Genomic DNA, 47,288 nt, shown 5'->3' on the forward strand with positions numbered 1-47,288 from the left:
CGCCATGCAGGGCAACTATGCGTGGCGCGTCCGCTGGTACATCTACGCCCTGCTGGTGTTTTCATTTGATTCGGGCCGGCAGACGGTGCTCAACCTCTGGCATGACGGCACGCTGTTCAAGCCCGGCACCTGGTGGGGTGCGCTGAAATACTTCTGGGGCCGCAACGGCGCCATCTGGCATGTGACCGGGCCCTTGCTGGCCTACTTCAGGCGCGACTTTCATCCGGACCAGGAGGCCTATACGGCGCCTGAACAGCAAACCCGGGGAATTGCCCAGCGCTGGCTGAAGGACAACGAAAAAAGCTTTCGCGTGGTGCGCTGAGGCTGCTCTGTTTTTCTCCCTCTCCCCCTGGGAGAGGGTTGGGGTGAGGGCTCAGCGGCGGATCAACATTCCGCCGCTCCATGCACAGGCCGCGACCCTCACCCCTGCCCTCTCCCAGAGGGCGAGGGAGCAAGAGATTTTTAGCGACTCTTACTCGACGATCTTGCGCATCCAGTCCGGCAAGGGCCTGGATTTCTGCGCCGGAAAGTCCACCCAGATGGTGGTGGCGCCGCCCGCAGCGCAGATCACGCCGGGCGCATCCACCCGCTCCATGGTCGCCCAGCTCTCAAAGGTGCTGCGGCCCGGGTCGCTCACATACATCTTCATCAGCACATCACCCGGGTATTCAAGCTGCTTGTAGAAGTTGCAAAAGGCGTTGACGATGACGGGGCCTTCGCCCTTGGGGTCGGGTTTGCAGCCGATGGCATACATCCAGTCGATGCGTATGGTTTCGAGGTAACGGAAGTAGCTGCCGTTGTTGAGATGACCCATGGCGTCCATGTCGCCCCAGCGGATGGGGATCACCATCTCGCGGACCAGCTTTTTCTTTTCGGGAATTTCGATTTTCATAATGAATGAATTACTTAGCGATGCGCCCTGATGGAAGCCAGAATGCCCAGCGTGAACAACACACAGGCGGTAAGTTGCACCAGCGTCGGCCAGCGGCCGTCCCAGGCAAAAGAATAGAGCAAGGCAAAAATCGTCTCGCTCACGATGAGCTGCCCGCACAGGCTGGCGCTGAGGCGCTGGCTGGCCATGTTCCACAAAATGGTGGCCAGCCAGGTGGAACCCACACCCGCGATCACGCAGAGCAGCACAAACATCCAGCGGTCCTCGCGCACGGCCAACACGTTGATGTCCGAGCCGGCCACCAGACACATCAGCAGCGCGCCCAGGCCGGTGGCCACGCCCAGCCAGTTGGCCCAATCGGTGGCATTGACTTCGGGGTGACGCTTGAGCCAGGCGGAGTTGACGATGGCAAACGCCGTCCAGCACACCAACGAAGCCGACACGAAGAGCATGCCGCGCCAGAAATGCGTGGCAGCGCCCTGCCCTGCCTCGTGCGTGGAGCCCATCATCAGCGCCAGCCCCGCCAGCGTGAGCGCCAGCCCCGGCAATAACGCGGCCCAGCGCAAACCCTGTGGCTTGCCCAGCAGCATCACCCAGATCGGGATGGTGCCAATCACCAATGAAGGCACTTCGGTGCCCGCATCGCGTATGGCCAGCACCAGCAGCAGGTAGTAGCCGCTAAAGCCCAGCACACTCATCACCAACGCGGCCCAGGCCTGGCGCAGCGTAGGCAGGCGGCGGCTGCGCATGCCGACCAGCATCACCAGCGCAGCCAGCACGCCGTATACGGCAAAGCGCCCCGCCGTGAGGTCAATCGACGAATAAGCACCCGGGCCCATCTCGACCATGCGCGGCGCAACAAACACCAGGCCCCACAGCGCTCCCGCCGCGAGGCCGGCCAGAATGCCCGTCAGCATGCGTCAGGCAACGTGCGCAGTGGCAACCAGGCGCAGGCCAAGCAAGCCCATGGCGCCCGCGGCCACGCGGTCGACCAGGGCCTTGCTGCGCAGATAGGCCGCGCGCGGCACGGTGGATGACAACACCAGCGCCACCACAGCGTACCAGCCCGTCTCCATCACCAGCACACCCGCCAGCACCAGCAGCGCGGCCGGCAGCGGAAACTGCGCAGGCAGCAAGGCCGCAAACACGCTGCTGTAGACCACCACAATTTTTGGGTTGCTCAGCTGCGTGACCAGGCCCAGGCGAAACGACTGCCACACCGTCTGGCGTGAAACACCCTCACCGGCAGCGCCCATCTCCAGCGGCTGGCGCGCACCGCGCCAGATATTGAAGGCCATCCACATCAGGTAAAGGCCGCCCACAATCTTCAAGGCCATGTAGACGCCAGGCAAAGCAGCCAGCAGCGCCTGCAAGCCAGCCAGCGCCAGCATGGCAAACACCAACGCGCCCAGGCCCATGCCGACCGCAGCAGCCAGACCATCTGCGCGCGAACGCGAGACGGCAATACGCGCCACCTGCACAAAACTGGGGCCAGGACTCACAACACCCGCAAGCAGCGCCAGAAGAATCAGGCCTATCGGGCCGAGGTAAGGCAATACAGACTCCAACATGTTCAAGTCTCCGAAATCAGGAAAGTAAAAACGGGAATGCGGGAAAGACGCGAAAAACGCGAAGAGCTAACTTTGCCACGCGCCGGCGTTTTCTGCAGGCCGCTGAATTGGCTCAGGCGCCGAAGCCGTCGTCGGCCGCAATCACGGCGCCATTGACAAAATGGCTCTCACCGCTGGCCAGCATGATGAGCAGGGCATCCAGGTCTTCCGGTTTGCCTACGCGCTTGCGCGGCAGCATCTGCACCAGCTTCTTGCCCTGCTCGGTTTCCCAGTGGTGGTGGTTGATCTCGGTGTCGATATAACCGGGGCAAATCGCATTGACGTTGATGCCGAACTTGCCCCACTCCAGCGCCATCGCCTTGGTCATCTGCACCACGGCGGCTTTGCTCATGCAATACACGCCGATTTGCGGCAACACGCGCAGCCCCGCCATCGATGCGATATTGATGATGCGCCCGCCGGCATAGCTGCCCGGCGCGGCGCCGCGTGAGCGGGCCAGCATGCGCTTGCCGACTTCCTGCGCCACAAAGAAGGCTCCCTTGACGTTGGTATTGAAGATGAAGTCGTAGTCTTCTTCGCCCACATCCTGAATGCGCTGCGTGGTGCTCACGCCCGAGTTATTGACGAGGATGTCGATGGGCCCGACTTCGGTTTCGGCATGCGCCACCCCGGCCTTGATGCTGGCGTGGTCGGTCACGTCGAGCTCCACCACATGCGCGTCGCCGCCTGCCGCTTCAATCTGCGCGCGCAGATCCTTGAGCTTGTCCAGCCGGCGGCTGGCCAGCACCACGGCCGCGCCTGCCTGGCTCAGCGTTTTGGCAAACTGCGCACCGAGCCCGCCCGATGCACCGGTCACGAGGGCGACACGCCCCGAGAGATCCAAGCTGTAAGCCATTAGAGGCTCCTCTCAATTAAAGCTGCACAAAAGAGAACGACCGTTCGCATCACTGCATTCGCGGCATAAAATCCAACGCGAGGCAGCAATCCTTCCTGAAAATCATTATCAGCGAGTCCCCCGATGAATACCCAAGAAATTCTGGCCCAGTTCGGCCCCCGCGAAGCGATGGAATATGACGTGGTCGTGGTGGGCGGAGGCCCGGGCGGCCTGGCCACCGCGATCCGCCTGAAACAACTCGCCGCCGAAAAGGGCACCGACATTTCTGTGGTGGCGCTTGAAAAAGGCTCCGAACCCGGCGCGCACATTCTCTCGGGCGCGGTGATGGACCCGAAGGCGCTGACTGAACTTATCCCCGACTGGAAAGCCCAGGGCGCGCCATTGAACCAGCCCGTCACCGCCGACGAAGTGCTTTTCCTGACCGAGAAGGGCACCATCAAGACCCCGGACTTTTTTGTGCCCGATTGCTTTCACAACGAAGGCAACTACGTCATCAGCCTGGGCAATGTGGTGCGCTGGCTGGCGCAGCAGGCCGAGGGCCTGGGCGTTGAAATCTTCCCGGGCTTTGCCGCGGCTGAAGTGCTCTACAACGACGACGGCTCCGTCAAAGGCGTGGCCACCGGCAACCTTGGCATCGGCAAAGACGGCCAGCCTACCGACAACTTCCAGCTCGGCATGGAGCTGCATGGCAAGTACACCGTGTTTGCCGAAGGCGCGCGCGGCCACTTGGGCCGCCAGCTGATCAACCGCTTCAAGCTCGACCAGGGTCGCGACCCGCAAGGCTACGCGCTGGGTGTGAAAGAGCTCTGGGAAATCGACCCGGCCAAACACAAGCCCGGCCTTGTCATCCACACCGCCGGCTGGCCCATGGACAGCCAGACCTACGGCGGCGGTTTTATGTACCACCTCGAGGACAACAAGGTCACGCTGGGCATGGTCACCGGCCTGGACTACAGCAACCCTTACCTCAGCCCCTTTGAAGAAATGCAGCGCTGGAAGACCCACCCCAGCATCAAGGCCTACCTTGAAGGCGGCAAGCGCCTGAGCTATGGCGCGCGCGCCATCACCGCCGGCGGCGCACTGAGCCTGCCCAAAACCGTGTTCCCGGGCGGCGCGCTGATCGGCTGCGAAGCCGGTTACCTCAATGCCGCCCGCATCAAAGGCAGCCATGCCGCCATCAAGAGCGGCATGCTGGCCGCCGAGGCCGCGTATGAGGCCGTCACCGCCGGCCGCCAGCACGACGAGCTGGCCGCCTACCCCGAGGCCTATGCCAAGAGCTGGCTTGCAGCAGAGCTCAACCAGTCGCGCAACTTCAAGTCCTGGTTCAAGAAAGGCCTCTACGTCGGCGCCTTCATGACCGGTATCGAGCACTGGCTGCTGCCCAAGCTGGGCATCAAGAGCCCGCCCTGGACGATTCACAACAGCACGCCCGATTACGCCAAGCTCAAGCCGGCTGCCGAATGCACGCCCATCGTGTACCCCAAGCCCGACAACAAGATCACCTTTGACCGCCTGAGCTCGGTGTTTGTCTCCAACACCAACCACGAAGAGCACCAGCCCGCGCACCTGACGCTGAAAGACGCGAGCGTGCCGGTCAACATCAACCTGGCCAAGTACGCCGGCCCTGAAAGCCGCTATTGCCCCGCCGGCGTGTATGAGTTCGTGAAGAACGCCGACAACACCGACCGCCTGCAGATCAACGCGCAGAACTGCGTGCACTGCAAGACCTGCGACATCAAGGACCCGACGCAAAACATCGTGTGGGTCACACCTGAAGGCGGCGGCGGGCCTAACTACGCAGGCATGTAAGCGCCGCCACCCAAAAAAACCAGCCCGGTTTTCGCCGGGCTTTTTTATGGCCGCAAAAGCCTTGCAAGGTGCAATGACGCGCGCCCGAGTCAGGGCGGTCTGCAGTCGCGCAAGCGCCACAACACACAAGCCTTACATCCTCACAAGGCTTCGCAACCTTTGTGACTTTCTGTCCGCACGTGCACGGCCAACGCGCACGGCACATGCGCTGCATACGCACGCCAGCAGGCGATTGCAGGTGATTAGCGCATCTCATTCACAAGTGCTTACCGAACGATTCGACACGCTTTAAGCCCTGTCTGACGCCATCCGACGCACGCATGCGGCTTACGCTGACATGCCCTTGCCGTGTGTCAAAAGACACTGCAATCAATCCTGGCAAACGGCGTTGTGCTTTGCACGCAGTCTTTCAGCAGCGGCCGCACCGGCCCTGCGGTGTCTGCTTCATCAACCGCTGCATGGCAGCTTTCTTCGCGACTAATTCATGACAAAAAACACCCCCAGCGTGCTGCTGACCGGCGGCGCAGGTTACATCGGCAGCCACACATTTGTGGCCTTGGTGGAGGCCGGCTACCAGCCGGTCATCCTCGACGATTTTTCCAACAGCCACCCTGCGGTGCTGCAGCGGCTTGAACAACTGACGGGCCGGCGCGTGCCTTGCGAAAAAGGCAATGTGCTGGACACCGCCTTTGTCGCCGATGTGCTGCGGCGCCACAGCTGCGTCGCCGCCGTGCACTTTGCCGGCTTCAAGGCGGTTGGCGAAAGCGTGCAGCAGCCGCTCATGTACTACCGCAACAATGTGAGCGGCCTGCTGAGCCTGCTGGAGGCCATGGCCACCACAGAGGCGTGCCGCTCGGTGGTGTTCTCTTCAAGCGCCACGGTGTACGGCGACCCCGCCAGCGTGCCGATTGACGAGCGCTTTCCCTGCGCGCCTGAAAGCCCCTATGCCCACAGCAAGCTGGTGTGCGAAGACATCCTGGCCTCGCTGCGCGCATCAAACCCGGCCTGGCGGACCGGCGTGCTGCGTTACTTCAACCCGGTGGGCGCGCACCCCAGCGGCCTGATCGGCGAGGACCCCAACGGCATTCCCAACAACCTGATGCCGTTTGTCACCCAGGTGGCCGTAGGCAAACGCGCGCGCCTGCAGGTCTTCGGCAGCGACTACACCACGCCCGACGGCACCGGCGTGCGCGATTATCTGCATGTGGTCGACCTGGCCGCGGGCCATGTGGCCGCGGTGCACGCCCTGCTGGGCAAGGGGCAAAGCTTTACCGTCAACCTGGGCACCGGCGCAGGCACCAGTGTGTTGGGCGTGGTGCGCGCTTTTGAGCGCGCGAGCGGGCGGCCCGTACCGTTTGAGTTCGCGCCCCGGCGGGCCGGCGACGTGGCGCAGTATTTCGCCGACGTCTCGCTGGCCGGCAGCCTGCTCGGCTGGCGCGCCACGCACACCATCGACGATATGTGCCGCGACGCCTGGCACTGGCAGCAACGCAACCCCGACGGCTACCGCACCGTTGCTTCGACCGCCCCCGCAATACACGCCCCGGCGCCTGTGCGCAATAGCCCGAACGGCCCCATCCGGCCGGCCGTCAGCGTGTGATTCAACTTGCAATACAAGCAGCGCAGCATGGCCACAAAAACACATTTGCTTTCGCAGCACAAAGCGGGCCATGAGCCGTTTGGACTATTGCCGATTGCTGCACCGCACAACAAACTCATCTCCTAGCTTTGACAGAGGAGAAATTCATGCTTAAACCCTTGCCTAAAGCCCTGTTTTCAGCCGCCCTGCTGGCCTCTTTGGCTTGCATGCCGGCCTCTTACGCACAAGCCCCTTCAACTCCCGCCGTGAAGGCCGCGGCAGCCGACAACACCACACGCATGAAGCTGGAGCCCGGCGCCGACACCGTCAAGGTGCGGGCGGTCTACAGCCCCAATGTGCGCCCCAACCCGCCCTCCGCCGATGAGTTTGATTCCAGCGAATCCGGCTGGCGCTCATACGGCATGCTGCTGGCCACGCTGGTGCTCATGGGCGTGATCGCCGTGCGGCGCTACAAGGCGGAAAGGCACTGAGCGTGAGCGGACTCGGCCGGCCTGGCGTTGCGGCGGTCAAATGGAGTGCGGCTTCCACGGCCGCGCGCTTTGCGCTGCAACTGATGGCCCAGGTCGTGCTGGCCCGCACGCTGGGGCCGGATATTTTTGGTGTCTTTGCCATCGGCATGGTGGTGCTGACCTTTGCGACCTTTGTCTCGGGTTTCGGTTTCAGCTGGAGCCTGCTGCAGCGCCAGACCCTGCATGACGACGACGTGCGCTTTGCCTGGACCTGGCAGCTCATCGTGGGCCTGGCCACCATGCTGGCGGTGTACCTGCTGGCGCCTTTGCTGGCCGTTTATTTTCGTGAGCCGCGGGCAGAGGCCGTCATTCAATGGCTCTCACTCGCCTGCCTGCTGAGCGCGGCTGCCGCGCCCGCCACCTATTTGCTGCAACGCGACCTCAACTTCCGCGCGGTCGGGCTGGTGCAGGTGGGCAGCTATGCCGCGGGTTATATCGCCGTCGGCCTGCCGATGGCGTTGATGGGCCAGGGCGAAGCCTCGCTGGTCGCGGCCTGGCTGGTCCAGGCAGCTGTGCAGCTGGCGGCCAGCTACGCGCTCAAACCGCATGCGGTGCGCCCGCTCTTTTGGTATGCCGATGCACGCTCGGCCGTCGGCACCGGGCATACCGTGTTCTTCACCAACATCGTCAACTGGTTGCTCAACAACCTGGACCGCGTGCTGATCGGCCGCCTGCTCAATGCACAGGCGCTGGGCCTTTACAACGTGGCCTACAACCTGGCCACCATGCCCAATACCTTGCTGCTGGGCGCGCTGCAACCGGCTTTCCTGGCGGCGGGCGCCCGCCTGCAAGACGACCTGCCCCGGCTGGGCCGCGCCTATTTGCAGATGCTGGCCACCATCGTGGTGCTGGGCCTGCCGGCCTTTGTGACGCTGGCCTTTGTTTCGCGCGACATCGTGCGCGTGCTGTACGGGCCGGCCTGGGCCGACGCGGCCTGGGTGCTGGGCACGCTGTTCCTCTGCATGCCGGCCTATGTCATCTGGGGTTTGTCGACGCCGGTGCTGTGGAACACCGGGCGCAAACATTACGAGTTCCTGTTGCAACTGCCGCTGGTCGTTGTGGGCGCGGCCGCTTTTTACCTGCTGGCGGGCAAAGGCATTCATGTGGCTGCGGCCGTCGCCGGTGGGCTGCTGGTGCTGCGCGCGGCCGTTATCGCTATCGCAGCCTTCCGTGCGCTGAACCTTCGCGCGATGGCCCTGCTGCCGGACGCCCTGCGCGGGCTGCTGCTGAGTGCGCTCTGCGTCGCGGGCGTTGTGGCTGCGCAGCATGCGACGGCGCGCTTTGACATGCCCCTGCTATCGCTGGCAACCAGTTCAATGGCAGCCGTGTTGCTGCCGGGCCTGTTGCTGATCCTGCGGCCGCAACTGCTGGGACAGGATGCGTCCGACATGGCGATCCGCTTTGTGCCCGGCCTGGCAAAGTTCCTGCGCCGCCCCGCTGCGCCTTCTACTGCACTCGCCGCCTCGCTGGGCGAACAACGCCCTTAAGGCCCTCACCATGGAGCAAACCGTCGTCATTTCAGTCCTGGTCGCCGGCGCCATTCTGGCGGCGCTCACGGCGGCGCTGGGCATGGCCGGTGCGGTGCATGTCACCTCACGCCGCGCACAGGGCTATATGCACCTGATCTTCTACGCCATCCTGCTGATGGTGGCCATGGCCAACTTCCTGTCGGGCCGCGACCTTTCCAGCAGCAACACCAATTTCGACGAAGTGGTGGTGCTGGTGCGCCATCCGCTGGTGTCCCTGATGCAGCCGCTGGCTTCATTGCTGCTGCTCACACTGGCCGGCGAGCGCCTCATCACGCACTGGATACGCCGCGACAAGAGCGCGCACGCGCCATCCGCACTGCTGGTGGTTTTTATCCTTTTCTGGGGTGGCACGGTGGCAGCCCCCGCCCTGCTGGGCGCGCACCCACACCTGTCGCACGACTATGTGTACCCGCTGGTGATTGGCTTTGCCGCCGTGCTGGCCACCGCCTCCGAGCGCGACCTGGCCTTTGGCGCGACACGCAATGCCCTGCTGCTCTTCATGCTGGCAGGCTTGCTGCTCGTTCCCTTCAAGCCCAGCCTGGTGCTGGACGCCTCCTACACCCAGGGCTTGCTGCCGGGCGTGCCGCGCCTGGCGGGCCTGGCGCCGCACGCCGTGTCGCTGGGCATGCTGGCGCAGCTGGGTTTGCTGTGCCTGCTGGCGCGGCCCTTCCAGCGCGTGTGGCTGAACCGCCTGGCCTGGGCTGTGGGCTTGCTGGTGCTGTTCCTTGCGCAGTCCAAAACGGCGTGGATTTCGTTCGCACTGTGCTCCGCCTGCATTCTTGTCGTGCGCCAGGGGCCCGGCTTTATGCGCCGTGTGGGTGACCCGGTGCGGCCGGAGTTCGGCATCGTCACGCTGCTGGTCTTTATGGCGGCCGTTGCAGGCTTTGCCGCCTTGCTGATGTTCGGCGAGATCGATGCGCGCCTGAGCAGCTTCTTCGACAGCGCCCAGGGCGCGCAGCTCGCGTCCATGACGGGGCGCGACCAGATCTGGGCGATTGCCTACGACGAATGGCAGCGCAACCCGGTGTTCGGCTACGGGCCGACCTTGTGGGACGCGAGCTTTCGCGAAGCCATCGGCATGCCCAACGCCACCCATGCGCACAACCAGTTCATGGACACGCTCTCGCGTTCGGGAACCGTGGGCGCCGCGGCCCTGGTGCTGTATGCGCTGGTGTTGCTGGTGCTGTCCCTGCGCTATGCCCGCGCCAGCGGCGGCCTTTCGCTGGCGCTGTTTGTGGCGCTCACGCTGCGCGCCATCAGCGAAGTACCGCTGCTGCTCTTCGGCTACGGCCCTGAACTCATCGCCCACGTGTTGCTGCTGATGACGCTGGCCGCCGCTGCGCGTGAAGCCCGCGCGCGCAAACGCCTGCCGGACCCCGTACCGCCGGCCCACCGCACCGAGCCCACCTTTAGCAGAGACCCTCAACCTCCCCTGGCCACCGCCCGGGTCAGCCCATGAAGTTTTCCATCGTCATTCCGCTTTACAACAAGGCGCCTTACATCAGCGGCACCATCAACTCCGTGCTGGCGCAGACCTGGACGGACTTCGAGATCATCGTGGTGGACGACGGCTCCACCGACGGCGGCGCCGAACTGGTGGACCTGATGACCGACCCGCGCCTGCGCCTGGTGCGCCAGGCCAATGCCGGCGTCTCTGCCGCGCGCAACCACGGCATTGCACTGGCACGCGGCGAGTGGGTGGCCTTTCTGGATGCCGACGACTGGCATCACCCCAACTACCTGGCCACGCTGGCATGGGCGCAGATACGCTACCCCGAAGCCGACACCGTGGCCACCGACTACCTGCCGGTGCCCGACACACCGGCAATGTGGCCGCCAAGCTGGCCGGAGATGCCGGCAGGCCCCGAGATTGAACTGGTCACCGACCTGCCGCGGCGCTGGATGGCCTCACCCACCCTGTGCACCAGCGCCGTGTCGGTGCGCACGGCGCGGCTGCGCCGGATGCAGCCCTGCTTTCCACCCGGCGAGTCGCACGGCGAAGACCTGGACCTGTGGTTTCGCCTGGCGGAGCAGGCGCCGGTGGCGCTGGCCCACACACCGCTGATGGCTTACCGGCTCGCGGTGGAAGGCAGCCTCACTAGCGGCCATGCCGCGCGGGCCATGCCGCCCTTTCTGGAACGCATGCGGCGGCGTGCGCTGGCGGGCGCCATGCCGTCCCTGCAACGCAGCTCGGCGCTGTGGCTGGTGGCCCAGCACCAGATCACACTCGCACGCCTGGCGCTGGCCGCAGGCGCGCGCGGCGAGGGCTGGGCCTGGCTGATGAAAGCGCGCCGCGCGGCCATTGGAAAACGCTGGTGGATGACGGCCGCCATGGCGCTCCTGATGCCGGGCCCGCTGGTCAGGAACTGGCAGGCGTGGCGTCTGCGCCGCACTACGCCCGCCGCCAGCGTCAGCACCAGCCCCGCCGAGGCAAGATAAAAATGAACCCGATACCGTTTGGCAAAACACTCCCCCCCTTCGAGCCTGCGCGACCGTCCTTGCCGGCCGCGTCTGCCTGCCGCGTCTCCGTGATCATCAAGGCGCTCAATGAAGAGCAGCGCATAGCGTCCACGGTAGAAAGCGCGCTGCGAGCCGTCGCCGGCGTTGGCGGCGAAGTGATCCTCGCGGACTCCTGCTCCAGCGACCGCACGGTCGAGCTCGCCACCGCCTACCCGATACGCATCGTCCAGCTGGCCCATCCGGAAGAGCGCTGCTGCGGCGCCGGCCCCCAGCTGGGCTACCAGCATTCGCGCGGCGACTTTGTCTACATCCTCGACGGCGACATGCAGATGCAGCCAGGCTTTCTGGAGCAGGCGCTGGCCTTTCTGGACACGCACGCCGACGTCGCCGGCGTGGGCGGCCGCGTGGTGGAGCAAAACACCGAGAGCCTGGAATACATGGCCCGCGGTGAACGCGCCTCACCGCACCTGCGGCCCGGCAACGTCGACAGGCTGGACGGCGGCGGGCTGTACCGGCGCAGCGCCATCGAGGCGGCTGGCTACTTCTCGGACCGCAACCTGCACAGCTATGAAGAGTTCGACCTGGCGATACGCCTGCGCGCGCTGGGCTGGCGCCTGTGGCGCCTGCCGGTCGACGCGGCCAACCATTTCGGCCACGATGCGCCGCCCTACCGTCTGCTGGTGCGGCGCTGGCGCACGCGCTACATCTGCGGCCTAGGCGAGCTGGTGCGCGCCGCGGCGGGCCAGCCGCGCCTGCCGCTGGCGCTGCAAGGCCTGCGTGAGCTGCGCATTTACCTGGCCGTGCTGCTTTGGTGGGTGGTGCTGGCCAGCGTTGCGCTGTGGCCGGTCGCGGCATCCTGGCGGCTGGCTTTTTTCTGCGCCATCGCCAGCGCGCCCGTGCTGCTGATGACCTGGCGCAAGCGCTCCATCACCAAGGCGCTGTATGCCGTGGTGTCCTGGTGCTTTAACGCCGCCGGCCTGCTGCGCGGCCTGCTGCACCGCCAGCGCCCCGCGCGAGAGGCCATCGCCAGCAAAGTCATCCAGGAGCCGGCCGGCGCACTGCTTCAGCCGGCGCTTCAACCGGCGCAGGAGGCTATCCATTGAAGGGCGCGACGCAGCAATTCACCGGTGTGCAGATCCTGCGCTTTGCCGCGGCCATGCTGGTGGTGGTGATGCACATCACCCAGGCCATCTCCATGCACATCAGCGGCACAGGGCCCAGCCACTACTGGGCGAACGGCTCCGCCGGCGTGGACATCTTTTTTGTGATCAGCGGCTTTGTGATGGCCATGTCGACCGCCTCGCTGCCCTTGGGCGGGCCGGCGCGCCCCTCGCTGCTCAATGCCGCCTGGGTCTTCATGCGCAGGCGCCTCATCAGGATCGCGCCGCTTTACTGGTTCTACACCCTGCTCAAGGTGGCCCTGCTGCTGGCCATGCCGGCGCTGGCCGCGCGCTCGTCGGTGGAGCCGGGGCATCTTGCCGCATCGCTGCTTTTTATCCCCGCCATGAGCCCCTGGGGCCTGGTGCAACCCACGCTGCCGGTCGGCTGGACGCTGAATTTTGAAATGCTGTTTTATGCGGTGTTCGCCGTGGCGATTGCATTGGGAGCACCGCGCATCCGCTTTTGCCTGGCCGCCTTCGCGCTGGTGTTCCTGGGCAGCTTCCTGTTCCCGGACCCAGTGGCGCTGAATTTTTACGCGCAGACCATCGTGTTCGAGTTCATCCTGGGTGTCTGCATTGCCCATGCTTTTTTGCGCTACCGGCATGCATCGCCGCTGGTGGGCCTGGCCGTGATGGCGGCAGGCGCCATATTTATGTTCGCGCCCGACTGGGGGCATACGGCCGACCGCTTCGCCACCTGGGGTTGCGGCGCCGCGCTGGTGGTGCTGGGTGCGGTCTGGATGGAACCCTGGACGCTGCGCGCACCGCTGGCTTCGCGCCTGTCCTTCCTGGGCGACGCGTCGTATTCGATTTACCTGTCGCACACCTTTGTGGTGCCGGCCGGCGTGATGGCGCTCAAGCGCCTGGGCGTGCAGGACAGCCTGGCCATTGTGCTGGCCGTGGGCCTGGCCGTGGTGGTGGCGGGTTGCCTGTCTTATGTGTGGCTGGAGCGGCCCATGACCACCTTCTTCAAGCGCGCCTTCTCCGGCGCGCCCAAGCTCTCTTACCAAAATCCGGGAAAGTAAACATGCGAAGTGAATCGCTGCCACGCAGCGCCATCCGCGAAAGCGAAGGCCGCTATATCTACATGGCCTGCCCATGGACGCCCCTGGGCGGCGGCATGTTCAAGGTGGCTGACTATCTGATCCAGGCGCAAGCCTCCACGTCCGCCATCGCCTCCGCCGACGCGGCCGAACTCCGCCCGCTGGATACACGCGGCGGCGCCAACGCCCTCTATTCCTTCTGGGTCCTTGCCACCGCGCTGGCCCGCATCGCACGCGGCAGGCTCAGCGGCCGGCTGGCCGGCGTGCATGTGAACATGGCCGAGCGGCTCAGCCTCTTTCGCAAGGGCGCCGTCATCGCGGCCTGCCGCGCGCTGGGCGTGCCGGTGGTGCTGCACCTGCATGCCGCGCAGCTGCACCACTTTTACCGTTCGCTGCCGCGCCCGTTGCAGGCCATGACGCGCTGGGTGTTCTCCCTGCCGGCCAGCTGCATGGTGCTGGGTACGGCCGCGCGGCAATTTGTCATCGAAGAGCTGGGCGTTGCGCCGGATCGTGTGGACATCGTCATCAACGGCGTGCCCGAGCCCACCCATGCGCGCCGCATCGCAGGCGACTCCGCCACGCAGCGTGTGCTCTTTGTGGGCAATCTGTCGGAGCGCAAAGGCGTGACCGACCTGCTCCAGGCGCTGGCCCTGCCCGGCCTGGACACCACCAAGCTGGAAGTGACGCTGGCCGGCGGCGGCGACGTCAAGGCGTATGAGGCCAAGGCCAAAGAGCTGGGCATCGCCGGTTTTGTGCGTTTTGCCGGCTGGTCGGACCAGCAGCAGGTGGCCCGGCTGATGGCGCGCACCGATGTGCTGGTTTTGCCGTCTTATGACGAGGGCCTGCCGCTGGTGATCCTGGAGGCGCTGGCCAACGGCGTCGCGGTGGTTTGCACCCCGGTGGGCGAAATACCGTCGGTGCTGCAAGACGGCATCAACGCCTGCTTTGTGCAGCCCGGCGACGTGCCCGGCATCGCGGCGGCCCTGCAGCAGGTCTTGCAGGACGACGGGCTGCGCGACTCGCTGGAGCGCAATGGCCGTGCGCTGTATGAACGGAGCTTTTCCATCGCCCGTTTCTTCTCCAGCGTGGCGCATATCCACCAGCGTGATTTCGGCGTGGCCGGCCGGGCGCTGCGTGCACCCACTGCGCCACAGGAAGGCGCCGCATGATCCGCGACGCCAACAGCATCCCCAACGGCAGCCGGCTGGAAGCGGATGTCTGCGTGGTCGGCGGCGGCCCGGCGGGCATTGCGCTGGCGCTCTCGCTGGCCGACGAAGGGCATTCGGTGTTGTTGCTGGAATCGGGCCAGTTGCAGGAACACGCGCCCACACAAGACCTGTATGAAGGCGAAGTGGCCGACGAACAGTTGCACAGCCCGCCCGGCAAATACCGCCAGCGGCGGCTGGGCGGCTCATCGGCGATCTGGGGCGGGCGCTGCATGCCTTTTGACCCGGTGGACTTTGAAACCCGCGCGCACATTCCGCACAGCGGCTGGCCGCTGTCGTATGAAGACCTGCTGCCCTGGTACCCGCGCGCCAATGCGCTGGCCGAGGCGGGGCGCTTTCTGTATGACGCGAACGAGGCGCTGCCCGAGGCAGGCCCGCTGATTGCCGGCTTCGACAGTGCGCGTGTGCTGACAAACGGACTGGAGCGTTTCTCCTGCCCCACCCATTTCGGCAGCCGCTATGCCAAACGGCTGTCGCTGGCGCCCACCCTTGAAGTGCTGCTGGGCGCGAACTGCACCGCCGTGCAGTTGCAGGCCGATGGCCAGGCCGTGCGTGAACTGGAAGTCCGCACGCTGGCGGGAAACCGCTTCACCGTCGCCGCGCGCCACACCGTGCTGGCCACAGGCGGCCTCGAAACCGCACGGCTGCTGCTGGCCTCTCACGATGTAACGCCGCAAGGCGTGGGCAACCAGCATGACGTGGTGGGCCGCTATTACATGTGCCACATCGCCGGCAATGTCGGCACGCTGACGGTGCACGGCCCCGCACGCAATGTGCGCCACGGTTATGAAATATCGCCCGAAGGCATTTACTGCCGGCGCCGCATCGCTGTGGCCGCCAGCGAACAAAGACGCCTGGGCCTGGCCAATGCGGTGGCGCGCCTGCACTTTCCGCGCATCACCGACCCGGCGCACCGCAGCGGCGTGCTGTCGGGACTCTTCCTGGCGCGCAAGATGATCAGCTACGAATACAGCAAGCGGCTCAAGGACGGCGCGCCGCCCACGGCCGGTGTGTATGCGCGCCATCTGCTCAACGTCGTCGCCGACCCGCTGGACACCACCGCCTTCCTGGCGCACTGGCTTACCAAACGCACCCTGGCAGACCGGAAATACCCGTCAGTGATTTTGCGCAACCGCAGCAACCGCTTCAGCCTGGAGGTGCATGGCGAGCAGATCCCCCAGCCGCACAGCCGGGTCACGCTGGCCGATGGCGTCGATGCCCTGGGCATGCCGCGCCTGAAGGTCGACTGGCGCTACAGCCGCGCCGACATCGACTCTGTGGGCGCCAGCCTGGACGTGATGGCCGAAGAATTCGCGCGCAGCGGCAAGGCCCGATTTGACTACAACCGCCACACGCTGGAAGAAGACCTGATGCGCTTTGGCGCCTACGGCGGCCACCACATCGGCACGGCGCGCATGGGCGCGGACCCGCGCAGCAGCGTTGTCGACGCCGACTGCCGTGTGCACTCGGTGCGTAACCTGTTTGTGGCCGGCAGCGCGGTGTTCCCGACCTCCAGCCAGGCCAACCCGACGCTGACACTGATTGCGATGTCGCTGCGGCTGGGCGGGCACCTGTCGCGGCAGCTGCGGGCCGAACGCTCGCCGCTGCAGATGAAGGAGGCCGCATGAAAGTCCTGGTGCTGGGTGCATCCGGCCATATAGGCGCCCGCCTGCTGGAGATGCTGCGGGCCACGCTCTGGGCCGAGGGCACTGGCGCTTCACGGCGCATGAAGAACGATGCGCACTGGCTGGAAGTCGACAGCCGCAACCCGCGTGAACTGGCGCAGGCCCTGAAAGGTTTTGATGCCGTGGTGAACTGCGTGGCGGGCGATGCGGCCTCGATTGCCGGCGGTGCGCGGGCGCTGGTGCAAGCCGCTCTCGAAGCTGACTGCCGGCGCATTGTTCACCTGAGCACCATGTCGGTTTACGGCGGCGCTGAAGGCAGCGTTCGCGAAGACGCCGTACTGGACCCCAGCCTGGGCTGGTACGGCCGCGCCAAATGCGAAGCCGAGGCCGCCATGCGCGATTTTGTGCAACACGGCGGCGAGGCCGTGCTGCTACGGCCCGGCTGCGTCTTTGGCCCCGGCAGCCAGTTGTGGGTGGGGCGCATAGGCCGCTGGCTGCAGGCCGGCCGCCTGGGCGACCTGGGCATCGCGGGCGACGGCTGGGCCAACCTGGTCCATGTCGACGATGTATGCCAGGCCCTGCAGCGGGCGCTGCAACTGCCGCTGGCCCCGGGCGAGATGCCGGTGTTCAACCTGGCGGCGCCCGACAGCCCGCGCTGGAACGACTACTTTGTAGACCTGGCGCTGGAGATCAAGGCCACGCCCGTGCGCCGCATCAGCCGGCGCCAGCTTCAGTTCGATGCCTGGGTATGCGGCCCGCCGCTTAAAGCCGCTGAACGCGGCCTGAAATTTCTGGGCCACCACAGCGTGAAGCTGCCCGACGCGCTGCCGCCGGGCTTGCTGGGCCTGTGGTCGCAGCACATACACCTTGATGTGCAGGCCGCCACCCGCCAGTTAAATGTGCGGTGGACTCCTTACGCCGACGGCCTGCGCGATTCCGCGCAATGGTTCACCGCACCCGCCGCCGCCGGCCAACCCACCCTGGACAACATGATATGCACGCCCTGAAAGCCGACACCCACCGCAAGTTCGGGCAGTCCACGCCCCAGCTCACACTCAAGGCCGCGCTGCTAGACCCGGCTTTTCGCGTGGTCGCCGCCATGCGCCTGTGCCAGGCCGCAGAGCAGCTTGCGCCCAATGTGCGCTGGCTGGCCGTGTGGCCCGCCCGCCTGCTGTACCGCCTGGTGAGCCAGCTGGCCGGTATCGAGATTCCGTGGCGCACCACAATCGCACCCGGCCTGGCGCTCACGCACGGGCGCGGCATTGTGGTGAACGCCGGCGCGCGCATAGGCAGCAATGTCACGCTGTTCCACGGCGTCACGCTGGGCCAGCGCGACCATATCGATGCGCAAGGCCGCAGGCACACCCTGTACCCGGTGATTGAAGACGAGGTCTGGATAGGCCCGCACGCCATCATCGTGGGCGGTGTGACCGTGGGCAAAGGCAGCCGCATTGCCGGCGGCGCCTATGTGTTTGAAGATGTGCCGCCCTACTGCGTGGTGCTGGGCAACCCCGGGCAGATCGTGCGGCGCGACTGCACGCCCGACGTGGCCAACCGCTACAGCGAAGAGGCACTGCCCGTCCCGCAGGCAGGGCCTGCGGCGGCGGCGAATGCCGGCATCAACGCCGGTTAATTCACGCCGGCAGACAGACGCAGGCGCAGTGCCCGCGCCAGAAACAGCGGGTTGCCGATCACATAACGCTGGAACAGCCGGCGCGGCTCGAGCGCGAGGCGAAACAGCCATTCCATGCCGGCCCTGCGCATCCACAACGGCGCGCGCGGCGTCTTGCCGCCCAGAAAATCAATGATGGCGCCGCCGCAGACGATCAGGCAGGGGTAGCCGAGCACGCCGCGCAACTGGGCGGCAACTTCTTCCTGCCGCGGCATGCCCATGCCCAGCACAATCAGCGCCGGGCGGTGCTCGCTTGCGAGCACGGCATAAGCCTCCGCCTCCAGAAAGCCGTTGGCGCGGATCACGGCGCTGTGCGGCGCGAGCTCCTGCCGCACCCGCTGCCAGGCTGCGTCCAGCCAGGGATCGCGCGTGCCGAACAAGGCAATGCCCCGCCCGTTGAAGGCGCGTATCAGCCTCGGGATCAGGTCGGTGCCATTGAGGTTGAGGCCCGGCTCCATGCGCAGCAGTTTGAAGAGCGTGGCCATGCCAGAGCCGTCCCTGAGCACGCGGTCGGCCGAATGCAGGGCCTGAAAAAAAGAGGCCGACGCAGCCATGGAATTCATCGCATGGGCATTGGCAAAGGCCAGCACCGAGGGCGCCCGGGGCTGGCTCAGCTCGGCCAGCAGCGCCTGCCCCTCGATGGGGCCTTGCACGCGTTCGATTTTCGCCAGCAGCAAGGACCAGCGGCCACGCCAGTCGGGTGGATTGGCGGCGTGGGGATTCAGCATGAATGCGCCCTCCCACAGGGCCGGCGCGTGAGAAAATCGGGCCCATGGTCAAAGCCCTTCTCCGAGACAATTTCCAGCGCACTGTCCGCATCCTCGCGGCGCTGACGGTCGCGCTCAGCGCCGCAGTGCTGTATGTGGGCGGCGCCCAGCCTGTGGCGGTGGGCCTCTTCCCCGCACCCTGGGACAAACTGGCGCACCTGCACACCTTTGCGGTGATTGGTATGGCGGCGGGCCTGGCCGGCGGCATGCGCGGCTGGCGCATGGCCTTGTGCTGTGTGGCAGGCGCGCTGCTGGTGGGCGGCATGGACGAGCTGCACCAGATGTACCTGCCGGGCCGCTCGGCCAGCTGGGCCGATCTGGCGGCAGACCTGGCAGGCGGCCTGTTGGGCGCTGCGGTACTGGCCGTGTTCTATCGCCTGGCGGGTGATCGGCTTACGCGCCACTTCACGCATCGTTGAGCACCGAGCCCACCAGCGCGACACCGAATTCGCGCAGGCTGTGGGTGAACCGTGTCATCTGCGGCACCGAGCTCTCGTTTTGCCGCGCCACCACCAGTGCCGCGCCGGCACGCACCGCCACGGTGTGCGCATCCGCGCATTCGCTGGCGGGCGGGGTGTCGATGATGATGATGTCGAAATCCTGGCCCAGCGACTGAAGCAGCCTTGAAAACTCCTGCCGGCCCAGCAACTCCTGCGGGTTGGGCGGAATGACACCCGCCGGCAAGACCGACAAATCCTGCAATGCCGCCACACTGACCACCGCTTCCGGGCCGGCGCGGCCGGCGAGCATGTCCGACAGGCCCGCGCCCTTGCCGAGGTTGAACAGCAGGTGCTGGCGCGGCGCCCGCATGTCGGCATCGATCAGCAGGGTACGCAAACCCAGCTGTGAAAACACGATGGCCAGGTTGGCCGCGATATAGCTGCGCCCTTCCTTGGAACCGGCGCTGACGATGGCCAGGCCCCGGCGGTCGGCGCCGGTGTCGAACCAGCGCAGCATCAACTGGCTGCGCAGCGCCCGCAACTGCTCCACCGGCTGGCTGTTGGGATGGTGGGCCGCCACCAGTTCGCGGCTTAAATTGCTTTCGCGGGCCAGGTAGGGGTAGTCAAACTGCACCGACAGCGCAAAGCGCACGTCGTCGTCGGTGAGCAAGCCCAGGGCCTTGCCGGAGTCACCGAAACGCGCGCCGCGGTCTTTCTGGAAATGCGCGATGCGTTCGGCATCCAGCGGCGACAGGCGCCCCGCATCGACAAGAATCATGCCGATGGACCGGCCGGATCCGGTGGCCGGCTTGCTGGGCACCGTCAGGGGAACCGGGCGAACCGCGGTGGTGTTGGCATTTCTGTTCATGTTCATCACTTGTTACCCTCCATGCCCAAGCGCCAGGCGGCGCGGGCCATTCAACCTGCCGGACCCCGTGCCGGAAGAAATACTGGCCAGCACCGGCAGGCCCAGCATCTGCACCAGGTCCTCGGCGGAGCGCACGCGGCGGTTGGTGAGCTCCAGCAGCAGCGCGCAGGCCACACCGAGCAGCGTCCCGCCAAAAGCGGCAATCAGCAGGTTGACCAGCAGCCGCGGGCTGGACGGGTTGACCGGCGGCGTCGCCACATTCAGGCGCACCACATTGGTCTGGTTGGTCAGACTCTGCAGGCGCGTCTGCGAAGCGCTCTGGCTCACCGCCTCATACGCGCGCTGGGCCGACTCGACATCACGGCGGTAGACGTTGAGTTCGTCGCGCTGTTTATTGAGCGCCAGCACGCGGGCCTTCTGGGCGCCGACGGCGCCTTGCAGTTCGCGCTCGCGGTCTTTGCCGACACGGTAGGTGGTTTCGATCGAAGCGTTGATACGCGCCGTCTCGCTGGCCAGGCGGCTCTTGAGGGCGGCCAGCTCGGATTCGGCGCGCTGGCGCTCGGGGTGGTTCTCGCCCAGGCGCACACTGACTTCCTGGACCTTGGCCTCCTGCCGCGCCACGTCGGCCTTCAGGCCGTTGATCAGCGGGCTTTGCATCACCTCGGCGATGGTGTCGCCGCGCGAGCCGCGCTTGCTCTGGCTGTCGGTGGTGTCGCCCTGCACGGTCGTGAGCTGAGAGGACAGTTCCGCCAGCTTGGTGGTTTCATAGTCCACGCGCTCATCGCTGCTGACGATGCCGGCCTTTTGCTGGTACTCCGAAAGGCGGGCCTGGGCTTCTTCCAGCTTGGCGCGCGATGTCTTGGTCTGGCCGTCAAACCATTCCGCGTAGATGCGGGCGGGCTCGGTTTTCAGCGCCAGGTTGATATCCAGGTAAGCCTGGGCAAAGGCGTTGGCGACGTTCGCGGCGTCTTCCGGCTCGCTGCCCTTGTAGGTGATGTTGATCACATTGCTTTCGCGCGCGGGCCGCACGTCCAGCCGCTTTTGCAGGGAGTCGGCCAGCCAGCCTTCCAGGGTACCGCGGCCTTCGGTCGCTTCCATCCAGCGTTCCTTGGTGCGCGGGTTTTCATCGAGCTTGAGCATCTTCACGACACGCTGCGCCACGCGGTCGCCGCCGATGATGTCCACCTGCGTGGCCATATAGCTGGGCGCCACCAGGCCTTGCAGCGGCGCACCGCCGGCCACCGGGTCGGGCGAGCGCACGTCGACAAGCACGGCGGTCTGGGCGGTGTATTTTTTGGGCAGGAGCAGGCTGACCGCCAGCGCCGCGGAAATCGCGAGCAGGACGATCAGCAGGGCCACCCGGTAGCGGGCGCGCAGGATGAGCAGGAATTGATGGAGTGTCATGGGCAGTCCGTCTGGCTGGAAACTGAAAAATTTAGAAGAGGCTTTCGCGGACGTAGATCACGTCCTCGGGGCGAACGGGGTCGGTCAGGTTAGGCGTGGTCTCCACCACCTTGCCCGAGGCGTCGCGGCGGTGCAGCTTCAGGCGGTTCTGGCTGCCGCGCACGGTGGGGCCGCCGCCCTGGGCCAGCGCCTGCATGACTGTCATGCCGCGCTCGATGCGGTAAGGGCCGGGGCGCTGCGCCTCGCCGTAGATGTAGAACATGGGCGCCTTGTTGACGTACAGCGTGTCGCCGCCAGCCAGCACGATGTCCTCATCGGATTTTTCATTGAGGAAGAGCGCCGGGATGTCTATCACCTTGCGAAAGGGTTTTCCGTCGCGCTGGCCGGTGACGATCAGCACATCGTCGCCGGTTGCGGTGGTGCCGCCTGCGGCGGCCAGCATGTCGCTGACACGGGTGTTAAAGGTCTCCAGCGGGAAGCGGCCGGGCCGGCTCACCTGCCCCAGCACCGCCACCTGGTTGCCGCGTACCTGGCGCAGCACGATGTTGACCTGCGGCACTTTCACAAAGCCGCCGCTGCGCAGGGCGTCGGCGATCTTTTTCTCGGCCTCGGCAATCGTGAGCCCGCCCAGTTGCACACTGCCCACCAGCGGGTAGCTGATCACGCCGCTTTCCGACACACGCGCATCGATGGATAGGTCTGGGCTTTGGTAGACCTGCACGCCGATGGCGTCGCCGGCGCCCAGCCGGTAGTCCTGGTTGTTGGGCACGGCGGGCCCGGCCGGCGCTGCTGCGGGTGCCGGAGCCGTCGCTGCGGCTTGAAGCGATGGCGGTGGCGCAGTCTGGGCAAACATCGGCACGGCAGACATGCACAACACAGCCGTCACAAAGTATCGGCTCATCGATTTGAAAAGTAGCGGTTTCATCTTGTCGCCTTTCGGGGAAGCGGAAATTTCAGGAACAGGCAGCTCATGGAAGGCTTTCATCAAAAGCTCGCATCGGCGGCCACGCCAAAGGTGTTGCTCTTGTAGTCAAAGCCCGGCTCGTTGGACTTGCGCCTGTCGCTCTGCACGGTGGCGCTCAGCTTGAGCGCGCGCATCGCCTGCCATTCAACGGCCAGCGACAGCAGGTTGGTGGTGTCGCGGCGGCCGCTGGCGGCAAAGCCCGGCAGCGGGCCCTTGAAGTCGCGCGCGCCGTGGTCGTAGCGCAGGCGCACGGCCGTTTTTTCAGTGGCCTTCCAGGTCGGGGCCACAAAGAAGCGCCAGCCCTCGTAGTAGCTGGCGGTGGTGGTCTGGTAGCTGCCCAGCTCGCGCACCACGCCGCCGGCCAGGCTGGTCTTGGGCGTGATGGCCCAGGCTGCATCCAGCTGGCCGGTCACGCCGGAGAAATCGCGCGCGCCCAGCCCGTCATGCGAACGGTCGAAATGCGCCACCTTGGCCCGCAGTGTGGTCTTGGCGCTGGGCGCCCAGTCAAAGCGGAACTCATGCTCGCGGTCGGTGAAGTTGCCGGCGAACACCGGCGACAGGAAGCGGCCCGGGTATTCGCCCTTGCCTTCCCTCAAGCGGTAAGCCATCGACGTGCCGGACGGGTAGACATAACGCACGCCGCCCTCGGCGCCGTGGACTTTGGAGTCGCCCTCGAAGGTGTTGGGCTGGCTGTTGGCGCTGGTGCGCTCGAACAGGCCGCCCACCAGGCGCCATGTACCGTCAAGCTCGTATTCCGCGTCAAAAATGGTGGAGCGGTTGGTCCGGCGGTTGATCTGCCCCGTGCCCTGCACGTCGGCATAGGTGTCCACAAACTCGCGCCTGTCCGTCGTCAGGTTGCCGTGCAATGCCGGCGTGAAGCTCCAGCGCCAGGCGGCGGCATAGTTCACGGCTGTGAAGTCCAGGTAGGAAAACCGGCTGTAGCGGTGGTCTTCAATGTTGGCGTCGAATTCAAACCGCTGCAGGCCATAGGGCTTGTTGATCTTGAAGCCTGCGGTCGTCACGGCCACGGTGTCATCGCGGTCAGGCGTTCCGATCACCGCCTGCGCGTTGGCGCTGTCCGACAGCCGGAAGACGTTGCTGTCGTGCATAAAGCTTTGGCCCGCCCTGAACTGCAGGGTGTCGAGCTCGTCGGCGTGCACGGCCAGGGGGAACAGGCTCAATACAAGCAGCGGAACTGGAAGAAGCGTGCGATGGGAGCTCAAAAGCGGTCCTCCGTTTTCTGTTTACTGGTTATTTAGTAAGCCGCACCGTCCTTGAACACCAGGCGGATGGTTTTCAGGATGATGAAAAAATCAAGCTGCAGCGACCAGTTGCGCAGGTAGTCCAGGTCGCAGTCGATGCGTGACTGCATCTTGTCCAGCGTGTCGGTTTCGCCGCGCTGGCCGTTGACCTGCGCCCAGCCGGTGATGCCGGGCCTGACCTTGTGGCGCACCATGTAGCCCTTGATGAGCGAGCGGTACATCTCGTTGTGGGCCACCGCGTGCGGGCGTGGGCCGACGATGCTCATGCGGCCCTGCAGCACATTAAAAAATTGCGGCAGCTCGTCGAGCGAGGTCTTGCGCAGGATGGCGCCCAGGCGGGTTACACGCATGTCGTTTTTGCTGGCCTGGCGGATGGTGCCGCCGTCTTCGGTGACGGCCATGGAGCGGAATTTGTAGACCAGGATTTCCTCACCATCCAGGCCATAGCGGCGCTGCTTGAAGATGATGGGGCCGGGCGAGTCCAGCTTGACCATGAGCGCAATCACCGCCATCACCGGCAGGATCAGCATCAGGATCAGCAAGGACAGCACAATGTCGCTGGCGCGTTTGAGCACGCCGTTGACGCCTCGGAACGGCGTGTCGCACACCGAGATCACCGTGACGCCGCACACCGTGTCGCTGCGGCCCTGGATCAGGTCGGTGATGAACATGTCGGGCACAAAATAAATCGAGGCCGTGGTGTCCTTGAGCCCATCCAATACCTGCAGGATGCGCGGCCGGGAGGCCATGGGCAGCGACAGGTAAATGAACTGGATGCGGTGCTGCTTGACGTAAGCCGGCAGGTCGTCAATCTTGCCGACCAGCCGGTGGCCGTCTTGACCATCCTGCGCCGTGCGGCGTTCTTCGCCGCGGTCGTCAAAAAAACCTTTCAGGTCAATGCCCGAGTAGGCCGAACCGGCGATATGCCCGGCCAGGGACACGCCCTGCTCGTTCATGCCGACGATCACCGCGCCGCGCGGCGGCCCCTGCAGCTTCAGCAACTGCGGCGCCGCCGCCCTGAGCGCCAGGTGCGCACCGATTTGGGCCAGAGGCGCCACCCACAGCCAGTGGACCAGAACAGCCATGGAGAATTTGTGGAAGTACTCCGTCACATAACCCGTCAGCAGCAACAGGCCGGCGATCCAGATCCAGTGAAAGGCGATCTTGAAGAGCACTTTCCAGACCGGCAGGCGAAGCTGGGCGCTGCCCGGAAAGGTCAATGAAAACACGATGACCGACAGGATGAGGTATGCGGGCCGCACCGCGCCTTCATAGTAAAAAGCCAGCGCCCACAAAGAGAACACCAGCACCAGCGGATCAAGCCCGGCTTCAACCGCGGTGAACAGATGGCTGCGGCCCAGCCCCATGGCGCGGGGTTCGCGCTGGTTAAGCCAGGCGGAGGCGGAGCTGAGTTGGTTTGCTTCAGCCATAGATGCCAACCCTCGTGACTTTGGAAACCGCCTGCGCGCGGTTGAACACATTGAGCTTCTGGAAGATGCGCTGCATGTGGTTCTTCACGGTGAAGCCGCTGATGCACAGGATCGCGCCTATCTCTGAATTGGTTTTACCCATGGCCACCCAGGCCATGATCTGGGTTTCGCGCTCGCTCAGGCCGGAGGCATCATCGACAGCGCGCACGGGCAAAGCGGCCTGGCGGCGCTGTTGCGGCAAGGGCGCCATCTGCCGCAAGGCGGCGTCCATGCTGGGCATGAGCATGCGGATGGCTGTGAACGCCGGCTCGGCGGGAATGTCGTTCTCACCCATCAAGACATAGACACATTCCTGCTGCGCCCTTGTGTCGTGCAGGCCGTGGATCAACACCGAACGCATGCCGCGAAGGCTGCTGCTAAAGGAGCCGGGCAAACTCGCCTGGCCCAGCAGGTAGTCGAATTCAGCAAAGTCCAGGCGGCAGGGCTGCCTGTCAGCGGAAAGCCAGCGGTCGTAGAACTTTGCGAGGAGAAACGGCAGGCTGTCGGTGCCCGCCGCATAAGAACGTGCACCCGGCAGCCTGGAGACGACGTCATGCTGGATGGCGCCTTCCTGGAAATTGCCCCAGCCCGCCAGCAGGATGTCGTGCGGCAGGCATCGCTGGATATCGCCCTGCAGCCATTCGAGCAGCTCGGCATGCCGCGTGATGGCCGTGCCCTGTTCTACCAGCGCTGCATAGCGCGCTGAATCTTCGCCTGAAAGCGGAGTCTGTAACTTCATGTCTGGATGTCACTTCCCTGTGTTTGTCCCGCGGATTCGCCAGGTGACGGCGCTGCGGAAACAGCTGATTGAGGATCGAACAAGTCATCGGGTGACGCCATGCGCCAAGCGAGAAGGTTGATGTAGGAGATGAACTTGAGTTTAGGGTTTTCCCGATTGATTCATTTGACAAACGGGAGGCGCATTCGTTGCAACAACGTAACAGCTGTGCGCTTGATGTTGGATGTCGCGCAAAGCGATACCGCTTGCAACAGTTTGCTTTTTTTTGACCTGAAGGTGGCGCGCTACTTGATTACGCTTTGAGCATTGACTGTTCATTCACACACGCCCGTGCATTCAAGTCACACAAGTCACACGCTCGGGAATCAACGCAGCATGAAGAGAGGAACCCGCATCCGATGACCGGCCAGAAAATGAAACGCAATCTTGAAGTGGATACGTTGAGGGGCATTGCGTGCGTCTTGCTGGTTCTGTTTCATGTGGTGGGAGACACACCCGCCGTCGGCCTGAAGATCCCGGAAGGCCATTGGGTACAGGTTTTTAATGAAGCGCTTGCGTACATACGCATGCCGCTCTTTTCCTTTATCTCCGGGTATGTCTACGGCTTTCGCCCCTACCAGGGCAATGCGCCGGGTTTTGTCAAAGGCAAGGTTCGCCGGCTCTTGTTGCCGCTGATCACGGTGGGCACCATTTTTGCGGTCGTCCAGGCTTTTACGCCCGGCGCCAACAGCACGGTCAACCAGTGGTGGCTGCTGCACATCGTGCCGGTGGGGCACTTCTGGTTTCTCGAGGCCCTGTTCATCGTCTTCCTGGTCGTCATCCTGCTGGAGCACCTGAAGGCGCTGTCTACGCCGGCGGGCTTCGCACTGACCTGGGCCTTGTGCGCTGTGCTCTTTGATTACTTCAGCCCACCGAATTACTTTGCGGCACAGGGCGCGGTGTACCTGCTGCCCTTCTTTCTGGCGGGCCTGGCCTGCAAGCGCTTTGAGATCACCGGCCCGGCGGCGCGCGGCGCAGCAGCGGCTGTCTTCATCTGCGCCGCCACGGTGGCCATGCTGTTTCCGCAGTACTCCGAACAGGGCAACTCCATCGCCGCGCTCGGGCTGGGTGTCTGCAGCGCATTTTTGCTTTTGCGCAGCGGCTGGAGCTCACGCCACCTCGCCTACGTGGGCTCCTGGTCGTTCGCAATTTATCTGCTGCATGTCTTCTTCACCGCGGCAAGCCGCATCCTGCTGAAGAAGATCGGTGTGACGGACACTTATGTGTTGCTCGTGATGGGTCTTGCTGCGGGCCTCATCGGGCCCATCATCTCGGCTTTGCTGATCAGCCGGCACGCGGGGCTCAATCTGTGGCTGCTGGGCGTGACCGCGCCCAAACCCAAGGCCACAACAGCACCGGCCTGAGAAGTCGCCATAACCGTTCACGTTACCCCTCCTGACGGGAGTAACACCCATGCGTTATAAAGGTACAACCTTTTACAGGACGACACCCTGTGCGCATGGCGAAGTTATACCAACGCAAATGGCTCTGGATCCGGTTTCCCATGGTCCTTGCAGCCGCCGCCACGGCCACGGGTCTGTGGCTGTTCGCGTGGCCGATGCCGCCGGCGCACCTGACCATCACCACTGCGGGGGCCGACGGCGCCTACTACCTTCACGCGCAGCGCTACGCCGAAAAATTCGCGGCCCACGGCATCACGCTGGACATCAAGACCTCCGCCGGCTCACAGGAAAATCTTGAACGCCTGCGCCAGGGCGTCAACCCTTCGGACCTGGCGCTCATGCAGGGCGGCTTTGGTTACCTCGGCAGCTCGCTGGAAAGGCGCGACCGCAGCCGCGTCGAAACACTGGTCAATGTGGACGTGGAACCCCTGTGGGTCTTCACCCGCGGCCGCGAGATCGACTCGCTCAACCAGTTACAGGGGCTGCGTGTGGCGATCGGCCCCGAAGGCAGCGGCACCCGCAAGGTGGCGCTCAAGCTGCTGGAGCAGGCCCGGATCGAGCCCAAGGACCTGACACTCTCGCCACTGACCAGCAGCCCGGCCGTTCAAGCCTTGCGGCAAAACACGGTCGATGTGGTGTTTCTCGTCGCGGCGCCTGAGTCCTTTGTGGTGCAGAACATGCTGATCCTGCCGGGCATACACCTGGCCAACATCCGCAAGTCCGCCGCCATCACCGAACGCAACCCTTACCTCGAGTCCCGCCTGCTGGCGCAGGGCACGCTGGATGCGCGGATTCCGCCGCGCGACATCACGCTGCTGACCACCACGGCCAGCCTGGTGGCGCGTGAGGACCTGCACCCCGCCCTCAAGCGGCTGGCCATTGCCGTGGCGATGGAGGTTCATGCGGGCGGAGGACTTTTTCACCGCGCGGGTGATTTCCCTTCACTGCGGCGCATCGACTTCCCGACCGCGCCGCAGGCACGTGAAACCCTGACGCACGGCCTGCCCTGGCTGGAGCGGTTGCTGCCCTTTTGGTGGGCGCAGGTTGCCGAACGCATTTTGCTTATCGTGCTGCCGGTGGTGCTGCTGGCCCTGTGGCTGATGCAGCTGATACCGGCCTACCTGCGCTGGGTGCTGGAAAGCCGGGTCAACCGCTGGTACGGCGAACTCAAGTTCATTGAAAACGACCTGAACCAGGAATCGCTCTCGGGCCTGGACCTGACGCGCTTCCTGCTTCGCCTGAACGGCATCGACAAAGCCATGATGGCCTTTGCCACACCGCGCGACCTGATGGCGCGCTGCTACACGCTGCACCAGCACATTGAGTTTGTGCGCCAGCGGCTTTACCGGATGAGGGGGCGATAGCGCGATGAAGCTGCTGCTGCTTTATCGCCGGCGCTGGTGGCTGTTTTACCTGCCGGTGCTGCTGTGCACGGCCTTTGCCCTGTGGTGGTCCGCCACGCAATGGAAGGTGCTGCCGCCCACTGAAACCGTGATTGGCGCTGGCTCGCCGCAGGGCGGCTATTCCATGCTCGCCCAGCGTTATGCCGAGCAGCTAGAGCGCATAGGCGTGCGCGCCGAGATCGTCTATTCAGACACGCAAAAAGGCTCGCTCGAGCGGCTCACGCGCCCGGGAGACCCCACCAGCATCGGTTTTGCCCACGGCATTTATGCCAATGCGCAGACCAGGGTGCAGGCCCTGGCCGTGGTGGGCCAGGAGCCGGTATGGGTTTTCTCGACCACCGGCGGTCCGATGTCGCTGGCGCAAGCCAAAGGCCAGCGCATCGCCGCCGGGCCGGCTTCGTCGTCGTCTTTCATTGCTGCCAGGCTGATGCTCGAACATGCTGGCGTCCGGCTTGCGGACGTTCAGTTTGACAACGCCACCGGCGTTGCGGCCGCCAATGCCTTGATCGACGGCAAGGTCGACCTGGTGTTCCAGGCTGCTGGTGAAGATTCGCAGGCCGTGCAGTTGCTGACCCGAAGCAGCGGCATCCAGCTGCTGGGCACCGAACACGCCGGCGCGCTGGCCGCTCAGGACCCGCACCTTCAGCCCCTGCTGCTGCCGCAGGGCGCGATTGAATTGCGCGGCGACATCCCGCCCAAGGACCTCACGCTGATGAGCCTGCAAACCCACCTGCTGGTGCGGCCGGACACACACCCCGCACTGCAACGCGCCTTGCTGGAAGCCGCCATCGAGATCCACGAGATACCCAACTTCCTGCAGCGCCACGGCCAGTTCCCCAGCTTCAGGGGCAGCGACTTTCCGCTCTCACCCACAGCCCGCGCCTACAGCCTGGGCGCGCGCCCGTGGATGGAGACCCTGCTGCCTTACCGCACGGCGCAGTATGCGGAGCTGATCCTCTATGCAGTGCTGCCGATTCTCGCCATCGCCCTTGTCTTGCTGGCGTGGATTCCCAAGCTGTTTGACTGGCGCATCAGCTCGGCCCTGCACCATTTTTACGGCGACCTGAAGTTTCTGGAAACCGAGATGGATGAAGTGGCCGCCGACAACCCGCTGGCGCTGCGCCGCCTGCTGGAGCGGCTGGACAACATCGAGCGGCAGGTGGTGGCGCTGGACTTGCCTGATGAGTTCTCCCAGCGCTGGTACACCTTGCGCGAACACCTGGCCTCTGCGCGCGACCGGCTGCTCAAGCTCAGGGCGCGCTAGCGCCGTTCCCACTAAACTGTGTTGCGCGCCGCAGAGCGAGCCTGAGTGACCCAAAACACAGATCGGAGACAACAGACACATGAACATCGTCATCACCGGCGGCGCCGGTTTCCTGGGCGCACGGCTGGCCCGCCAGCTTCTTGAGCAGGGGCAGCTTTCTCTTGCAGGCGGCACGCCCCAAACCATCCAGACTGTGACGCTGGTCGACCGGGTTGCACCGTCGGCAGCGCTGACAGCGGATTCAAGGGTGCGCGCCGTGGTCGGTGACCTCAACCAGCTCCTGGAAAGAAACGATCCATCTACGCAGGTCGTGCGCGCCAATGACAGCCTTGTATTTCACCTGGCCGCAGCCGTCAGCGGCGAATGCGAAGCCGACTTCGACCTCGGCATGCGCAGCAACGTCGACGCCACGCGCGCACTGCTGCAAGCCTGCCGCACACTTGGCACCTCGCCCACGGTGGTGTTTGCCAGTTCCCTCGCGGTGTTCGGCAACTCACCCGCACAGCCCCTGCCGCCGGTGATTGACGACAGGACGCTGCCCACACCGCAAAACAGCTACGGCATCCAGAAATTCATCGGCGAGCAGCTGGTGGCCGACTATGCGCGCAAAGGTTTTATACGCGGGCGCAATGTGCGGCTGATGACGGTCAGCGTGCGGCCGGGCAAACCCAATGGCGCGGCGTCCAGCTTTTTGAGCGGCATGATCCGCGAGCCGCTGGCGGGTGTGCGGGCTGCATGCCCGGTGCCACCCGAAACGGCGGTGGCCCTGGCTTCCCCTGCACGAACCATCGAGGGCTTGATACGCGCGGCCGAAGCCGGCGATGCCGATTGGGGTGCGCGCACAGCCATCAACCTGCCCGCCCTGAAAACCACGGTGCGTGAAATGGCTTCAGCGCTTGAACGTTTGGCCGGTAAGGAGACGGCCGGCCTGATTGACTGGACGCCAGACCCCGCCATCGCCAGGATAGTGACCAGCTGGCCCGCAGCCATTGATGCGGCGCGCGCGCGGGCACTGGGCCTGTTGCCCGACAAGGACTTTGACAGCATCATTGCGGCGTATTTAAGCGAAAACCCGCGCACCGCTCCTTCGGCTGCAACGCAATAATAGGTGTGCATACGGCTTCGCGCCGTAGTCGCGGATTTTTCTGAACAACGATTATTTTGGAGACAACATGAAAATTTCGAAATTGCTGGTCGGCATGGCTTTAGGCCTGGGGTTCGTGACAGTGCAGGCGCAAACCATCCTCAAGATCGGCTACGCCACCAACAAGGAATCACATTACGGCGTGGGCTCTACCGTGTTCTGCGACGAGGTTGAAAAAGGCACACAAGGCCGCTACAAATGCCAGCACTTCGCCAATTCGGCGCTGGGCGGCGAACGCGAGCAGATCGAGGCCGTGCAACTGGGCACGCAGGACCTGGTCAACACATCCACAGGCCCCGTGGGCAACTTTGTGCCCGAGGTCAAGATCGTCGATATTCCCTTCCTCTTTCGCGACTACGACCACGCCCGCAAGGTCATGGACGGCCCTATCGGCCAGGACATCCTGACCAAATTCCCGAGCAAGGGCATCATCGCGCTGGGCTGGACGGAGAACGGTTTCCGCCACATGACCAACAGCAAGCGCGACATCGTCAAGCCCAGCGATGCCGCCGGCTTGAAAATGCGCACCATGGAAAACAAGGTGCACATGGACGGCTACCGCACCTTCGGCATCCTGCCCACACCTATGGCCTTTCCGGAACTGTTCGGCGCGTTGCAGCAAGGCACCGTGGACGGCCAGGAAAATCCCATCCCCGTGATCCTGGCATCCAAGTTTTCGCAGGTGCAAAAACACCTGTCATTGACCGGCCATGTGTATTCACCCGCCCTTCTGCTGATGTCACCCCGGACCTGGGACAAGTTGAATGACGCCGACAAGAAGGTCTTCCTGGAAGCCGCCAAAAAAGCCGGCGCCGCCCAGCGCAAGAAGGTCAACGACGACGAGAACAGCGGCATCGCCCAGCTCGAAAAAGAAGGCATGAAAGTCACCAAGACGGTAGACGGCAATGCCTTCCGCGACGCGCTCAAGCCGGCCTACGCCAGCTATGCCAAGGAGTTCGGCGCCGACAACATCAAGAAGATTCAGGACGTTCGCTAAACGTCCAGGTATCAGCCGCCCGGCTCATTACCGGGCGGCATTTTTTTTGGAAGGCCTCAGCCGCGGAGGCGTTGCAGTGCAGCACCACCCGGCTGAACAATAGAGAACAACAGTGAAGACCTTCGAACGTTATTTCCTCGGCGTCAACCGCTGGGCCCTCATCCTGCTGCTGGCCGCCATGGCCGTCATCATCTTTGTCAACGTGGCGCTGCGCTACCTGACCAACCAGTCGATTGAGTGGGCCGAGGAAGTCTCGCGGCACATGATGATCTGGCTGACCTTTCTGGGCGCCGGGCCGGTGCTGCGCTACGGCGGCCACATCGCCATCGAGAACCTGCAGGACGCCCTGCCCCGCTCGTTTGCGGTGGCCATACGCGCTTTTGTCGCCGTGCTGCTGTTCGCCTTCTTCGGCTTTATGGTCTGGTATGGCTGGCTTTACATGGGCCGCACCATGTTCCAGCTGACCGCGGCCACGCAGATTCCCTTTGCCTATATCTATGCAGCCATGCCGGTGGGCGGCCTGCTGCTGATCGTGCACTGGGCGCTCATCGTGCGCGAGTACGTGCTGGAGCGTAAATTCGCCGCCGATGCGCACTTTGACGCCACCGCGAGTGCCTCGCTATGAGCGCCAGCCTGCTCCTCATCATTGCCGCCTGCGTTTTGCTGGCCATCGGCGTGCCGGTGGCTTTTGCGCTGGGCCTGGCCACCGTCATCACGCTGATCCTGGCGGAGAACTATCCGCTGTTCGTGCTGCTGAAAGAAACCTTTACCGGTATCGACAGCTTTCCGCTGATGGCCGTGCCCTTCTTCATCCTGGCCGCTGAATTGATGAGCGGCGGCTCACTCACGGAAGTCCTGCTGCGCTTCGCCGGGCAGTTTGTGGGCCATCGCCGCGGCGGCCTGGGCTACACCAATGTGGTGTCGCTGACCTTCTTCTCGGGCATCTCCGGCTCGGCGCTGGCGGATGCGGCCGGCCCGGGCTCGATGTTGATCCGCATGATGGACAAGGCCGGCTACGACAGGTCTTACGCGGCGGCGCTCACCGCGTCCACCGCCATCGTGGGCCCCATCATTCCGCCGTCCATCATCATGATCATCTATGCCCTGCAGGACGACAGCGTCTCTGTGGGTGCGCTGTTCATCGCGGGCCTGATACCGGGCATCCTGATTGCCGTGGCGATGTGCATCGTCAACTTCTACATTTCAAAACAGCGCAACTACCGCGGCGACGGCGGCATGCCGCCCTGGCCGGAAGTCTGGCGCACCACCTGGAAAGCAATCCCGGCCCTGCTGCTGCCGGTGCTCATCCTCGGCGGCATGCGGGCCGGCTGGTTCACGCCGACCGAAGCCTCGGTGGTGGCCGTGTTTTATGCCCTGATTTGCGGCAAGTTCCTCTATCGCACGCTGGAATGGAAGGCCCTGCCCGACATCCTTGCGCGCTCGGCGCTGCTGACGGCCTCGGTGCTGATCATCATCGGCCTCTCGGCCTCTTTCGCCTGGATTCTGACGATTGAAGGCCTGCCGCAAATGATGGCCGACTGGATTGTGAGCATGCAGCTCTCACCCTGGATGTTCCTGATCTTTGTGAACATCTTTTTGCTGCTGTTCGGCATCTTCATTGAGCCCCTGCCGGGCGTGATGGTGCTGGCGCCTATCCTGGCGCCGGTGGCCGTCAAGCTGGGCATTGACCCGGTGCATTTCGCCATGATCGTTATTTACAACCTCACGCTGGGCATGATCACGCCGCCGGTCGGTGGCTTGTTGTTTGTCACGTCCAACGTGTCACGGGTGCCCATGGGGCCGCTGGTCAAGGAGCTGGTTCCCTTCCTGTGGGCGCATGGCGCTGTGTTGTTGTTGCTCACTTTCATGCCGGCGCTGAGCACCTGGCTGCCGCACGCGCTGGGCTTTATCAAATAACAGGCGGCTGGCACACCGGGCCTCACAGAACCCCCGCAATTGCGCGGGGTTTCACGCCGTTGTCATCTGCAAGGGGGATGCTAAGGTTTTCATCCCCCTGAAAACCCCCATGCAGCTCCACAAAACCGACCGTGCCCGCGCCGAGCTCAAGCCTGGCGTGAGAACGCTAGGCCAGCGCGAGCGCACCTTGCTGCTGATGGCCGACGGCAGCAAATCCGCCCAGGACTTCCGGCCGCTGTTTGACGGCGATGGCGAGGCCATTGCGATGCGCCTGTTGCGCGAGGGATTTCTGGAGGCGCATCCCGGCAAAATAGCTGCGCCCGCCGCGGCGCCTGCCCCCGTACCCGCTCCGAAAATCACGCCCGCCCAGCTGAAAGAATTCCCCAGCCCGGAAACGACGCAAGCCATTCAGGTCTCGGCCGACCAGTTTGAGGGCAAGCGCTCGCTCGCCACGACCCGGATGTTCCTCTTTGATATCTGCGAACGCATGTTTGCGCGGCGCAACCCGGAAATGGCCGAGCGTTTTCGCGAAGCGCTGCGCAACGCCAAGGACCGCGAGACCATGCTCACCGCCTCGCGCGAAATGATCGAGGAAATCGAAAAGATCGCAGGCCACGAACGCGCCGACTCCATCAGCGAGCGCATCGCCATGCTGCTGCCGCAGCACCAGCCCGCCTGAGAACGGGCTGACGACTCAGGCAGGCCGCAGCACCTGCTTCCGTTACACTTCCCGGGTCAGGAGAGAGTTTTCCTCGCGAAAACCGCCGAAGGCGCACGTACACCCCAGGGGCAGTCCCTTGGGCAGGACTGAACGCTCAGGCAAAAGGACTGGCAACCGCCCTGCGGCGCACCACGCGGCAAGGCGTTCCCTACTGGAGAGAGGCCGCCTTTCACGGGCAGCCCACCGAAGGAGCAAACCCGCATCGCCGGGTGAATCTCTCAGGTAAAGTGGACAGCAGGGGCAACTGATGGTTTTACCTGTTTGCCCCCTGGAGAATGCCTTGTCCGATTCGTCCACCTCTTCCGCCGCCCCCGAAACCCTGCTGAAAACGCCCTTGCATGACCTGCATGTGGAGCTAGGCGCGCGCATGGTGCCTTTCGCGGGCTATTCCATGCCGGTGCAATACCCCGCGGGCCTGATGGCGGAACACCTGCATACGCGCCAGGCCGCCGGCCTTTTTGATGTGTCCCACATGGGCCAGTTGCGCCTGGTGGGCGCTGATGCCGCTGCCGCGCTCGAATCGCTGATACCGGTCGACGTGATCGACCTGCCCGCCGGCAAGCAGCGCTACGGCCTGCTGCTCAATGACGAGGGCGGCATCATCGACGACCTGATGTTCTTCAACCGCGACTATGCCAACGGCGGTGACCTGTTTGTCATCGTCAACGGCGCCTGCAAGGTGGGCGACATCGCGCACATCCAGGCCAGGATCGGCTCGCGCTGCCAGGTCATCCCCATGCCCGAGATGGCGCTGATGGCGCTGCAAGGCCCCCAAGCCGTGACTGCTCTGCAGCGGCTGGCCCCGGGCGTGGAAAAGCTGGTGTTCATGACCGGCGGACAGTTCACCGTGGCCGGCTGCGACTGCTTTATCACCCGCAGCGGTTACACCGGAGAAGACGGTTTTGAAATTTCAGTGCCAGCTTCACAGGCCGACACGCTGGCGCGCGCGCTGCTCGCCCAACCCGAGGTCAAGCCCATCGGCCTGGGCGCACGCAATTCGCTGCGCCTGGAAGCGGGCTTATGCCTCTACGGCAACGACATCGACACCACCACCACGCCGGTGGAAGCCAACCTCAACTGGGCCATGCAAAAGATTCGCCGCACCGGCGGCGCGCGTGCCGGCGGTTTCCTCGGCGCGGACAAAATCCTGGCGCAACTGGCCGACCCCGCCCTGCTGACCCGCAAGCGCGTCGGCCTGGTGGCGCTGGAGCGCGTGCCCGTACGCGACCACACCGAGCTGCAAAGCACCGATGGCGCGGTGATCGGTGAAGTCACTAGCGGCCTGCTGGGCCCCACGATCAACCAGCCGGTGGCCATGGGCTATGTCAAACCTGAATTTGCCGCACTGGGCACGCGCGTGAACGCGATGGTGCGCGGCAAGGCCGTGCCCATGGAAGTGGCGGCCATGCCCTTTGTTCCCGCCCGCTACTACCGCGGTTAAGCCCCTTTTTCGTTTTTATCTTTTTTAGTTTCTGCTCACTCAACCCCTGGAGAACCTCATGACCGTCAAATACACCGAAGACCACGAATGGCTCAAGATTGAAGGCAACATCGCCACCGTCGGCATCACCGTGCATGCGCAGGACGCGCTGGGCGATGTGGTGTTTGTGGACCTGCCCGCTGTGGGCGCCACCTTCGCCCAGAAAGAAACCGCCGGTGTGGTCGAGTCCGTCAAGGCCGCCGCCGATGTGTACATGCCTGTCAGCGGTGAAGTGACTGAAATCAATGAAGCGCTGAAAGCCGACCCTTCGCTGGCCAACAGCGACCCGCTGGGCGCCGGCTGGTTCTTCAAGATCAAGCTGTCCGATCCTTCGCAGCTGGATGCGCTGATGGACGAGACCCGTTACACCGCCTTTGCTGCTTGAGTTTCTGCCTGAGCTTCTGCCTGATTTTTACCGCCTCTTTTTTTGACTTCTTCTTGCCGCAACGCAAGACACGGGACCCGACATGTTGATGCAATCCGCCAAGCCCCTGGGCGATCTTGAAAACCCTTCTGAATTCATCGCCCGCCATATCGGCATTGACGAGGCCGATGAAGTCCACATGCTCAGCATCGTGGGCTCGGCTTCGCGCCGCGCACTGGTGGAAGGCATCGTTCCGCGCTCGATTGCCCGCAGCACGCCCATGGCCATCCCGGCGCCCGTCACCGAGGCCGCCGCGCTCAAGCAGCTCAAGGCGATTGCAGCCAAGAACCAGGTGTTCAAGAACTTCATCGGCCAGGGCTATTACGGCACCTACACGCCGGGCGTGATCCTGCGCAACATCCTCGAGAACCCCGCCTGGTACACCGCTTACACACCCTACCAGGCAGAGATCTCGCAAGGCCGCATGGAAGCGCTGATCAACTTCCAGACCATGGTCTGCGACCTGACCGGCATGCCGATTGCCAATGCGTCGATGCTCGACGAAGCCACCGCTGCCGCCGAAGCCATGACCCTGGCCAAGCGCAGCGTGAAAAGCAAAAGCAATGTGTTCATCGTGGCGGGTGACTGCCATCCGCAAACCATTGAAGTGATCCAGACCCGCGCCAAGCCGCTGGGCATCGAAATCAAGGTCAGCACGGCGGCCGTCACGGTGCCGCAGCTGATGGCTGAAGGCAATTACTTCGGTGTGCTGGCGCAGTACCCGGCCACCACCGGCAGCATCCATGACCTGCGCCCGCTGGCCGGCCAGGCGCATGTCGACGGCGCGGCCCTGTGCGTGGCCGCCGACCTGCTGGCGCTCACGCTGCTAACCCCGCCCGGCGAATGGGACGCCGACATCGTGCTGGGCAACACCCAGCGCTTTGGCATGCCCATGGGCAACGGTGGGCCGCACGCGGCTTACCTTGCCTGCCGCGATGAATTCAAGCGCTCGCTGCCCGGCCGCCTGGTGGGCGTCACTATCGACAGCCACGGCAACCCGACCTACCGCCTCGCACTGCAAACCCGCGAACAACACATCCGCCGCGAAAAGGCCACCTCCAATATCTGCACCGCGCAGGTGCTGCCCGCCGTGATCGCCAGCATGTACGCCGTCTACCACGGCCCGCAAGGCCTCAAGCGTATTGCCGAACGTGTGGCCGCATACACCGCCATCTTTGTGCGCGGCCTGCAGGAACTGGGCTATGACATCACCAACACGGGCGCTTTTGACTCCGTGACGGTCAGAACCGGCGACGCGACCCATTCGATCGCCGAAAAAGCCCGCGCGGCCGGGGCCAACCTGCGGTTTCGCCTGAACAACCACCTGGGCGTGTCACTGGACGAAACCACCAGCCGCAAAGACATCGAACTGCTCTGGTCTTTCTTCGCCAAGCCCGGCCAGACGGTGCCCGTGGTGAGCGCTTTCGAAAAAGGGATTGAGTCGCTGATCCCCGCCGACCTGCGCCGCACCTCGGCCTTCCTGTCGCACCCGGTTTTCAATACCCACCACTCCGAAACCGGCATGTTGCGCTACATCCGCATGCTCAGCGACAAGGACCTGGCCCTGGACCGCAGCATGATCCCGCTGGGCAGTTGCACCATGAAGCTCAACGCGACCAGCGAGATGATTCCCATCACCTGGCCCGAGTTCGCCAACATCCACCCCTTTGCGCCTGCCGAGCAGCTGCAGGGCTATGCCGAGCTCGACAAGCAGTTGCGCGACTGGCTGTGCCAGGCCACGGGCTATGCCGGCATCAGCCTGCAGCCCAATGCCGGTTCACAAGGCGAGTACGCCGGCCTGCTGGCCATCAAGGCCTTCCACGAGGCCAAGGGCCAGGGCCACCGTAATATCTGCCTGATTCCTTCGTCGGCCCACGGTACCAACCCGGCCAGCGCGCAGATGGTGGGCATGAGCGTGGTCGTGACCGCCTGCGACGCACGCGGCAATGTCGACATGGCCGACCTCAAAGCCAAGTGCGAGCAGCACAGCGCCAACCTGGCCTGCGTGATGATCACCTACCCCAGCACGCACGGCGTGTTTGAAACACAGGTCAAAGAACTCTGCGCCATGGTGCACAGCCACGGCGGCCGTGTCTACGTGGACGGCGCCAACATGAATGCCCTGGTGGGCGTGGCCGCGCCGGGCGAGTTCGGCGGCGACGTGAGCCACCTGAACCTGCACAAAACCTTCTGCATTCCGCATGGCGGCGGCGGCCCGGGCGTGGGCCCTGTGTGTGTGGTGGCCGACCTCGTGCCCTACCTGCCCGGCCATGCCACGGCGGGCATTCCCGGCAACGGCGTGGGCGCCGTTTCGGCTGCGCCCCTGGGCAATGCCGCGGTGCTGCCCATCAGCTGGATGTACTGCCGCATGATGGGGCCCGAAGGGCTCACGCAGGCCACCGAAGTCGCCATCCTGAGCGCCAACTACATCAGCTCGCGGCTAAAGGACCACTTCCCGACGCTGTACGCCAGCGAGAACGGCCATGTCGCGCATGAATGCATTCTTGACCTGCGCCCGCTGAAAGACAGCAGCGGCGTCACCGCCGAAGACGTGGCCAAGCGCCTGATGGACTACGGCTTTCATGCACCGACCTTGAGCTTCCCCGTGCCCGGCACGCTGATGGTCGAGCCGACCGAAAGCGAAACCCTGGCCGAGCTGGACCGCTTTATCGACGCGATGATCGCCATCCGCGAAGAGATCCGCAAAGTCGAGGCCGGCCAATGGCCGCAAGACAACAACCCGCTCAAGCATGCGCCGCACACCGCGGCCAGCCTGATGGGCGCCGATTGGGACCGCCCCTATTCGCGCGAGACCGGCGCCTTCCCGCTGGCCTCACTCAAGCAGGTCAAGTACTGGCCGCCGGTGGGCCGCGTCGACAACGTCTACGGTGACCGCAACCTGTTCTGCAGCTGCGTACCCGTGAGTGACTACGCCTGAGTTGGACGCCCAGATCATCCTGATCGTCGCGGGCGCGGCGGCGGCGGGTTTTGTCCAGGGCCTGTCGGGCTTTGGCTTCAGCCTTGTCGCCATGTCCTTCTGGGCCTGGTCGATTGACCCGAAGCTGGCGGCTGTCATGGCCGTGTTCGGTGGGCTGGTGGGCCAGGTCATGGCGGCCTTCACGGTCAGCCGCACGACGGACTGGAAGCGCCTGCTTCCATTTCTGGCCGGCGGCCTGCTTGGGCTGCCGCTGGGTTTGCTGCTGCTGCCGCGGCTGGATGTCCAGCTGTTCAAGCTGTTTCTCGGCGTGCTGCTGGCGGTGTGGTGCCCGGCCATGCTTTTTTCGGGCAAGCTTCCACGCATTCACCATGGAGGCCGCGTAGCCGACGGCACGATAGGCGTCGCTGGCGGTTTCATGGGCGCCCTGGGTGGCTTCAGCGGCGTGATTCCCACACTGTGGTGCACCCTGCGGGGCTACGAAAAAAGCGCCCAGCGCGCCGTCATCCAGAACTTCAACCTGGCCGTGCTGACCGTCACCATGGCCAGCTATGACGCTGCGGGCCTGGTCACACGCGAGACGCTGCCCATGCTGGCCATCGTGGCGCCTGCCGCGCTCATTTGCGCCTGGCTGGGCGGGCGGGTTTACACGGGCATCAGTGACCTGGCTTTTCGCAGGCTGGTGCTGAGCCTGCTGACCTGTTCTGGTGTGGCGATGCTGGTGTCATCGGTGCCGGAGTTGCTGCGGCGGACGGGCTAGGCCGCAAACCGGTCAATAGAAACGGGAGCCGGCCCGCAGCTCACGAATGGCCCGCATCATGGTGGGCGCCAGCGCATTCCATTGCAAGGCCCGCAGTGACCGGCGGTAACGCAGCCCCTTGCCCCCCAGGGATGCCGACACCAGTTCCAGCGGGTCACTCACTACGCACAGAAGCCGCGTGAGCATGGGGTCCTTGTCGGTAGGCGCACCGCCGAGAAAGGCGTCGTTCTTCCCGTCCCACAGCAGCTGGGCATTGATGTGGATGCCCCAGCCGCATTCCCAGCCGTTCGCTTTCAGGCGTTCAAGGGCAGCAGCCACATAGTCGGCATCAAAGATGTAGGTGTCGGTGCGCACCCAGCGGCCCAGCCAGAACTCCGCCAGCGGGCGCGCCGCCGGCGTGGCCCGGGGGATCAGGCCGCGCAGCATCTCGCCTCGCATCTCCATGTAGCGCACACGCGCCGGGATGCCGGCAGAGCGCATCAGTGCGATCAGCAGCGTGACCTTGTCGTCGCCGTCGCCTCCGCGCGCCTCAAGCACGTCGCGGGCCGTCGGGTACTGCAGCTTGACGCGCTTGGTGTACGGCAGGCGCTTGACGAAGCGGTAGATGGCCAGCGCCTTGTCGCGATCGGTGCGGCACAGCTGGACAATCGCGCGAGCCTTCAGGCGCAGCTTGGTGTCGTCAAGATCCAGCAATGGCGTCGTGCCAAGCCAGTCCTGCGGCCGGTCGCTGACGCCTTTATGCAGCCGGCGCGGCGGATCGAGTTGTGCGGCAAGAGCCACCATGGAACCAGGCACGGAGTGAATCGTTCGCGGATCGTAACGCCAGAAGCAGGACTGAGACAAACTCTGGTTCAACCCCGGCCCATGTGCATGCGGGTTCGCCGGCAGTACCTACGGCACCGGATGTGCACCTTACGTACTCAAAAGTCGCAGGTTCTTGCCGTCACGCTACCTCAGGGGTAGAGGAAGTAAGAACATTGCCTTAGCCGTGTTGATTTCACTGATTTCTCCCTCCCCACTGAAAGAGAGCGTGAAGAAGCTACTGCTTCAGCACAAAAGCCGCAAGCGCCTTCAACTCCTGCGGGTTCAGGTTGCCAAACGGAGGCATCACCACAGGCCCCCATTTGCCCGAGCCGCCGCCGCGTATGCTGGCCTCCAGCTTGGCCAGCGCCTGCGGGTCGTTTTTGTATTTGACGGCCACGTCGTGATAAGCCGGCCCCACGATCTTCTGCGCGACGGCATGGCAGCCTAGACAGGCATTGGCCTTGAGCACGGCCTGCACATCCACCTCGGCAGCGGGCGCACCTGGCGAAGCGGCAGCAGGCGCCGGCTTGGCAGCCGCTATCGGCCCCAGCGTGGGCTTTGCGCCGCCGTAAGTCACCGCCAGGTATTCGCCGATCTGCGCCACATCGCTGTCGCTGAGCGGCGCGGCATACGCATGCTCCATCTTGCGCACCTCGGCGGTCCACTGCACAGCCGTCATGGCCGGCGGCTGCTGGCTGATGTAGTCGGCCGAATGGCAGATGCCGCACTTTTGCATGGCGATCTGGTAACCGGCCAGCTTGGAGGGCTTGAGTTTGGCGGTTTCCAGCGGCAGGGTCACGCTCTGCACCGCCTGCGCGAGCGCGGCGCCGCAACTCAGGGCCAAGGCAGCTGCGGACAGGACACGCGCGGCAGTTAGATTGAGGAGTTTCATGGCGAGTTCCTAAACCGCCACCAGGCGCGTGGTTTCCACAACGTTGCGCGTATAGCCGCCCGGGTTCCAGCTGGCAGTGGCGGGCTGCACATCGCCTTGCATATTGGTGGCGCGCACCATCAGCTTGAACTCGCCCTTGCGCTGGGGTGTCATGTCATAGCTCCATTCGCGGAACGAAAACCGCCCCAGGTCTTTGCCCAGCACGGCATCGCGCCACTGCTGCCCGTCTTCCGACACCTCGACCTTGCGGATGCCGCTGCCGCCGTCAAAGGCAATGCCCTTGAGGTGCACCGGCTTGCCCATGGGCAGGCGCGCACCAGCCGTCACGCTGGTGATGAAGGAACGCACCGGCAGCGTCGTAAGCGGCCGCGTCGCCGTGGGCGCGGTGCCCGCCGGCACGCACTGGCAGGCGTTGTCGGGCACGCGGTAAGCCGTTGACATGAAGAAGCCGTCGAAGTTGTGGTCCATCACCACGATCTCGCTCAGGTGCTTGACCCAGTAGGTGCCGAAGTAACCCGGCACGATGAGCTTGATCGGGTAGCCATTGAGGAAAGGAATGTCAGCGCCATTCATGGACCAGGCCACGATGGGCTCGGCGCTCAGCGCCAGGTCGATGTTGAGCGCCTTGATGAAGTCCGGTGTCTGCGGCAGCACCGGCGTGTCCAGGCCGTTCAATGCGACCTGTTTGGCGCCGGGCAGCACACCGGCTTTCTCCAGCACGGCCCGCAGCGGCACACCCACCCAGCGCGCATTGCCCATGGAGCCGTTGCCCAGCTGCGCACCAAACACACGCGGCTCAAAAAACCCGCGGCTGTTACCCGAGCACTGGTTGACGGCTACCACTTCGACCGGCGCCGCCAGAGCCTTGAGCTCAGCGAGTGACAACGACAGTGATTGCTTCACATGCCCACCCACTCGAAGCCGGTAGGTGTTGGCATCGATGCGCTTGGGAATGTTGGCCAGGTGGTAGCGCACAAAAAAAGCATTGTTGGGTGTGATCGGGCCTTCGCTGAACACGCTGAACGGCGTTTCAAGGTGCGGCGGCCGTGTGGTCACGCGCAACAGCGGGCGCTTGCCCGGGTAGGTCACCAGCTCGCGCTCACCATTGCCGAAAGGAAGCGTTTCACGCCCCGCCGCAAAGCCCTCCAGCGGAAAGGCGCCCAGCGCTGCGGCCCCCAGGCCGGCGCGCTGTAAAAACTGTCTCCTGCGGGCATCGTGGTCATCGCGATGGTTCATGGGGCGTCCTCTGTTTTTCTGGATACATATTTGCCGCAGGGCTGGCGATGTGCGGCGTCCCATGATAGGTCAGCCCGCGTCCGCCGTGCAAGGCGAACGCTGGGCGCATCGGTTTCACAAGCGGGGGTTTGCCCGTATTCTTGCGCCCCTGTAAAGAGGGTTCAAATGGGCCCTGGGCGTAAACACCCCCGGATCGCCCCTGAGCCCCTCTTTAATCGCTCTTCAATCGCCCACGCCTTGCCCCTCGGAGGAACCATGACAACAACAAGCACCCTCACAAGCATCTTCACAAACACCTTCATGACACGCCGCACGCTGACCGTACTCGTACTTGCCTCGGCCACCGTGCTGACGGCATTGCCGGCCCGCACCGCCGACCTTCCCGCAGACCTGAAAAACCTGGTGGGCACGCCTGTGCCGGCGCCGGGCGCCATTGAAACCGCCAATGTGCTGACGCTCAACAAAAGCATGTTTGAGCTGTATGACGATGCGGCTGCGGTCTTTCGCCAGAACATCCTGGCCAACCATCCGGTCATCCTGGCGCAGTTCTCCGGCGCAGGCGGCGCTTTCACGCTGTACCGGCCCGGCCAGCCCATGCTGGAAGCGCCTTCGGTTCCTATCACCTACCAGTTGCTCAAGTCCGTCGGCCACAGCACCATGGCGCTGGCGCAAGTAGTGGGCCCCTACCTGGACAACCCCAAAGACAAGTCATGGCTGCCGGCCATGGTGGCCTTTCGCGGCCGCATGCAAATGGCGCTGGACAGCGTTGACGCCACCGCCATGCCGCCAGCCTGGCGCGAGAACAACCACATCATCCTGAAAGCCAACCTCGCCTTCATGGACGAGTGCATCAAGACCGGCAACATCAGCTACGGCACCCTCGAAGCTTTCTCCAGGAAGCAGGCCCCCTACCTCGCGCAAAACGTCACCTGGGCCGCGCAGATGCAGGTCAACCACTGGATGAACGTCCTCACCGAATGGAAAGCCCTGCTGGGCAATGACTGGAACAAGACCTACGGCATGAGCAACAGCATTTACGTGACGCGGCAGAACAATGTGATCTTCAGCGTGCTGGCCCAGTTCTTCGGCGCCGAGGCCATCAACGACCGGCTGATCCTGGTCGAGACCATGTCTTTCACCACCACCCGGGCCGACATGCTGGGCTCACTCACCCGCATCATTGCCGACCGCTCGGTGGGCAAGCTCTTCTTCGGCAACTACTATTTAATGGACTACGAACTCATGGGCGGCGACGCCCGCGACGCCATCATTGCCGAGACAGCCAAGCGCAACATGGCCGCCGTGTTGCCGCCTGTTGTGCCCTTCGGCTCACGCCAGTGGCCCACCCTGGTGACACCCGGCCCGGGCCCTGGCTCCATCAAAGACCTTTTGCGCTGATGCCCGGGTGGGTGGGGTGATAATTTGCCCATCTTCCCTGCCCTTTCCATGAAAGCCATGCTGACCATGAAAACCCTGACCGCCGCATTCCTCGCTCTTTCCGTCTCTACTGCCGCCCTTGCCGTGGCCCCGGCCGAAACGCTGCCCAACGGCGTCAAGGTGGTGCACACCGCCGACGGCACCGGCCCACAGCCCAAAGCCAGCGACACGGTGAAGGTGCACTACCGCGGCACCCTGGCCGACGGCAAGGAATTTGACAGCTCCTACAAACGCGGCGAACCCGCCACCTTTCCGCTGAACCGTGTAGTGCCCTGCTGGACGGAAGGCGTGCAAAAGATCAAGGTAGGCGGCAAGGCCACACTGACCTGCCCGCCTGCCACCGCGTATGGTGAGCGCGGCGCCGGCAATGTCGTGCCGCCCAATGCAACCCTGACCTTTGAGATCGAGCTGCTGGCGATTCAATAACCGGTAACAAAAATCAAAGGCCGGCGTCCAGCGCAGCAATAAGCGCTGCATCAAACGCGCCGGCCCGCTCAAACTGCACCCAGTGGCCGGCGTTTTCAATCAAGGCCAGGCCCCTGAAATCCGGTGCTTTCTGTAACGCAGCCTGCAGCAAGTCCAGCTTGCCGCGGTATAGCGCATCTTCACAGCCGTAAATCGCATGCACCGGGCAGCGCAGCCGCGCCAGTGACTGCGCCAGCGCATCGGTGCGCGCCAGGCTTCGGCCTTTCATGCGGTCACGCACTACATTGGCGATGTGAAGGCGCAGCGCCAGTTCGGTGATGGCCTCTTCGCGGTAAAGCATCAGGGCGGCGAGGTTGTGGCGATGGATCGCATCACGCTCACCCGCATCGGCCAGATGCCGCCAGGCGCGCAGGCGTATCGCCTTTTCAAGCGCCACGCCCAGGCCCGGGGCGCCCACCAGCACCACACGCGCGGCCCGCGCCGCAAAGCGCTCGGCGATAAAGCCGGCCACCATGCCGCCGAATGAAAAACCCACCAGGTCGCAGGCAGCCTTGCCCACCAAAATGTTCAGGCCCGCCTCCACGGGCTCAGGCAGCGCATCGGCATCACTGCCGCCAGGCGGCACAGCCGAATCGCCAAAACCCGGAAGATCCGGCACGAGCACCCAGCGGCCCGATGCAACCAGCGCCGGAATGTTGCGCAGCCAGTGCATCCAGCTGCCGCTGCCGCCATGCAAAAGCACCAGCGGCGCGAGTTCGGGCCGGCGCGCCGCCTGCCCCCAGGTGTGCCAGACCATCGCGCCGCTGCCGCAGGGGGTTTCAAAGCGGCTGGCTGTCTGCAATAAGGACTGCGCCTCAAAAGGCAATGGCGGGGTGACCAAATCTGTCATCCCGGCTTTATACCCTGCCACCCGTGCGGCCATCGTGAAGCTCCTAAACTGGCCCGTCGCGCCCTGCAACAGGACGCCACACTCCTAGAACACCCCCATGATTCCTTTTTCAGTCCTCGATCTATCGCCCATCGTCAAGGGCGCGACCGCCACCGATGCCTTTCGCAACACCCTGGCGCTGGCCCAGCATGCCGAGCGGCTGGGCTTCAAGCGGTTCTGGCTGGCCGAGCACCATAACAACCCCGGCATCGCCAGCGCGGCGACTGCCGTAGTGATAGGCCATGTGGCCGGCGGCACGCAAACGATTCGTGTGGGCTCGGGCGGTGTGATGCTGCCCAACCACTCACCGCTTGTCATTGCCGAGCAGTTCGGAACGCTCGCGTCGCTCTACCCCGGCCGCATCGACCTGGGCCTGGGCCGCGCACCCGGCACCGACCAGCTGACGGCCCGTGCACTGCGGCGCGACCACCAGAACAACGCCGACACCTTTCCGCAAGACGTGCAGGAGCTGCGTTATTACTTTGAAGACGTCGAGCCCGGCCAGAGAATCCGCGCAGTCCCCGGCGCAGGCCTGAAAGTGCCGCTGTGGATACTGGGCTCCAGCCTCTTCGGCGCCCAGCTGGCGGCCGCGCTGGGCCTGCCCTTTGCGTTTGCCTCGCACTTTGCGCCCGACATGCTGATGCAGGCGCTTGAGCTCTACCGCGACCGGTTTGAGCCCTCAGCGCAACTTGACAAGCCCTATGCCATGGTGGCGGCCAATGTGGTGGCCGCCGACACGGATGAAGCAGCACGCTACCAGCAGACTTCTGTGCAACAGGCAATGACCAACCTGCTGCGGGGGACACCCGGGCCCATGCCGCCGCCGATTGACGATATCGAAGCTTATTGGTCGCCTGCCGAGAAGGCTGGGGCGCAGCGGATGTTGCGGTATGCGGTGGCTGGGGCGCCCGGCACTGTGCGGGAGGGGTTAAGGGCTTTTCTTGCTGAGACTCAGGCGGATGAGTTGATTGTGACTACGCATATTTTTGATCCGGCTGTGGCGCGGAGGTCGTTGGAGATTGTTGCTGGGGTCAGGGATAGTTTGTAGGTCTCTTGCTGAGGGCTGATGGTCGGGTCTTGTTCCGACGGCTCGCCCTCCTCTGAGGATTGCTGGCCGGGGGTGGCCCGGCGGCCAGTAACTTTCTTTTGCTTCGCCAAAAGAAAGTCACCAAAG

The 47,288-nt window shown here is 64.4% G+C and carries 44 protein-coding genes and 2 riboswitches (1 of these 46 cut by a window edge); of the genes, 29 read left to right on the plus strand and 15 right to left on the minus strand.

The genetic code is table 11. From position 1 onward, the window contains the following. Positions 1-322, plus strand: partial view of a metal-dependent hydrolase gene (locus BM408_RS18190; protein ID WP_092131619.1) — the end only. 581 nt of this gene lie to the left of the window's left edge; only the last 322 of its 903 coding nucleotides appear in the window; its start codon lies beyond the left edge, outside the window; its stop codon occupies positions 320-322. 150 nt (positions 323-472) lie between these two features. Here the strand turns inward: BM408_RS18190 and BM408_RS18195 are convergent, their stop codons facing one another. The 4 genes from BM408_RS18195 to BM408_RS18210 all read right to left on the minus strand — a co-directional run bounded on the left by BM408_RS18195 (position 473) and on the right by BM408_RS18210 (position 3,358). Then, positions 473-892, minus strand: a complete 420-nt coding sequence (locus BM408_RS18195) for an acyl-CoA thioesterase (RefSeq protein WP_092131621.1) — start codon at positions 890-892, stop codon at positions 473-475. Between the two features lie 14 nt (positions 893-906). Beyond that, entirely contained in the window at positions 907-1,809 is a 903-nt protein-coding gene (locus tag BM408_RS18200) for a DMT family transporter (protein WP_092131622.1), read from the minus strand. Positions 1,810-1,812: 3 nt separating this feature from the next. Next, a complete protein-coding gene (locus tag BM408_RS18205) occupies positions 1,813-2,463 on the minus strand; it encodes a LysE family translocator (protein ID WP_092131624.1) in 651 nt (216 codons plus the stop codon). Between the two features lie 112 nt (positions 2,464-2,575). Next, the gene (locus BM408_RS18210; protein ID WP_092131626.1) at positions 2,576-3,358 is read right to left on the minus strand and encodes an SDR family oxidoreductase; all 783 of its coding nucleotides are present in this window, start codon (positions 3,356-3,358) and stop codon (positions 2,576-2,578) included. Positions 3,359-3,481: 123 nt separating this feature from the next. Here BM408_RS18210 and BM408_RS18215 point away from each other — a divergent pair, with 123 nt between their 5' ends. The 12 genes from BM408_RS18215 to BM408_RS18270 all read left to right on the plus strand — a co-directional run bounded on the left by BM408_RS18215 (position 3,482) and on the right by BM408_RS18270 (position 17,952). Then, positions 3,482-5,167, plus strand: coding sequence for an electron transfer flavoprotein-ubiquinone oxidoreductase (locus BM408_RS18215; protein WP_092131627.1), 1,686 nt, complete (start codon positions 3,482-3,484; stop codon positions 5,165-5,167). 484 nt (positions 5,168-5,651) lie between these two features. After that, on the plus strand, positions 5,652-6,767 hold the full coding sequence (gene galE, locus BM408_RS18220) for a UDP-glucose 4-epimerase GalE (RefSeq protein WP_092131629.1): 1,116 nt from the start codon (positions 5,652-5,654) through the stop codon (positions 6,765-6,767). 146 nt (positions 6,768-6,913) lie between these two features. Further along, entirely contained in the window at positions 6,914-7,237 is a 324-nt protein-coding gene (locus BM408_RS18225; RefSeq protein WP_092131631.1) for a hypothetical protein, read from the plus strand. 2 nt (positions 7,238-7,239) lie between these two features. After that, entirely contained in the window at positions 7,240-8,763 is a 1,524-nt protein-coding gene (locus tag BM408_RS18230; protein WP_092131632.1) for a lipopolysaccharide biosynthesis protein, read from the plus strand. Positions 8,764-8,773: 10 nt separating this feature from the next. After that, the gene (locus BM408_RS18235) at positions 8,774-10,264 is read left to right on the plus strand and encodes an O-antigen ligase family protein (protein WP_254774869.1); all 1,491 of its coding nucleotides are present in this window, start codon (positions 8,774-8,776) and stop codon (positions 10,262-10,264) included. Beyond that, positions 10,261-11,244 carry a glycosyltransferase family 2 protein gene (locus BM408_RS18240; protein WP_092131634.1) on the plus strand — a complete coding sequence of 328 codons (984 nt, stop codon included), beginning with the start codon at positions 10,261-10,263 and terminating at the stop codon, positions 11,242-11,244. The genes BM408_RS18235 and BM408_RS18240 overlap by 4 nt, the downstream gene beginning before the upstream one ends. A 2-nt stretch (positions 11,245-11,246) precedes the next feature. Continuing rightward, on the plus strand, positions 11,247-12,368 hold the full coding sequence (locus BM408_RS18245) for a glycosyltransferase family 2 protein (protein ID WP_092131635.1): 1,122 nt from the start codon (positions 11,247-11,249) through the stop codon (positions 12,366-12,368). After that, positions 12,365-13,450 carry an acyltransferase family protein gene (locus tag BM408_RS18250; RefSeq protein WP_092131637.1) on the plus strand — a complete coding sequence of 362 codons (1,086 nt, stop codon included), beginning with the start codon at positions 12,365-12,367 and terminating at the stop codon, positions 13,448-13,450. The genes BM408_RS18245 and BM408_RS18250 overlap by 4 nt, the downstream gene beginning before the upstream one ends. Positions 13,451-13,452: 2 nt before the next feature. Beyond that, positions 13,453-14,637 (plus strand): glycosyltransferase family 4 protein, encoded by a 1,185-nt coding sequence (locus BM408_RS18255; RefSeq protein ID WP_092131638.1) that lies wholly within the window; start codon positions 13,453-13,455, stop codon positions 14,635-14,637. Next, a complete protein-coding gene (locus BM408_RS18260; protein ID WP_092131640.1) occupies positions 14,634-16,322 on the plus strand; it encodes an FAD-dependent oxidoreductase in 1,689 nt (562 codons plus the stop codon). Before BM408_RS18255 ends, BM408_RS18260 begins: the two co-directional genes overlap by 4 nt. Continuing rightward, on the plus strand, positions 16,319-17,326 hold the full coding sequence (locus tag BM408_RS18265; RefSeq protein ID WP_092131641.1) for an NAD-dependent epimerase/dehydratase family protein: 1,008 nt from the start codon (positions 16,319-16,321) through the stop codon (positions 17,324-17,326). Before BM408_RS18260 ends, BM408_RS18265 begins: the two co-directional genes overlap by 4 nt. Then, positions 17,314-17,952, plus strand: coding sequence for a serine O-acetyltransferase (locus BM408_RS18270; RefSeq protein WP_092131643.1), 639 nt, complete (start codon positions 17,314-17,316; stop codon positions 17,950-17,952). Before BM408_RS18265 ends, BM408_RS18270 begins: the two co-directional genes overlap by 13 nt. Here the strand turns inward: BM408_RS18270 and BM408_RS18275 are convergent. Further along, positions 17,949-18,719, minus strand: coding sequence for a WecB/TagA/CpsF family glycosyltransferase (locus BM408_RS18275; RefSeq protein WP_092131645.1), 771 nt, complete (start codon positions 18,717-18,719; stop codon positions 17,949-17,951). The two genes, BM408_RS18270 and BM408_RS18275, sit on opposite strands and share 4 nt — an antisense overlap. Positions 18,720-18,763: 44 nt before the next feature. Between BM408_RS18275 and BM408_RS18280 the strand changes: the two genes are divergently transcribed. Then, positions 18,764-19,177 (plus strand): VanZ family protein, encoded by a 414-nt coding sequence (locus BM408_RS18280; RefSeq protein WP_092131646.1) that lies wholly within the window; start codon positions 18,764-18,766, stop codon positions 19,175-19,177. Here the strand turns inward: BM408_RS18280 and epsG are convergent. Genes epsG through epsA form a run of 6 tightly spaced genes read right to left on the minus strand, consistent with a single transcriptional unit; the run spans position 19,164 to position 25,904 of the window. Next, complete coding sequence (epsG, locus tag BM408_RS18285) at positions 19,164-20,072, minus strand: chain length determinant protein tyrosine kinase EpsG (protein ID WP_371327029.1); 909 nt, start codon at positions 20,070-20,072, stop codon at positions 19,164-19,166. The two genes, BM408_RS18280 and epsG, sit on opposite strands and share 14 nt — an antisense overlap. A 6-nt stretch (positions 20,073-20,078) precedes the next feature. Then, on the minus strand, positions 20,079-21,470 hold the full coding sequence (gene epsF / locus BM408_RS18290) for a chain length determinant protein EpsF (protein ID WP_092131648.1): 1,392 nt from the start codon (positions 21,468-21,470) through the stop codon (positions 20,079-20,081). Positions 21,471-21,501: 31 nt separating this feature from the next. After that, positions 21,502-22,395, minus strand: coding sequence for a polysaccharide export protein EpsE (gene epsE / locus BM408_RS18295; protein ID WP_092131735.1), 894 nt, complete (start codon positions 22,393-22,395; stop codon positions 21,502-21,504). Between the two features lie 59 nt (positions 22,396-22,454). After that, positions 22,455-23,657, minus strand: coding sequence for an XrtB/PEP-CTERM-associated polysaccharide biosynthesis outer membrane protein EpsL (gene epsL / locus BM408_RS18300; RefSeq protein WP_092131650.1), 1,203 nt, complete (start codon positions 23,655-23,657; stop codon positions 22,455-22,457). 32 nt (positions 23,658-23,689) lie between these two features. Then, a complete protein-coding gene (locus tag BM408_RS18305) occupies positions 23,690-25,126 on the minus strand; it encodes an undecaprenyl-phosphate glucose phosphotransferase (RefSeq protein WP_092131651.1) in 1,437 nt (478 codons plus the stop codon). After that, positions 25,119-25,904, minus strand: coding sequence for an XrtB/PEP-CTERM-associated transcriptional regulator EpsA (gene epsA, locus BM408_RS18310; protein WP_092131653.1), 786 nt, complete (start codon positions 25,902-25,904; stop codon positions 25,119-25,121). Before epsA ends, BM408_RS18305 begins: the two co-directional genes overlap by 8 nt. Positions 25,905-26,317: 413 nt before the next feature. Here epsA and BM408_RS18315 point away from each other — a divergent pair, with 413 nt between their 5' ends. The 12 genes from BM408_RS18315 (at position 26,318) to BM408_RS18370 (ending at position 40,391) form a co-directional block, all read left to right on the plus strand. Beyond that, a complete protein-coding gene (locus BM408_RS18315) occupies positions 26,318-27,307 on the plus strand; it encodes an acyltransferase family protein (RefSeq protein ID WP_254774870.1) in 990 nt (329 codons plus the stop codon). Positions 27,308-27,402: 95 nt separating this feature from the next. Next, positions 27,403-28,710 carry a TAXI family TRAP transporter solute-binding subunit gene (locus BM408_RS18320; RefSeq protein ID WP_092131656.1) on the plus strand — a complete coding sequence of 436 codons (1,308 nt, stop codon included), beginning with the start codon at positions 27,403-27,405 and terminating at the stop codon, positions 28,708-28,710. 4 nt (positions 28,711-28,714) lie between these two features. Continuing rightward, on the plus strand, positions 28,715-30,013 hold the full coding sequence (locus tag BM408_RS18325) for a TAXI family TRAP transporter solute-binding subunit (protein ID WP_092131658.1): 1,299 nt from the start codon (positions 28,715-28,717) through the stop codon (positions 30,011-30,013). A gap of 79 nt (positions 30,014-30,092) precedes the next feature. Continuing rightward, positions 30,093-31,118 (plus strand): D-erythronate dehydrogenase, encoded by a 1,026-nt coding sequence (denD, locus tag BM408_RS18330; RefSeq protein WP_092131659.1) that lies wholly within the window; start codon positions 30,093-30,095, stop codon positions 31,116-31,118. Positions 31,119-31,185: 67 nt separating this feature from the next. Continuing rightward, positions 31,186-32,154: a TRAP transporter substrate-binding protein gene (locus BM408_RS18335; protein WP_092131661.1), complete on the plus strand. Its 969-nt coding sequence runs from the start codon at positions 31,186-31,188 to the stop codon at positions 32,152-32,154. A 112-nt stretch (positions 32,155-32,266) separates the two neighbouring features. Beyond that, complete coding sequence (locus BM408_RS18340; protein ID WP_092131662.1) at positions 32,267-32,779, plus strand: TRAP transporter small permease; 513 nt, start codon at positions 32,267-32,269, stop codon at positions 32,777-32,779. Continuing rightward, positions 32,776-34,071 carry a TRAP transporter large permease gene (locus BM408_RS18345; protein WP_092131664.1) on the plus strand — a complete coding sequence of 432 codons (1,296 nt, stop codon included), beginning with the start codon at positions 32,776-32,778 and terminating at the stop codon, positions 34,069-34,071. Before BM408_RS18340 ends, BM408_RS18345 begins: the two co-directional genes overlap by 4 nt. Positions 34,072-34,180: 109 nt before the next feature. Further along, positions 34,181-34,750 (plus strand): hypothetical protein, encoded by a 570-nt coding sequence (locus tag BM408_RS18350; RefSeq protein WP_092131665.1) that lies wholly within the window; start codon positions 34,181-34,183, stop codon positions 34,748-34,750. A 47-nt stretch (positions 34,751-34,797) separates the two neighbouring features. After that, positions 34,798-34,912: riboswitch (glycine riboswitch) on the plus strand. 21 nt (positions 34,913-34,933) lie between these two features. Continuing rightward, positions 34,934-35,037, plus strand: a riboswitch (glycine riboswitch). Between the two features lie 2 nt (positions 35,038-35,039). Next, positions 35,040-36,233, plus strand: a complete 1,194-nt coding sequence (gcvT, locus tag BM408_RS18355; protein ID WP_371327030.1) for a glycine cleavage system aminomethyltransferase GcvT — start codon at positions 35,040-35,042, stop codon at positions 36,231-36,233. Between the two features lie 58 nt (positions 36,234-36,291). After that, positions 36,292-36,657 carry a glycine cleavage system protein GcvH gene (gcvH, locus tag BM408_RS18360; protein WP_092131668.1) on the plus strand — a complete coding sequence of 122 codons (366 nt, stop codon included), beginning with the start codon at positions 36,292-36,294 and terminating at the stop codon, positions 36,655-36,657. A gap of 82 nt (positions 36,658-36,739) precedes the next feature. Further along, entirely contained in the window at positions 36,740-39,634 is a 2,895-nt protein-coding gene (gene gcvP / locus BM408_RS18365; protein WP_092131670.1) for an aminomethyl-transferring glycine dehydrogenase, read from the plus strand. Position 39,635: 1 nt separating this feature from the next. Then, positions 39,636-40,391 carry a sulfite exporter TauE/SafE family protein gene (locus BM408_RS18370; protein WP_092131671.1) on the plus strand — a complete coding sequence of 252 codons (756 nt, stop codon included), beginning with the start codon at positions 39,636-39,638 and terminating at the stop codon, positions 40,389-40,391. 12 nt (positions 40,392-40,403) lie between these two features. Here BM408_RS18370 and BM408_RS18375 read toward each other — a convergent pair whose 3' ends face one another. The 3 genes from BM408_RS18375 to BM408_RS18385 form a co-directional block, all read right to left on the minus strand. Continuing rightward, on the minus strand, positions 40,404-41,174 hold the full coding sequence (locus BM408_RS18375; protein WP_092131673.1) for a transglutaminase-like domain-containing protein: 771 nt from the start codon (positions 41,172-41,174) through the stop codon (positions 40,404-40,406). Positions 41,175-41,430: 256 nt separating this feature from the next. Then, the gene (locus BM408_RS18380; protein ID WP_092131674.1) at positions 41,431-42,087 is read right to left on the minus strand and encodes a SorB family sulfite dehydrogenase c-type cytochrome subunit; all 657 of its coding nucleotides are present in this window, start codon (positions 42,085-42,087) and stop codon (positions 41,431-41,433) included. Between the two features lie 9 nt (positions 42,088-42,096). Next, entirely contained in the window at positions 42,097-43,323 is a 1,227-nt protein-coding gene (locus tag BM408_RS18385) for a SorA family sulfite dehydrogenase catalytic subunit (protein WP_092131676.1), read from the minus strand. A 300-nt stretch (positions 43,324-43,623) separates the two neighbouring features. On the opposite strand from BM408_RS18385, the gene BM408_RS18390 reads away from it, so the two are divergent. Together BM408_RS18390 and BM408_RS18395 are read left to right on the plus strand one after the other, a co-directional pair. Beyond that, positions 43,624-44,721: a hypothetical protein gene (locus tag BM408_RS18390; RefSeq protein ID WP_254774871.1), complete on the plus strand. Its 1,098-nt coding sequence runs from the start codon at positions 43,624-43,626 to the stop codon at positions 44,719-44,721. A gap of 66 nt (positions 44,722-44,787) precedes the next feature. Then, a complete protein-coding gene (locus BM408_RS18395; protein WP_371327031.1) occupies positions 44,788-45,186 on the plus strand; it encodes an FKBP-type peptidyl-prolyl cis-trans isomerase in 399 nt (132 codons plus the stop codon). Between the two features lie 13 nt (positions 45,187-45,199). On the opposite strand, the gene BM408_RS18400 is transcribed toward BM408_RS18395, so the two are convergent. Continuing rightward, positions 45,200-46,075 carry an alpha/beta fold hydrolase gene (locus BM408_RS18400; protein ID WP_254774872.1) on the minus strand — a complete coding sequence of 292 codons (876 nt, stop codon included), beginning with the start codon at positions 46,073-46,075 and terminating at the stop codon, positions 45,200-45,202. A gap of 97 nt (positions 46,076-46,172) precedes the next feature. Between BM408_RS18400 and BM408_RS18405 the strand changes: the two genes are divergently transcribed. Continuing rightward, positions 46,173-47,162 carry an LLM class flavin-dependent oxidoreductase gene (locus tag BM408_RS18405; RefSeq protein WP_092131678.1) on the plus strand — a complete coding sequence of 330 codons (990 nt, stop codon included), beginning with the start codon at positions 46,173-46,175 and terminating at the stop codon, positions 47,160-47,162. Positions 47,163-47,288 lie beyond the last annotated feature (126 nt).

It is taken from the genome of Polaromonas sp. YR568 (assembly GCF_900116715.1).
GTDB lineage: Bacteria > Pseudomonadota > Gammaproteobacteria > Burkholderiales > Burkholderiaceae_C > Polaromonas.

Coding starts and splice junctions, on each gene's coding strand:
- BM408_RS18195 (WP_092131621.1), bottom strand. CDS start 892: ATGAAAATCGAAATTCCCGAAAAGAAAAAGCTGGTCCGCGAGATGGTG.
- BM408_RS18200 (WP_092131622.1), bottom strand. CDS start 1,809: ATGCTGACGGGCATTCTGGCCGGCCTCGCGGCGGGAGCGCTGTGGGGC.
- BM408_RS18205 (WP_092131624.1), bottom strand. CDS start 2,463: ATGTTGGAGTCTGTATTGCCTTACCTCGGCCCGATAGGCCTGATTCTT.
- BM408_RS18210 (WP_092131626.1), bottom strand. CDS start 3,358: ATGGCTTACAGCTTGGATCTCTCGGGGCGTGTCGCCCTCGTGACCGGT.
- BM408_RS18215 (WP_092131627.1), top strand. CDS start 3,482: ATGAATACCCAAGAAATTCTGGCCCAGTTCGGCCCCCGCGAAGCGATG.
- galE (WP_092131629.1), top strand. CDS start 5,652: ATGACAAAAAACACCCCCAGCGTGCTGCTGACCGGCGGCGCAGGTTAC.
- BM408_RS18225 (WP_092131631.1), top strand. CDS start 6,914: ATGCTTAAACCCTTGCCTAAAGCCCTGTTTTCAGCCGCCCTGCTGGCC.
- BM408_RS18235 (WP_254774869.1), top strand. CDS start 8,774: ATGGAGCAAACCGTCGTCATTTCAGTCCTGGTCGCCGGCGCCATTCTG.
- BM408_RS18240 (WP_092131634.1), top strand. CDS start 10,261: ATGAAGTTTTCCATCGTCATTCCGCTTTACAACAAGGCGCCTTACATC.
- BM408_RS18245 (WP_092131635.1), top strand. CDS start 11,247: ATGAACCCGATACCGTTTGGCAAAACACTCCCCCCCTTCGAGCCTGCG.
- BM408_RS18255 (WP_092131638.1), top strand. CDS start 13,453: ATGCGAAGTGAATCGCTGCCACGCAGCGCCATCCGCGAAAGCGAAGGC.
- BM408_RS18260 (WP_092131640.1), top strand. CDS start 14,634: ATGATCCGCGACGCCAACAGCATCCCCAACGGCAGCCGGCTGGAAGCG.
- BM408_RS18265 (WP_092131641.1), top strand. CDS start 16,319: ATGAAAGTCCTGGTGCTGGGTGCATCCGGCCATATAGGCGCCCGCCTG.
- BM408_RS18270 (WP_092131643.1), top strand. CDS start 17,314: ATGCACGCCCTGAAAGCCGACACCCACCGCAAGTTCGGGCAGTCCACG.
- BM408_RS18275 (WP_092131645.1), bottom strand. CDS start 18,719: ATGCTGAATCCCCACGCCGCCAATCCACCCGACTGGCGTGGCCGCTGG.
- BM408_RS18280 (WP_092131646.1), top strand. CDS start 18,764: ATGGTCAAAGCCCTTCTCCGAGACAATTTCCAGCGCACTGTCCGCATC.
- epsG (WP_371327029.1), bottom strand. CDS start 20,072: ATGAACATGAACAGAAATGCCAACACCACCGCGGTTCGCCCGGTTCCC.
- epsF (WP_092131648.1), bottom strand. CDS start 21,470: ATGACACTCCATCAATTCCTGCTCATCCTGCGCGCCCGCTACCGGGTG.
- epsE (WP_092131735.1), bottom strand. CDS start 22,395: ATGAAACCGCTACTTTTCAAATCGATGAGCCGATACTTTGTGACGGCT.
- BM408_RS18305 (WP_092131651.1), bottom strand. CDS start 25,126: ATGGCTGAAGCAAACCAACTCAGCTCCGCCTCCGCCTGGCTTAACCAG.
- epsA (WP_092131653.1), bottom strand. CDS start 25,904: ATGAAGTTACAGACTCCGCTTTCAGGCGAAGATTCAGCGCGCTATGCA.
- BM408_RS18315 (WP_254774870.1), top strand. CDS start 26,318: ATGAAACGCAATCTTGAAGTGGATACGTTGAGGGGCATTGCGTGCGTC.
- BM408_RS18320 (WP_092131656.1), top strand. CDS start 27,403: ATGGCGAAGTTATACCAACGCAAATGGCTCTGGATCCGGTTTCCCATG.
- BM408_RS18325 (WP_092131658.1), top strand. CDS start 28,715: ATGAAGCTGCTGCTGCTTTATCGCCGGCGCTGGTGGCTGTTTTACCTG.
- denD (WP_092131659.1), top strand. CDS start 30,093: ATGAACATCGTCATCACCGGCGGCGCCGGTTTCCTGGGCGCACGGCTG.
- BM408_RS18335 (WP_092131661.1), top strand. CDS start 31,186: ATGAAAATTTCGAAATTGCTGGTCGGCATGGCTTTAGGCCTGGGGTTC.
- BM408_RS18345 (WP_092131664.1), top strand. CDS start 32,776: ATGAGCGCCAGCCTGCTCCTCATCATTGCCGCCTGCGTTTTGCTGGCC.
- BM408_RS18350 (WP_092131665.1), top strand. CDS start 34,181: ATGCAGCTCCACAAAACCGACCGTGCCCGCGCCGAGCTCAAGCCTGGC.
- gcvT (WP_371327030.1), top strand. CDS start 35,040: ATGGTTTTACCTGTTTGCCCCCTGGAGAATGCCTTGTCCGATTCGTCC.
- gcvH (WP_092131668.1), top strand. CDS start 36,292: ATGACCGTCAAATACACCGAAGACCACGAATGGCTCAAGATTGAAGGC.
- gcvP (WP_092131670.1), top strand. CDS start 36,740: ATGTTGATGCAATCCGCCAAGCCCCTGGGCGATCTTGAAAACCCTTCT.
- BM408_RS18375 (WP_092131673.1), bottom strand. CDS start 41,174: ATGGTGGCTCTTGCCGCACAACTCGATCCGCCGCGCCGGCTGCATAAA.
- BM408_RS18380 (WP_092131674.1), bottom strand. CDS start 42,087: ATGAAACTCCTCAATCTAACTGCCGCGCGTGTCCTGTCCGCAGCTGCC.
- BM408_RS18385 (WP_092131676.1), bottom strand. CDS start 43,323: ATGAACCATCGCGATGACCACGATGCCCGCAGGAGACAGTTTTTACAG.
- BM408_RS18390 (WP_254774871.1), top strand. CDS start 43,624: ATGACACGCCGCACGCTGACCGTACTCGTACTTGCCTCGGCCACCGTG.
- BM408_RS18395 (WP_371327031.1), top strand. CDS start 44,788: ATGAAAACCCTGACCGCCGCATTCCTCGCTCTTTCCGTCTCTACTGCC.
- BM408_RS18400 (WP_254774872.1), bottom strand. CDS start 46,075: ATGACAGATTTGGTCACCCCGCCATTGCCTTTTGAGGCGCAGTCCTTA.
- BM408_RS18405 (WP_092131678.1), top strand. CDS start 46,173: ATGATTCCTTTTTCAGTCCTCGATCTATCGCCCATCGTCAAGGGCGCG.